Source organism: Streptomyces sp. NPDC043876 (assembly GCF_056435825.1).
The window spans coordinates 950,595-1,005,341 of the sequence record NZ_JBWKDV010000001.1 but is presented as its reverse complement, the minus strand read 5'-3'; the positions used below and the strand labels follow the sequence as shown (position 1 = coordinate 1,005,341).

At 72.5% G+C, this 54,747-nt stretch carries 54 protein-coding genes, 1 tRNA gene and 1 riboswitch (2 of these 56 running past the window's edge); of the genes, 31 read left to right on the top strand and 24 right to left on the bottom strand.

Translation table 11 applies throughout. The features are described from left to right. From AC0693_RS04895 to AC0693_RS04880, 4 genes are all read left to right on the top strand, one after another. Nucleotides 1–813, top strand: the 3' portion of a protein-coding gene (locus tag AC0693_RS04895) for a serine hydrolase domain-containing protein (protein ID WP_356413258.1). It extends 384 nt beyond the left edge of the window; only the last 813 of its 1,197 coding nucleotides appear in the window; its start codon lies off the left edge, out of view; its stop codon occupies nt 811–813. A gap of 114 nt (nt 814–927) precedes the next feature. After that, nucleotides 928–1,347, top strand: coding sequence for a helix-turn-helix domain-containing protein (locus tag AC0693_RS04890; protein ID WP_356413256.1), 420 nt, complete (start codon nt 928–930; stop codon nt 1,345–1,347). A gap of 23 nt (nt 1,348–1,370) precedes the next feature. After that, nucleotides 1,371–1,946: a hypothetical protein gene (locus AC0693_RS04885; protein ID WP_356413254.1), complete on the top strand. Its 576-nt coding sequence runs from the start codon at nt 1,371–1,373 to the stop codon at nt 1,944–1,946. A gap of 159 nt (nt 1,947–2,105) precedes the next feature. Then, nucleotides 2,106–2,450, top strand: a complete 345-nt coding sequence (locus tag AC0693_RS04880) for a DUF2516 family protein (RefSeq protein ID WP_478800963.1) — start codon at nt 2,106–2,108, stop codon at nt 2,448–2,450. Between the two features lie 50 nt (nt 2,451–2,500). Here AC0693_RS04880 and AC0693_RS04875 read toward each other — a convergent pair whose 3' ends face one another. From AC0693_RS04875 to AC0693_RS04865, 3 genes are all read right to left on the bottom strand, one after another. Beyond that, complete coding sequence (locus tag AC0693_RS04875; RefSeq protein ID WP_478800962.1) at nt 2,501–4,129, bottom strand: PP2C family protein-serine/threonine phosphatase; 1,629 nt, start codon at nt 4,127–4,129, stop codon at nt 2,501–2,503. Nucleotides 4,130–4,349: 220 nt separating this feature from the next. Next, complete coding sequence (locus tag AC0693_RS04870; RefSeq protein WP_478800961.1) at nt 4,350–5,435, bottom strand: C40 family peptidase; 1,086 nt, start codon at nt 5,433–5,435, stop codon at nt 4,350–4,352. 215 nt (nt 5,436–5,650) lie between these two features. Continuing rightward, nucleotides 5,651–6,457 (bottom strand): class I SAM-dependent methyltransferase, encoded by an 807-nt coding sequence (locus AC0693_RS04865; RefSeq protein ID WP_478800960.1) that lies wholly within the window; start codon nt 6,455–6,457, stop codon nt 5,651–5,653. A 175-nt stretch (nt 6,458–6,632) separates the two neighbouring features. Between AC0693_RS04865 and mshA the strand changes: the two genes are divergently transcribed. Both mshA and AC0693_RS04855 read left to right on the top strand, forming a co-directional pair. After that, the gene (gene mshA, locus AC0693_RS04860) at nt 6,633–8,003 is read left to right on the top strand and encodes a D-inositol-3-phosphate glycosyltransferase (protein ID WP_356413244.1); all 1,371 of its coding nucleotides are present in this window, start codon (nt 6,633–6,635) and stop codon (nt 8,001–8,003) included. Then, nucleotides 7,996–8,490: a type III secretion system chaperone family protein gene (locus tag AC0693_RS04855; RefSeq protein ID WP_478800959.1), complete on the top strand. Its 495-nt coding sequence runs from the start codon at nt 7,996–7,998 to the stop codon at nt 8,488–8,490. The genes mshA and AC0693_RS04855 overlap by 8 nt, the downstream gene beginning before the upstream one ends. Before the next feature lie 10 nt (nt 8,491–8,500). Here the strand turns inward: AC0693_RS04855 and AC0693_RS04850 are convergent, their stop codons facing one another. Next, complete coding sequence (locus AC0693_RS04850) at nt 8,501–9,814, bottom strand: MDR family MFS transporter (RefSeq protein ID WP_478800958.1); 1,314 nt, start codon at nt 9,812–9,814, stop codon at nt 8,501–8,503. A 199-nt stretch (nt 9,815–10,013) separates the two neighbouring features. On the opposite strand from AC0693_RS04850, the gene AC0693_RS04845 reads away from it, so the two are divergent. Next, entirely contained in the window at nt 10,014–10,775 is a 762-nt protein-coding gene (locus tag AC0693_RS04845; protein ID WP_478800957.1) for a phosphoglyceromutase, read from the top strand. A 96-nt stretch (nt 10,776–10,871) separates the two neighbouring features. Here AC0693_RS04845 and AC0693_RS04840 read toward each other — a convergent pair whose 3' ends face one another. The 3 genes from AC0693_RS04840 to phoU form a co-directional block, all read right to left on the bottom strand. After that, nucleotides 10,872–11,465, bottom strand: coding sequence for a hypothetical protein (locus AC0693_RS04840; protein ID WP_478800956.1), 594 nt, complete (start codon nt 11,463–11,465; stop codon nt 10,872–10,874). Between the two features lie 168 nt (nt 11,466–11,633). Then, nucleotides 11,634–11,780 (bottom strand): hypothetical protein, encoded by a 147-nt coding sequence (locus tag AC0693_RS04835; RefSeq protein WP_356416360.1) that lies wholly within the window; start codon nt 11,778–11,780, stop codon nt 11,634–11,636. A 103-nt stretch (nt 11,781–11,883) separates the two neighbouring features. Continuing rightward, nucleotides 11,884–12,561, bottom strand: a complete 678-nt coding sequence (gene phoU, locus AC0693_RS04830; RefSeq protein ID WP_356416363.1) for a phosphate signaling complex protein PhoU — start codon at nt 12,559–12,561, stop codon at nt 11,884–11,886. A gap of 219 nt (nt 12,562–12,780) precedes the next feature. Here phoU and phoR point away from each other — a divergent pair, with 219 nt between their 5' ends. Beyond that, nucleotides 12,781–14,019: a two-component system sensor histidine kinase PhoR gene (gene phoR / locus AC0693_RS04825; protein WP_356416366.1), complete on the top strand. Its 1,239-nt coding sequence runs from the start codon at nt 12,781–12,783 to the stop codon at nt 14,017–14,019. Nucleotides 14,020–14,024: 5 nt separating this feature from the next. Continuing rightward, nucleotides 14,025–14,696, top strand: coding sequence for a two-component system response regulator PhoP (gene phoP, locus AC0693_RS04820; protein ID WP_008743935.1), 672 nt, complete (start codon nt 14,025–14,027; stop codon nt 14,694–14,696). 80 nt (nt 14,697–14,776) lie between these two features. Here phoP and AC0693_RS04815 read toward each other — a convergent pair whose 3' ends face one another. After that, nucleotides 14,777–15,442 carry a copper chaperone PCu(A)C domain-containing protein gene (locus AC0693_RS04815; protein WP_469318026.1) on the bottom strand — a complete coding sequence of 222 codons (666 nt, stop codon included), beginning with the start codon at nt 15,440–15,442 and terminating at the stop codon, nt 14,777–14,779. A 587-nt stretch (nt 15,443–16,029) separates the two neighbouring features. Here AC0693_RS04815 and AC0693_RS04810 point away from each other — a divergent pair. The 6 genes from AC0693_RS04810 (at nt 16,030) to AC0693_RS04785 (ending at nt 22,251) form a co-directional block, all read left to right on the top strand. Next, entirely contained in the window at nt 16,030–16,512 is a 483-nt protein-coding gene (locus tag AC0693_RS04810) for a CarD family transcriptional regulator (RefSeq protein WP_003953493.1), read from the top strand. Between the two features lie 257 nt (nt 16,513–16,769). Then, a complete protein-coding gene (gene ispD / locus AC0693_RS04805) occupies nt 16,770–17,516 on the top strand; it encodes a 2-C-methyl-D-erythritol 4-phosphate cytidylyltransferase (protein WP_468469023.1) in 747 nt (248 codons plus the stop codon). Further along, nucleotides 17,506–18,033: a 2-C-methyl-D-erythritol 2,4-cyclodiphosphate synthase gene (gene ispF, locus AC0693_RS04800; protein ID WP_478800955.1), complete on the top strand. Its 528-nt coding sequence runs from the start codon at nt 17,506–17,508 to the stop codon at nt 18,031–18,033. Before ispD ends, ispF begins: the two co-directional genes overlap by 11 nt. Nucleotides 18,034–18,139: 106 nt before the next feature. Continuing rightward, the gene (gene cysS, locus AC0693_RS04795; protein WP_356416378.1) at nt 18,140–19,540 is read left to right on the top strand and encodes a cysteine--tRNA ligase; all 1,401 of its coding nucleotides are present in this window, start codon (nt 18,140–18,142) and stop codon (nt 19,538–19,540) included. 85 nt (nt 19,541–19,625) lie between these two features. Continuing rightward, nucleotides 19,626–20,582 carry a 23S rRNA (guanosine(2251)-2'-O)-methyltransferase RlmB gene (gene rlmB / locus AC0693_RS04790; protein ID WP_356416381.1) on the top strand — a complete coding sequence of 319 codons (957 nt, stop codon included), beginning with the start codon at nt 19,626–19,628 and terminating at the stop codon, nt 20,580–20,582. Nucleotides 20,583–20,724: 142 nt separating this feature from the next. Beyond that, nucleotides 20,725–22,251, top strand: a complete 1,527-nt coding sequence (locus AC0693_RS04785; RefSeq protein WP_478800954.1) for a DoxX family protein — start codon at nt 20,725–20,727, stop codon at nt 22,249–22,251. A 403-nt stretch (nt 22,252–22,654) separates the two neighbouring features. Here the strand turns inward: AC0693_RS04785 and AC0693_RS04780 are convergent, their stop codons facing one another. Further along, complete coding sequence (locus AC0693_RS04780) at nt 22,655–23,068, bottom strand: hypothetical protein (RefSeq protein ID WP_356416387.1); 414 nt, start codon at nt 23,066–23,068, stop codon at nt 22,655–22,657. Nucleotides 23,069–23,244: 176 nt separating this feature from the next. Further along, a complete protein-coding gene (locus tag AC0693_RS04775; RefSeq protein WP_356416390.1) occupies nt 23,245–24,333 on the bottom strand; it encodes an ABC transporter ATP-binding protein in 1,089 nt (362 codons plus the stop codon). Nucleotides 24,334–24,530: 197 nt separating this feature from the next. On the opposite strand from AC0693_RS04775, the gene AC0693_RS04770 reads away from it, so the two are divergent. Beyond that, nucleotides 24,531–25,202, top strand: a complete 672-nt coding sequence (locus tag AC0693_RS04770; protein WP_478740491.1) for a hypothetical protein — start codon at nt 24,531–24,533, stop codon at nt 25,200–25,202. Between the two features lie 201 nt (nt 25,203–25,403). Here the strand turns inward: AC0693_RS04770 and AC0693_RS04765 are convergent, their stop codons facing one another. Then, the gene (locus AC0693_RS04765; RefSeq protein ID WP_478740490.1) at nt 25,404–26,777 is read right to left on the bottom strand and encodes an RNA-guided endonuclease InsQ/TnpB family protein; all 1,374 of its coding nucleotides are present in this window, start codon (nt 26,775–26,777) and stop codon (nt 25,404–25,406) included. A gap of 159 nt (nt 26,778–26,936) precedes the next feature. On the opposite strand from AC0693_RS04765, the gene AC0693_RS04760 reads away from it, so the two are divergent. Beyond that, nucleotides 26,937–27,012 (top strand) — tRNA-Thr (locus AC0693_RS04760). Between the two features lie 85 nt (nt 27,013–27,097). Here AC0693_RS04760 and AC0693_RS04755 read toward each other — a convergent pair. Beyond that, complete coding sequence (locus AC0693_RS04755) at nt 27,098–28,495, bottom strand: NAD(P)/FAD-dependent oxidoreductase (RefSeq protein ID WP_478800953.1); 1,398 nt, start codon at nt 28,493–28,495, stop codon at nt 27,098–27,100. Nucleotides 28,496–28,591: 96 nt separating this feature from the next. On the opposite strand from AC0693_RS04755, the gene AC0693_RS04750 reads away from it, so the two are divergent. Both AC0693_RS04750 and AC0693_RS04745 read left to right on the top strand, forming a co-directional pair. Then, entirely contained in the window at nt 28,592–29,062 is a 471-nt protein-coding gene (locus AC0693_RS04750) for a GNAT family N-acetyltransferase (RefSeq protein ID WP_469318021.1), read from the top strand. Between the two features lie 38 nt (nt 29,063–29,100). Beyond that, complete coding sequence (locus AC0693_RS04745) at nt 29,101–29,760, top strand: pentapeptide repeat-containing protein (RefSeq protein WP_468469034.1); 660 nt, start codon at nt 29,101–29,103, stop codon at nt 29,758–29,760. Nucleotides 29,761–29,783: 23 nt separating this feature from the next. Here AC0693_RS04745 and AC0693_RS04740 read toward each other — a convergent pair whose 3' ends face one another. From AC0693_RS04740 to AC0693_RS04725, 4 genes are all read right to left on the bottom strand, one after another. Beyond that, nucleotides 29,784–30,287 carry a hypothetical protein gene (locus AC0693_RS04740; protein WP_356416407.1) on the bottom strand — a complete coding sequence of 168 codons (504 nt, stop codon included), beginning with the start codon at nt 30,285–30,287 and terminating at the stop codon, nt 29,784–29,786. A gap of 78 nt (nt 30,288–30,365) precedes the next feature. Next, on the bottom strand, nt 30,366–31,847 hold the full coding sequence (locus tag AC0693_RS04735; RefSeq protein WP_478800952.1) for a M4 family metallopeptidase: 1,482 nt from the start codon (nt 31,845–31,847) through the stop codon (nt 30,366–30,368). 185 nt (nt 31,848–32,032) lie between these two features. Beyond that, complete coding sequence (locus AC0693_RS04730; RefSeq protein ID WP_468469037.1) at nt 32,033–32,713, bottom strand: response regulator; 681 nt, start codon at nt 32,711–32,713, stop codon at nt 32,033–32,035. Then, nucleotides 32,710–33,939 carry a sensor histidine kinase gene (locus tag AC0693_RS04725; RefSeq protein WP_469318019.1) on the bottom strand — a complete coding sequence of 410 codons (1,230 nt, stop codon included), beginning with the start codon at nt 33,937–33,939 and terminating at the stop codon, nt 32,710–32,712. The genes AC0693_RS04730 and AC0693_RS04725 overlap by 4 nt, the downstream gene beginning before the upstream one ends. Before the next feature lie 638 nt (nt 33,940–34,577). Between AC0693_RS04725 and AC0693_RS04720 the strand changes: the two genes are divergently transcribed. Both AC0693_RS04720 and AC0693_RS04715 read left to right on the top strand, forming a co-directional pair. Then, nucleotides 34,578–35,129 (top strand): GlcG/HbpS family heme-binding protein, encoded by a 552-nt coding sequence (locus AC0693_RS04720; RefSeq protein WP_478800951.1) that lies wholly within the window; start codon nt 34,578–34,580, stop codon nt 35,127–35,129. A gap of 19 nt (nt 35,130–35,148) precedes the next feature. Continuing rightward, nucleotides 35,149–36,600: a M1 family metallopeptidase gene (locus tag AC0693_RS04715; protein ID WP_469318017.1), complete on the top strand. Its 1,452-nt coding sequence runs from the start codon at nt 35,149–35,151 to the stop codon at nt 36,598–36,600. Here the strand turns inward: AC0693_RS04715 and AC0693_RS04710 are convergent. Both AC0693_RS04710 and AC0693_RS04705 read right to left on the bottom strand, forming a co-directional pair. Further along, nucleotides 36,584–37,111 (bottom strand): N-acetyltransferase family protein, encoded by a 528-nt coding sequence (locus AC0693_RS04710; RefSeq protein ID WP_478740484.1) that lies wholly within the window; start codon nt 37,109–37,111, stop codon nt 36,584–36,586. The two genes, AC0693_RS04715 and AC0693_RS04710, sit on opposite strands and share 17 nt — an antisense overlap. Nucleotides 37,112–37,265: 154 nt before the next feature. Continuing rightward, nucleotides 37,266–37,841, bottom strand: a complete 576-nt coding sequence (locus AC0693_RS04705) for a TerD family protein (protein WP_469318016.1) — start codon at nt 37,839–37,841, stop codon at nt 37,266–37,268. Nucleotides 37,842–38,055: 214 nt separating this feature from the next. Between AC0693_RS04705 and arfB the strand changes: the two genes are divergently transcribed. Continuing rightward, on the top strand, nt 38,056–38,481 hold the full coding sequence (arfB, locus tag AC0693_RS04700; RefSeq protein ID WP_356416429.1) for an alternative ribosome rescue aminoacyl-tRNA hydrolase ArfB: 426 nt from the start codon (nt 38,056–38,058) through the stop codon (nt 38,479–38,481). 78 nt (nt 38,482–38,559) lie between these two features. On the opposite strand, the gene AC0693_RS04695 is transcribed toward arfB, so the two are convergent. Further along, complete coding sequence (locus tag AC0693_RS04695; protein WP_478800950.1) at nt 38,560–39,186, bottom strand: flavin reductase family protein; 627 nt, start codon at nt 39,184–39,186, stop codon at nt 38,560–38,562. A 289-nt stretch (nt 39,187–39,475) separates the two neighbouring features. Here AC0693_RS04695 and cdgB point away from each other — a divergent pair, with 289 nt between their 5' ends. After that, nucleotides 39,476–41,212 carry a diguanylate cyclase CdgB gene (gene cdgB, locus AC0693_RS04690; protein WP_478800949.1) on the top strand — a complete coding sequence of 579 codons (1,737 nt, stop codon included), beginning with the start codon at nt 39,476–39,478 and terminating at the stop codon, nt 41,210–41,212. Between the two features lie 79 nt (nt 41,213–41,291). Next, nucleotides 41,292–42,329, top strand: a complete 1,038-nt coding sequence (locus AC0693_RS04685) for a CBM35 domain-containing protein (protein WP_469318014.1) — start codon at nt 41,292–41,294, stop codon at nt 42,327–42,329. A 40-nt stretch (nt 42,330–42,369) separates the two neighbouring features. Here the strand turns inward: AC0693_RS04685 and AC0693_RS04680 are convergent, their stop codons facing one another. The 3 genes from AC0693_RS04680 to AC0693_RS04670 all read right to left on the bottom strand — a co-directional run bounded on the left by AC0693_RS04680 (nt 42,370) and on the right by AC0693_RS04670 (nt 45,537). Then, nucleotides 42,370–43,302: a 1-phosphofructokinase family hexose kinase gene (locus AC0693_RS04680; protein WP_469318072.1), complete on the bottom strand. Its 933-nt coding sequence runs from the start codon at nt 43,300–43,302 to the stop codon at nt 42,370–42,372. Between the two features lie 151 nt (nt 43,303–43,453). Next, a complete protein-coding gene (gene nagA / locus AC0693_RS04675; protein ID WP_478800948.1) occupies nt 43,454–44,605 on the bottom strand; it encodes an N-acetylglucosamine-6-phosphate deacetylase in 1,152 nt (383 codons plus the stop codon). Next, nucleotides 44,605–45,537: an ROK family protein gene (locus AC0693_RS04670; RefSeq protein ID WP_469333011.1), complete on the bottom strand. Its 933-nt coding sequence runs from the start codon at nt 45,535–45,537 to the stop codon at nt 44,605–44,607. Before AC0693_RS04670 ends, nagA begins: the two co-directional genes overlap by 1 nt. A gap of 176 nt (nt 45,538–45,713) precedes the next feature. Here AC0693_RS04670 and AC0693_RS04665 point away from each other — a divergent pair, with 176 nt between their 5' ends. From AC0693_RS04665 to otsB, 3 genes are all read left to right on the top strand, one after another. After that, nucleotides 45,714–47,018, top strand: a complete 1,305-nt coding sequence (locus AC0693_RS04665) for an ABC transporter substrate-binding protein (RefSeq protein WP_469318013.1) — start codon at nt 45,714–45,716, stop codon at nt 47,016–47,018. A 74-nt stretch (nt 47,019–47,092) separates the two neighbouring features. Continuing rightward, the gene (locus AC0693_RS04660; RefSeq protein WP_330331765.1) at nt 47,093–47,329 is read left to right on the top strand and encodes a DUF3263 domain-containing protein; all 237 of its coding nucleotides are present in this window, start codon (nt 47,093–47,095) and stop codon (nt 47,327–47,329) included. 33 nt (nt 47,330–47,362) lie between these two features. After that, nucleotides 47,363–48,220 (top strand): trehalose-phosphatase, encoded by an 858-nt coding sequence (gene otsB, locus AC0693_RS04655; RefSeq protein ID WP_478800947.1) that lies wholly within the window; start codon nt 47,363–47,365, stop codon nt 48,218–48,220. Nucleotides 48,221–48,570: 350 nt separating this feature from the next. On the opposite strand, the gene AC0693_RS04650 is transcribed toward otsB, so the two are convergent. Both AC0693_RS04650 and AC0693_RS04645 read right to left on the bottom strand, forming a co-directional pair. Continuing rightward, nucleotides 48,571–49,998, bottom strand: a complete 1,428-nt coding sequence (locus AC0693_RS04650) for an alpha,alpha-trehalose-phosphate synthase (UDP-forming) (RefSeq protein WP_356416442.1) — start codon at nt 49,996–49,998, stop codon at nt 48,571–48,573. A 79-nt stretch (nt 49,999–50,077) separates the two neighbouring features. Next, on the bottom strand, nt 50,078–51,028 hold the full coding sequence (locus tag AC0693_RS04645; protein WP_478740482.1) for a glucosyl-3-phosphoglycerate synthase: 951 nt from the start codon (nt 51,026–51,028) through the stop codon (nt 50,078–50,080). Between the two features lie 194 nt (nt 51,029–51,222). Further along, nucleotides 51,223–51,370: riboswitch (SAM riboswitch) on the top strand. Here AC0693_RS04645 and thrC point away from each other — a divergent pair. From thrC to groL, 4 genes are all read left to right on the top strand, one after another. Next, nucleotides 51,364–52,674 (top strand): threonine synthase, encoded by a 1,311-nt coding sequence (gene thrC, locus AC0693_RS04640; RefSeq protein WP_478800946.1) that lies wholly within the window; start codon nt 51,364–51,366, stop codon nt 52,672–52,674. It overlaps the preceding riboswitch by 7 nt. Nucleotides 52,675–52,706: 32 nt before the next feature. Further along, nucleotides 52,707–52,982 carry a ubiquitin-like small modifier protein 1 gene (locus AC0693_RS04635; RefSeq protein WP_469318009.1) on the top strand — a complete coding sequence of 92 codons (276 nt, stop codon included), beginning with the start codon at nt 52,707–52,709 and terminating at the stop codon, nt 52,980–52,982. 394 nt (nt 52,983–53,376) lie between these two features. Then, nucleotides 53,377–53,583 (top strand): cold-shock protein, encoded by a 207-nt coding sequence (locus AC0693_RS04630; protein WP_003967346.1) that lies wholly within the window; start codon nt 53,377–53,379, stop codon nt 53,581–53,583. A gap of 392 nt (nt 53,584–53,975) precedes the next feature. After that, nucleotides 53,976–54,747: the start of a chaperonin GroEL gene (groL, locus tag AC0693_RS04625; protein ID WP_356416449.1), read on the top strand. 851 nt of this gene lie beyond the right edge of the window; the window shows 772 of its 1,623 coding nt (coding positions 1–772); the start codon lies at nt 53,976–53,978; its stop codon lies beyond the right edge, outside the window.

Here is a 54,747-nt window from a genome sequence, read left to right as displayed (position 1 = left end):
GGGGAGGGGCGCGTCGGCCTCGACACCCCGGTCGACGCGTACCTGCCGGGCCTCGTCCGCGGGGAGCGGATCGACGGGAGCCGCATCACGGTCCGTCACCTCCTGGGGCAGACCAGCGGCCTGCCCAACTACACCGAGTACGACCTCCAGCCCAAGCCCTACACCCCGCGCGACCTCGTCGACATCGCCCTCGCGCACCCGGGCCACTTCGCACCCGGCGAGAAGTGGGAGTACAGCAACACGAACTACGTCCTCGCCGGCATGATCGTCGAACGGGTCACGCACCGCTCCGTCGCCGAGGAGATCACCCGCCGCGTCATCACGCCCCTCGGGCTGCGCCACACCTACTTCCCGGCCCCCGGCGACCCGACGATCCGCGAACCGCACCCGCACGGCTACGACCGCGCCTCCGCGACCGCGCCGCTGGTCGACATCACCGAGATGGACCCCTCCTGGGCCTCGTCGGCGGGTCAGATGATCTCCACCAACTCCGACCTCAACCGCTTCTACACCGCCCTCCTGACCGGCGGCGTCCTGAGGCCCGCCCAGCTCGCGCAGATGAAGCAGACCGTCAGCGCGGAGTTCTTCGGCAAGGGCGCCCGCTACGGCCTGGGGCTGGCGAGCTTCCCGCTGTCGTGCGGCGGCGTCTACTGGGGCCACGGCGGCAGCTTCCCGGGGTACGAGACCCGCGGCGGCGTCCGCGTCACCGGCGGCGCCGTCCGCGCGGCCAACATCGCGGTGACCATCCAGCCGACCGACAAGGCCGTCCTGGACCGCATGGCGACCCTGGTCGACGCGTCCCTGTGCCGCTGAGGGGCGCGCGGCGGTGACGGGGGCGGCCCGCGCGGCCGTGACGGGGGCGGCCGAGGCGGGAGTTATTGCAAGCAAGCGCTTGCAATAGTTAGCAAGGTGCGGCAGGATCGGGGCATGGCATCGCTCAGCGTCGGCAATCTCGGCGAGTACCTCCGCGAGCAGCGGAGGCAGGCCCAGCTCTCGCTGCGGCAGCTGGCCGAGGCGGCGGGGGTCTCCAACCCCTACCTCAGCCAGATCGAGCGCGGGCTGCGCAAGCCGTCCGCGGACATCCTCCAGCAGCTGGCCAAGGCGCTGCGGATCTCCGCGGAGACGCTGTACGTGCAGGCCGGGATCCTCGACGAGCGGGACCGCGACGAGGTGGAGACGCGCGCCGTCATCCTCGCCGATCCGTCGATCAGCGAGCGGCAGAAGCAGGTGCTGCTCCAGATCTACGAGTCGTTCCGCAAGGAGAACGCGCTCGACGCCGAAACCGCGGGCGATGCCGCCGCCCACGCCGCCGCCGATGCCGACGACACGACGCCCCAGACGAACTGACTCTGATCCGGGAGGACCAGCACATGGCCATCGCCGATGACCTGAAGAAGACCCTCACCGACCCGACGCCGCTCTACTTCGCCGCCGGCACCGCCGACCTCGCCGTGCAGCAGGCCAAGAAGGTGCCCGGACTGATCGAGCAGCTGCGGGCCGAGGCCCCGGCGCGGATCGAGGCCGTCAAGAACACCGACCCGAAGGTCGTGCAGGACAAGGCGCGCGAGGCCCAGGAAGCGGTGACCGCCAAGGTCGCCGAGGTCCTCGGGGCCTTCGACCCGAAGAAGATCGGGGAGAGCGCGCAGGACCTGGCGCTGCGCGGTGTCGGCGTCGCGGCGGAGTACGCGGTGCGCGCCAAGGAGACCTACGACAAGGTCGCCGAGCACGGCGAGCAGGCCGTGCGCGCCTGGCGCGGCGAGGTCGTCGACGAGATCGTCGACATCGCGGAGATCGTCGAGCCCGACCCCCAGCCCGCCGCGGTCGTCGTGGCCCAGGCCGAGCCGGCCGACGAGGCGCCCGCCGCCGCGGACAAGCCCGCCGCGAAGCGGACCGCGCGCAAGAGCACGGCCAAGAAGGCCGGCGCCGCGCCGGAGGACGCGAGCTGAGCGGTCCCCACCGGGCCCGCTGAGCAGCGCGAATGACAGGGACCGGACCGGGCACCTTTACGGGTGCCCGGTCCGTTGTCCTTCCACGGGATCGCCCAGCCGGTAGCGTGGTGACGGGGGCGTTCTGACGCAATCACGCGCGAGAAGGCGGTCGAGTCGATGTTGATGCAGGGTTTCGACAATGAGGTTCTGCCGCTGCTGGGTTACGCCATGCTGCTGCTCGCGGTCGCGGCGTTCGTCCTCGCGCTGCTGGCCCGGGAGGACGCCTACCGGGCCGCGGGCAAGCAGAGCAAGACCTTCTGGCTGGTGCTGCTCGGCGTCGCCGTCCTGGTCGACTTCTTCCTGGGCTCGGCGATGCTGTTCCTGCAGATCGCCGGGCTGGTCGCCTCGATCGTCTTCTTCGTCGACGTACGTCCCGCCCTCAGGCAGGTCTCGGGCGGCGGCCCGCGCAAGGGCGGCAGCAGCAGCGACGGGCCGTACGGGCCCTACAACGGCGGCCGGTAGCCGACAACGGGCGGCAGCCGGGTACAGGTGCCGGGGCCCGGCCGGCGCCGTCAGCCGGACGCGCGGTCCAGGAGGACGACGGCCACGTCGTCGGTGAGTTCGCCGCCGTTGAGGCGGCGGGCCTCGCTGACCGCCGCTTCCAGCAGGCCTTCGCCGCGCAGGCCCCGGTCCAGGTGCCGGTTGATCATCTCGACCATGCCGTCCTGGCCCAGGCGTTCGCGCCCGGCGCCGATCCGGCCCTCGATCAGGCCGTCCGTGTAGAGCATCAGGCTCCACGTGCCGCCGAGCTCGACCTGGCGGCGGGGCCAGCGGGCCCGGGGCAGCAGTCCCAGCGCCGGGCCGCTGTCCTCGTAGGGGAGGAGCCGTGCGGGGCGGCCCGGCCAGGATATGAGCGGGGCCGGATGGCCCGCCAGGCACAGGCCCGCGCGGCGGCCGTCCGGGGAGATGTCCACGGTGCACAGCGTCGCGAAGATCTCCTCGTTCGGACGTTCCACCTCCAGGACCTCCTGGAGGGTCGCCAGCAGATCGTCCCCGCACAGGCCCGCCAGCGTCAGCGCGCGCCAGGCGATGCGCAGCTCCACGCCGAGGGCGGCCTCGTCCGGGCCGTGGCCGCAGACGTCGCCGATCATCGCGTGGACGGTGCCGTCGGGGGTGCGGACGGTGTCGTAGAAGTCGCCGCCGAGCAGGGCCCGGCTGCGGCCCGCGTGGTAACGGGCGGCGAAGCGCAGGTCCGAGCCCTCCAGGAGGGGATGGGGGAGCAGGCCGCGTTCCAGCCGGGCGTTCTCCTGGGCGCGCAGCCGGGACTCGGCCAGCTTGTACTGGGCGATGTCGGCGCGTTTTCGCTCCACCGCGTAGCGGATGGCGCGGCTCAGCAGGCGGCCGTCCAGTTCGCTGCCGTAGAGGTAGTCCTGGGCACCGACGCGGACGGCCTCGGCGGCCCGCTCGGCGTCGGCCTCGGCGGTCAGGACGAGGACGGCGTGGCGCGGGGCCATGCGCAGCACCTGGCGCAGGGTCGCCAGCTCGTCGACCGCGGGACCGGTGGCGGCGGGGCCGCCGTGCGACCCGCCTGAGGAACCGTTTCCGCTGCCGCTGCCGCTGCCGCTGCCGCTGCCGTTTCCGTTTCCGCTGCCGGGCAGGCACAGGTCGAGCAGGATGCAGTGCACGTCGGGGGTGAGCAGCCGCTGCGCCTCGGTGAGGTTGCGGGCGGTGCGGATCCGGATGCGGTGGCCCTCGGCGTCGACGATCTCGGGCACGGTGAGCCCGCCCGGGTCGTCCTGGATCACCAGCAGCGTCATGGCCTGCGGCGCGGCGCTGGGTGGGGTGGCCCCGAGCGGCACTCCGGAGGCGGGGGCTGCCGTGCCGAAGCCTGCCGGGGCGGGCATGGTCGTGCCGAAGCCCGCCGGGGCGGGCGGGGGCGTGCCGAAGGGGTCCGTGCCGAGCGAGTCGGCGTCGAGGGGGTCCGCGCCGACGGATGGCGCCGTGCCGAACGGGCCCGCGCCGACGGGTGCCGGGGCGGGCGGTGCCGTGCCCGAGGGGGCCGTGCCGAAGGCGGCCGGGGCCGTCGCGGACGGGGCCGTGCCGCCCGGCTGGGGCGGTGCGGCGGCGTAGGTGGCGGGCGGGCGGGCCTGCCCGCTCTCCGCGGGCGGGGTGTCCCTCTGCCGCGGTACGGATGCGGGCATCGTCTCCGGTTCCTTCCCTCCCCCCGAGGGTGCGCTCGTGCGCCCCGAACCCTAGCGGTCCGCGCCCGGCGCGTGAACGGCGTTCCCGGCGGCCGCCTCCGGCATATGCCGTTATTGCCGGGGATGGCCCGTTTCCAGATGACCAACGTCACCCCGCACGGGCCCCCGGACCCGGCCGCCGGAGCGCACTCCGGCCGCCCCGGCGCGGCGCCGTACGCCCCTACGCGTCCGGCCGGACGACCGCCTTGATCGGCATCGAGCCCGCGCCCGCGATCGTGATGGTGCGCCCCGGCCGCGGGGCGTGGACCATCGCGCCGTCGCCGATGTACATCCCGACGTGGCTCGCGTCGTCGAAGTAGATGATCAGGTCACCCGGCCGCATGTCCTTGACCGCGACCTTCCGCAGCAGCCGCAGCTGCTCCTGCGAGGTCCGCGGGATCGGTTTGCCCGCCGCCAGCCACGCCTGCGAGGTGAGCCCCGAGCAGTCGAAGGTGTCCGGGCCCTCGTGGCCCCATTCGTACCGCTTGCCGATCTGGGCGGTGGCGAACCGGACCGCCTGGCGCCCCGCCTCCGACGCCGTGCCCTGGAGCTCCTTGAGCGCGCCCGAGGACAGCCAGGCGGTCTGCGCCTTGTACTGCGCCTCCTGCTCCAGCTGGATCAGGCGGGCCTTCTCCTCGGCCTGGAGCTTGCTCTCCAGCTCCTCCGCGGCCTTGATCTTCTTCTCGATCTCGTTCTTCGCGCTCTCCTGCTTGACCCGGTTGGCCTCCAGGGTCTGCCAGCGCGCGCTCGCGTCCGCCGCGTACTGCTGGAGGTCGGCCTGGGTCCGGGCCAGCTCCGCGAGGTTGTCCGCGGTGGCCTTCTCGCCCTGGCGCAGCCGGTCCGCGCCGTTCAGGAACATGCCGGGACTGTTGCTCAGCGCCAGCTGCGCGGCCGGCGGCAGGCCGCCCGAGCGGTACTGGGCGCGCGCCGCCGCGCCCGCGCGGGCCTTGAGCGTCGTGATCCGCTCCTGGCCGGCGACCACCTGTCTGGCGATCTCGACGATCTTGTCGGACTGGGCCTTCGCCTCGCCCGCGGCGAGGTTGTACGCGTCCGTGGCGGTGCCCGCCTGGCGGTACAGCTCCTCTATCTCCTTGTGCACCTGCTCCAGCGACTTCGCCCCCGGCACGGGCGTGCCCGGAGCGGCCGGCGGAGCGGGGGCCGCCGGAGCCGCCGGGGCGGCGTACGCCGTGCCCGCCAGGCCCGGGGCCGTCAGTACCGCCATCGCACAGAGCAGGGTGAGCGCGGATGCGCCACGGTGTCGCTTCATGGTCCCCCCAGGCACCCGCGCCAGATCCCGTATCAGATCTGACTATTCATCAGTAACTTCGCACTGCCATCGGGATGGTGCCACGACTCGGCGGATTCCAACACCCTCCACCGCACTCCCACACACGGGCCCCACCCCCGCGGCCACCCCACCCCGGACGGCCGTCGAGGACTCAACGGACGGCCACCGGGCCCGGGTTCCCCATCCGTCCCCTCTCACCCCAACGGGCGCAGCGCGTCCCACCGCACCGTCAGCTCCCCCTGCCGCCACCGCCGCGGCCCGTCCGTCAGCGGCCAGTGGGCGGCCAGCGCCCGGGCCGTCCGGATCCACCGCTGCCGGGCGCCGTAGGAGGCGTACGGCGCCGCCGCGGCCCACGCCCGGTCGAAGTCCCGCAGGAACGCGTGCACCGGCTCGCCCGGCACGTTGCGGTGGATCAGCGCCTTCGGCAGCCGCTCCGCCAGGTCCGAGGGGCGCTCCAGAGAGCCCAGCCGGGTCGCGAAGGTCACCGTGCGCGGCCCCTCCGAGCCCAGCGCGACCCACACGTGCCGGCGCCCGATCTCGTCGCACGTCCCCTCCACCAGCAGCCCGCCCGGCGCGAGCCGCCCGCACAGCCGCTCCCACACCCGCCGGACCTGCTCCTCGTCGTACTGGCGCAGCACGTTCGCCGCCCGGATCAGCGCCGGCCGCTCCCCGCCGTCCAGCGGGACCTCGAAGCCGCCGTGCCGGAAGCTCAGGCCCTCGCGCTCGTACGGCTTCGCGCCCGCGACCCGGGCCGGTTCGATCTCGATCCCGACCACCCGCACCCCGGGCGCCACCGTCCGCAGCCGCGTCAGCAGCTCGACCGCCGTCCACGGCGCGGCCCCGTACCCGAGGTCCACCGCCACGGGCGTCCCGGCGCGCAGGAGCGAGGCGCCGTGCGTCACCGCGATCCAGCGGTCCATCCGGCGCAACCGGTTCGGATGGGTCGTGCCACGGGTCACCGCACCCACGGGTCGGCTGGGAGGAGGAGTGCGTGCGGCCATGGGCCGAGGGTATGCGCAGGTCCCGCGCTGCATAAAAATCCGGTAAACCGCCCGGATTCCCGGCGCCGCCCCGGAATGCGGGGGACGCCCGCGCGGGTTGCACTCCTTGCGGGGCGCGGGCCGCTCTCCGCGCCGACCGCGAAAACCGTACGAGCCCGAGTGAGAGGACCGCTCCTTGAGTCAGTACGTGTCCCGGCTCGGCGGCAGGCTCGCCGCCGCCCGCAGCACCCGCCACGACGCCCCCCGCCTGCGGCTGCCCGCCGTCGGGCACCACCGCAAACCGCGCCGGGTCGCGATGCTCAGCGTGCACACCTCCCCGCTGCACCAGCCCGGCACCGGTGACGCCGGCGGCATGAACGTGTACATCGTGGAGCTGGCCAAACGCCTCGCCGCGATCAACATCGAGGTCGAGATCTTCACCAGGGCCACGACCGGCGGCCTGCCGCCCGTCGTCGAGCTGACCCCCGGCGTCCTGGTGCGGCACATAGACGCCGGACCGTACGAGGGCCTGGCCAAGGAAGAGCTGCCCGCCCAGCTGTGCGCCTTCACCCACGGCGTCATGCGGGCCTGGGCCGGCCACCGCCCCGGCTACTACGACCTCGTCCACTCCCACTACTGGCTGTCCGGCCACGTCGGCTGGCTCGCCGCCGAACGCTGGGGCGTCCCCCTCGTCCACGCCATGCACACCATGGCCAAGGTCAAGAACGCCGCACTGGCCGAGGGCGACACCCCCGAGCCCGCCGCGCGCGTCATAGGCGAGACCCAGATCGTGGCCGCCGCCGACCGGCTCATCGCCAACACCGCCGAGGAAGCCGACGAGCTGGTCCGCCACTACGACGCGGACCCCGGCAAGGTGGCCGTCGTCCACCCCGGCGTGAACCTCCAGCGCTTCACCGTCGGCGACGGCCGCGCCGCCGCCCGCGCCCGCCTCGGCCTCCCGCAGGACGCCGTCATCCCGCTCTTCGCGGGCCGCATCCAGCCGCTCAAGGCCCCCGACATCCTGTTGCGCGCCGTCGCCGAGCTGGTCGACCGCGACCCCACCATGCGGCGCAGGCTCCTCGTCCCCGTCGTCGGCGGCCCCTCCGGCAGCGGCCTCGCCAAGCCCGAGGGCCTCCAGAAGCTCGCGGCCCGGCTCGGCATCACCGACCTCGTCCGCTTCCACCCGCCGGTCGGCCAGGACCAGCTCGCGGACTGGTTCCGGGCGGCGTCCGTGCTCGTCATGCCCTCGTACAACGAATCCTTCGGCCTGGTCGCCATAGAGGCCCAGGCCGCCGGCACGCCGGTCCTCGCGGCCGCGGTCGGCGGGCTCCCGGTCGCCGTCAACGACGGCGTCACGGGCATCCTCGTACCCGGCCACGACCCGGTCGACTACGCGCGCGAGCTGCGCCGCTTCGTCGACGACCCCGCGCTCACCGACCGGATGGGACGCGAGGCGGCCCGCCACGCGCAGTTCTTCGGCTGGGACACCGCCGCGGCCGGCACGGCGGACGTGTACACCGCGGCGATGCACGATCACCGCCGTCACGTACGCTCCCACCATGGCTGAGACCGCCGCGACGGAGATCATCGAAAGCACGCTGGACGACGCCGGGCTGGAGTGGGAGAGCCCCGAGCCCGGGTCGTACGTCGTCACGCTGCCGGGCACGCGCAAACTGTCGACCATCTGCTCCCTCAAGGTGGGCCGGCACTCGCTGTCGGTCAACGCGTTCGTCATCCGCCACCCGGACGAGAACGAAGGCGCCGTCCACCGGTGGCTGCTGGAGCGCAACCTCAAGCTGTACGGCATGTCCTACGCCGTCGACCGCCTCGGCGACGTCTACCTGACGGCGCGGCTCCCGCTGGCCGTGGTGAGCCCGTCCGAGCTGGACCGGGTCCTCGGGGCGGTGCTCGAAGGCGCGGACGGGGCGTTCAACACGCTCCTGGAACTCGGCTTCGCGAGCGCCATCCGCAAGGAGTACGAGTGGCGCGTCTCGCGCGGCGAGTCCACCCGCAACCTGGACGCCTTCAAGCACCTGACGGAGCGCCCGGCCTGAGCGCCGCGCCTCAGCCGGCGGGCGTGCCGGGGGCGACGGGCGTGACGGGGGTGACCGGGGCGATGGGCACGACCGCCGCGGCGGCGGTCTCCTCGTCCCCGTCGGTCCCGGCGTCCCCCTCGGGCAGGTTCCGCATCAGCAGCCAGTAGCCGAGGCCCGCGACCGAGCCGAGGACCGCCGTCGCGCCCCACAGCCAGCCCGCGCCGAACCGGTCGATGACGAAGCCCGCCGTCAGCGGGGCGATGAGCGAGGCCCCGGCCCACGACAGCGTGTACATGCCCTGGTAGCGGCCCCGCGCGTGGGTCGGCGAGAGCCGCGCGACCAGGCCCATCTGGGTCGGCGAGTTGATGATCTCGGCCACCGTCCAGACGCAGACGGTCAGCGCGATCACCCCGAGCGAGCCGCCGAAGGCCGTCATCCCGAACCCGTACCCCGCCAGCAGCGCCGAGGCGACCAGCAGCTTCTGCGGATCGCGGTGCTCGATCAGCCGGGTGACCGGGATCTGGAGCAGCACGATCAGCACCCCGTTGAGGGCGATGACCATCCCGTACTCACCAGGGGTGAAGCCCGCGACGCCCATCGCCAGCGGCAGCCCGAACGACCCCTGCATGAAGATCAGCGAGATCAGGAACGACAGCCCGACCACCCCCATGAACCGCCCGTCGCGCAGGACGGTCCCCATGCCCGCCTCCGGCGCACCGCCCGCGGACCCGTCCCGCGCGCCCTTCTCGGGGCGCGACTCGGGGAGCTTGACGTAGACGAGGACCGCGCAGAGGAGGGTCAGCGCCGCCTCGCCGAGGAACCCCGCGAGGTAGCTGTACTCGGCGATGAAACCGGCCGCGGTCGCGGACACCGCGAACCCCAGGTTGATCGCCCAGTAGTTGAGGGCGAAGGCCCGGACCCGGTCCTCGGGGCGCACGATGTCCGCCATCATCGCCTGCACCGCCGGGCGGGAGGCGTTCGAGGTCATGCCGACGAGCAGCGCGACGGCGGCGATCGCCGCCGGGTGCTGCATGAAGCCGAGCAGCGCGACCGAGAAGGCCGTCGAGAGCTGCGCGGCCATCAGCGTCGGCCGACGCCCCAGCCGGTCCGTCATCACCCCCGCGACCAGGGACGACACCACCCCGCCGAGCCCGTGCAGCGCGACCACCAGACCCGCGAACGAAGCCGAGTAGCCCCGGTCCAGGGTGAGGTAGAGGGTCATGAAGGTGGCGACGAACGCCCCGAGCCGGTTCACCAGCGTGCTCGTCCACAACCACCAGAACTCCCGCGGCAGACCCGACACGCTGGCGCGCGCGGCCCGCCTCATCCTGTCAACGGACATACGGGGTCCCCCTGAAGATGTAAGTGGTGCGGATACCCACGGCACGTTACGACCGGTGGCGCGCGGACACCACTGGATTGACGCGGAGCGTCAATCGGAGACGGCCCGGACAACACCCCCGGGACGGCGCCCGGGACGGCCCGCCGGCGGGCCCGGCCGGGTCGCGCGGGGGCATCCGGCGTCCATTAGGCTCGTACGCATGGCCGACGCACCGTACAAGCTGATCCTCCTCCGTCACGGCGAGAGCGAGTGGAACGCGAAGAACCTGTTCACCGGCTGGGTGGACGTCAATCTCAACGAGAAGGGCGAGAAGGAGGCGGTCCGCGGCGGTGAGCTGCTCAAGGACGCCGGTCTGCTCCCCGACGTCGTGCACACCTCGCTCCAGAAGCGCGCGATCCGCACCGCGCAGATGGCGCTGGAGGCAGCCGACCGCCACTGGATCCCGGTCCACCGCTCCTGGCGCCTGAACGAGCGCCACTACGGCGCCCTCCAGGGCAAGGACAAGGCCCAGACCCTCGCCGAGTTCGGCGAGGAGCAGTTCATGCTGTGGCGCCGCTCGTACGACACCCCGCCCCCGGCGCTGGCGGACGGCACCGAGTTCTCGCAGTCCGAGGACCCGCGCTACGCGACCATCCCGCCGGAGCTGCGCCCCAGGACGGAGTGCCTGAAGGACGTCGTCGTCCGCATGCTCCCGTACTGGTACGACGCCATCGTCCCGGACCTGCTGACCGGCCGCACGGTCCTGGTAGCCGCCCACGGCAACTCGCTCCGCGCCCTGGTCAAGCACCTCGACGGCATCTCGGACGAGGCGATCGCCGGCCTGAACATCCCGACCGGCATCCCCCTCGCCTACGAACTGGACGCCGACTTCAAGCCCCTGACCCCGGGCGGCACCTACCTCGACCCGACCGCCGCCGCGGCCGCCATCGAGGCCGTCAAGAACCAGGGCAAGAAGAAGTAGGAAGAGCGCTCACACCCCTGACCTGCGTACCCCGTGCAGGTCAGGGGTTTTCTTCTGCTCCGGGCCCGCTGCGGGCCCCGCCGGCCCGCCGTCCGCTCAGTCGTCGAAGTCGAGGACGGGCCGGGTCCAGAGGGTGAGGTCGCTGCTGGTGGCGACCGCCAGGGTCAGGCCGGAGGGCGAGAACCCGGCCGCGCGCAGTTCCGAGTACTCGCAGTGGAAGACGTGCCACCACGTGCCGCCCGCCGGGCCGTTGTGCGACCCGCCGTCGGCGGAGAGGATGACGCGGTCGTGGGGCCACTCGGGGCTGACGACGTCCAGCGTCCACCCGTCCGGTGTGGTGCTGTGCAGGCCGCCGCCGAAGAGCCCGGCGATGCGTACCGCCGTGCCCGCGAGGGGGCCGAGGCCGGGGCAGGTGAGTTCCGGCGACGCGTCCGGCGTACTGGTGTCGGGGTCCGGGTCCCGGTCGCGGGCGACCCTTTCGCCCGTGACCGCGTCGAAGACTCCGTGACCGGCGCCGGAGACGACCATGACGAGGTCGTGCCCGCTGCCGGGATGGACCGCGAAGCCGATGCCGAGCAGCCCCCCGATCGGGATCCTGTGCTCCGGCACCGGCTGCCACGGCTCCGGGGCCGGCATGACGGTGGCGGCGGCATACCGCTCGCGCAGCTTCCGCTGGTACTCCGTGATCAACTCGCCCTCCCGGGACCGTCCCGTTGCCAGGGGCCCCAGGAGTGGAAACGCGTCCAGTATTCACCGGGGGTCGTCCCCGCCCACTGGCTTCCCCGCGCGGTACGCGAGAGGCCCCGCCCGACAGACGTCGGGCGGGGCCTCTCGCGTACCGGCGAGCAGACGACTGGGTCAGCCGCCGCACTGGCAGGGGGCGCCGGACTGGCAGCCGCAGCCGCAGCCCGAGCCGCAGCCGCAGGCCGCGAGCAGGGGCAGGCGCAGAACCTCCGGGGGCTGGTGCTCCTGCTCGGGCGTGATGGGGACGGGGGAATCGGACATGGTTCCTCCTCGCAGGCGTACCGGTCGTACTGCCTTTGCCTCATTCATGCCCAGCCGCACGGGCGCGTCAACGGCGCATTGGCGCAAGCGACGTGATGCGCCGTCAGGAGCCCTCGGGCGCCGTCGGCGGCTGCAGCTCGTCCGCGTGCTCGCCCGTCACCAGGTACACCACGCGCTTGGCGACCGAGACCGCGTGGTCCGCGAAGCGCTCGTAGTAGCGGCCCAGCAGCGTCACGTCGACCGCCGTCTCGATGCCGTGCTTCCAGCGGTCGTCCATCAGGTGCTGGAACAGCGTGCGGTGCAGCTGGTCCATCTCGTCGTCGTCCTGCTCCAGCTGGAGCGCGAGGTCGACGTCCTTGGTGATGATGACCTCGGCGGCCTTCGCCATCAGGCGCTGCGCCAGCTGACCCATCTCCAGGATCGTCGCGTGCAGGTCCCGCGGGACCGCCGTGTCCGGGAAGCGCAGCCGGGCGAGCTTCGCCACGTGCTGGGCGAGGTCGCCGGAGCGCTCCAGGTCCGCGCTCATGCGCAGCGAGGTCACCACGATGCGCAGGTCCGTGGCGACGGGCTGCTGGCGGGCCAGCAGCGCGATGGCGCGGGCCTCCAGGTCGTGCTGGAGGTCGTCCACCTTCTGGTCGGCGGCGATGACGCTCTCGGCGAGCTTGAGGTCGGCGTCGAGCATGGCCGTCGTCGCCCGGCCGATCGCGGAACCGACGAGCCGGGCCATCTCGACCAGGCCCTCTCCGATCGAGTCGAGTTCCTCGTGGTACGCGTCCCGCATGTGGGTGTCCCTCTCTCGCGTCGTGCCGGTGCCCGTCGTGCCCGTGCCCCGGGAGCCGGGGCCTCGTGCCCCACGGTGCCACGCTGAGCCGTGAACGCGTCCGGCTCCGGCACCCCAAGTGAATCAACCCCGTCGCCAGGGTGAACTCTGGGCGACGACTGTTCGAGGTGCCACCCGAACGGCTGTGGAAGTGTCGTCGCACCTGCTTAACCTGGACACATGGACGTGAACGCGGCGGTCGCCGCAGCTGCAGCGATCGCCGGGCTCTGCACCGGTGTGATCGCCATGCTGGCGTTCCGCTGGAGCGAGCGCGACCAAGCCCGCCCCACCCGGAGCTCCATGCGCCCCGACATCAACGCGGTACTCCCGCCCGGAGTGGACACCGTCCTCTCCGTACTCCGCTCCTCCGCCGTCGTACTGGACGAAGGTGACGCGGTGGTCAAGGCCAGCTCCGCGGCGTACGCCCTCGGCCTGGTCCGCGGCGGCAAACTCGCCGTGGAGCCCATGCTCCACATGGCCCGAGACACCCGCCGCGACGGCGAGATACGCCAGATCGAGCTGGACCTCCCGCGCCGCGGCACCGGCCGCGGCGAGGCCCTCGCCGTCTCGGCGCGGGTCGCCCCCCTCGGCTCCCGCCTCGTGCTGCTGCTAGTCGAGGACCTCACGGAGGCCCGCCGGATCGAAGCGGTCCGCCGCGACTTCGTCGCCAACGTGTCGCACGAGCTCAAAACCCCCGTCGGCGCGATCTCCCTGCTGTCCGAGGCGGTCATGGACGCCTCCGACGACCCCGAGGCGGTCACCCGCTTCGCCGGCCGCATGCAGATCGAGGCGACCCGGCTGATCAACCTCGTCCAGGAGCTGATCGACCTCTCCCGGGTCCAGAACGACGACCCGCTGGAGGACGCCGAGCCGGTCCGGGCCGACACCCTGGTCGCCGAGGCCATCGACCGCTGCCGCCACACGGCCTCCTCCAAGCAGATCACCATGGCCGTCGGCGGCACCGCCGACCTGCGGATCTGGGGCAACCGGGGGCAGCTCGCCGCCGCCCTCGGGAACCTGGTCGAGAACGCCGTGAACTACAGCCCCGCCCGCACCCGCGTCGGCATCGCCGCGCGCCGGGTGAACGCGCCGGGTGGAGACTTGATCGAGATAGCCGTGACCGACCAGGGCATCGGCATCCCGGAAAAGGACCGTGAGCGCATCTTCGAGCGCTTCTACCGCGTGGACCCGGCCCGCTCCCGCGCCACGGGAGGCACCGGCCTCGGCCTCGCCATCGTGAAGCACGTGGCCGCCTCGCACGGCGGCGAGGTCAGCGTGTGGAGCTCCGAGGGGCAGGGCTCCACCTTCACCCTGCGGCTTCCCGAGGCCGCCGTACCCGGCACCGCGGCAGCCCCCGCACCCGCCCGACCCGTGCTCCAACCCGAACCAGCCATTCCTGCCCCGGAGGTCCTTCCGTGACCCGAGTGCTCGTCGTCGAGGATGAGGAATCCTTCAGCGACGCCCTGTCCTACATGCTCCGCAAGGAGGGCTTCGAGGTCGCCATCGCCGCGACCGGGCCCGACGGGCTGGACGAGTTCGAGCGCAACGGCGCCGACCTCGTCCTCCTCGACCTGATGCTCCCGGGGCTCCCCGGCACCGAGGTCTGCCGCCAGCTGCGCGGCCGGTCCAACGTGCCGGTGATCATGGTCACCGCCAAGGACAGCGAGATCGACAAGGTCGTCGGGCTGGAGATAGGGGCCGACGACTACGTCACCAAGCCCTTCTCCTCCCGCGAGCTGGTCGCCCGCATCCGGGCCGTCCTGCGCCGCCGCGGCGAACCGGAAGAGGTCACCCCGGCGGCCCTGGAGGCCGGTCCCGTCCGCATGGACGTCGACCGCCACGTGGTCACCGTCGGCGGCGGCAAGGTCGACCTGCCGCTCAAGGAGTTCGACCTCCTGGAGATGCTGCTGCGCAACGCGGGCCGGGTCCTGACCCGCATGCAGCTGATCGACCGGGTCTGGGGCGCGGACTACGTGGGCGACACCAAGACCCTCGACGTCCACGTCAAGCGCCTGCGCGCCAAGATCGAGCCGGACCCGGGCGCGCCGCGCTACCTGGTCACGGTCCGGGGCCTCGGCTACAAGTTCGAACCGTAAACCGCGCCCGCACCGCGCGGAACGTGAAGGAGGGCCTCCCCGGATTCCGGGGAGGCCCTCCTTCCGTACGGGTACCCGCGTCAGTGACCGGCGCTGTGCGAGGGGGACGCCGAGTTCGAGGGGGCGCCGGACTGCGCACCCGACGGGGAGGCGGGCGGGGACGCCGGAGGGGATGCCGAGGCCGAGGGGGACGCGGAGGCGCTGCCCGAGGGCGAGGCACCGGCGGCGGGGGCCTCGGTCGGGCCGAAGCCCGCGTAGTACCCGGTCGAGGGGACGACCAGAGCGGCCAGCTCCACGTCACCCGCCTGGCTCAGCTGGAAGACGACCTTCTGGGCGTCGCCGTCCTTGACGGCCTGGCGGCCGCCCTCGATGACGGCGGAGGCGTTGCCCTTGCCGCCGAGCACGACGGAGCCGTGCGCGGGCACGGTGACCTTGCCGGCGCCCGTGGCGTCCTTCAGCGTCACCTTGCCGGTGGCGCCCTGAAGGGTGACGGCGTCGAGGGTCTGCGGCTTGGCGCCCGCGTTGAAGACGGTCGCCGAGACGACGGCGGGACCCTTGCCGTCCTTCGCGCCCTGGGTGATGACCAGCGCGTTCTGGACCTTGATGTCGCCCTTGGTCACAAAGGCGTTGTCCGGCGTGATGGCGAGCGTCTGTGCGTCCTCGCCCGCGCCGCATGCGGCGAGCGAGACGATCGAGAACGCGAGGGCGGAGGCGGCGAGAGCGCCGCGTCGAAGGCTGCGGCTCACGGCGGCGGCAACTCCTAGGACGTACGGACGGAGGACGGTGATCGGTGGTGCGGTGGTGCGGTGGTGCGGTGGTGCGGTCGTGCGTGGTCGTGCGGTCGTGCGTCAGGGCGCCGGTAAAGGCGCCCTAAGGGTGTGTCAGCGGGCTTAGGTTACCGAGCCGCCACCCCGCCCCCACACCCGACCCTCCGCAGCGTGCGGGCGACCCTGGACCGGTCCGGCCGATCCCGCAATTAGTGATCAATTCCGGGATTCCCTCGAACAGCTCTCCGTGATCAATTCAGGATTGGGCCGGAACCCGCTACAGATCCGCCTCACCAGTCGAACGGAGTAGTTCGGTTTCACCGCGCCGAAACGCGCAAAACGGGACGTACGTCACGTCGAGCGCACCGCTCCGCGGGTGTAGCGTGGTCGATTCTGTGCGTCCGCGCAGTGGCTCCGACCTGCGAATACCCCCTTCCGGAAGCCCTGCGCAGCACGTTCGTGTCGCTGTTGTCAAGCCCCGAGATAGGCCCTGACCTGCGAAAACGCCATTCATAACAGTCGGTTCTCGTGTTACCCTGGATAGCCACGGAAGGGGTACCTGTCACATGACGTTCAAGGTTGGCGACACCGTGGTCTATCCCCATCACGGGGCCGCGCTGATCGAGGCTATCGAAACTCGCCAGATCAAAGGCGTGGACAAGACCTACTTGGTGCTCAAGGTCGCCCAGGGTGACCTGACCGTTCGCGTACCTGCGGACAACGCGGAGTTCGTAGGCGTTCGCGACGTAGTCGGCCAGGACGGGCTGGACCGGGTCTTCGAGGTGCTTCGTGCACCGTACGCCGAAGAGCCCACGAACTGGTCTCGTCGTTACAAGGCAAATCTGGAGAAGCTCGCCTCTGGCGACGTCATCAAGGTCGCGGAAGTCGTCCGTGACCTGTGGCGCCGTGAGCGCGAGCGCGGGCTCTCCGCGGGCGAGAAGCGCATGCTCGCGAAGGCGCGCCAGATCCTGGTGAGCGAGCTCGCGCTCGCCGAGAACACCAACGAGGACAAGGCCGAGGCCCTCCTCGACGAGGTTCTCGCGTCCTGACGCGACGAACCTTCTCACAGCAGTCGTGCCGCGGTGCCCGATGACGGCCCTCTCGCCCGCCGAGAGGACTGTCGCCGGGCGCTGCGGCATGTCTGTCTCCCGCAGCACCTCATGCCACCGCCGCGCGTGGCGCGGTGGCGTACCGGGTCCGGGCAGCCGGCTCGACCGGTCGTCACGGAAGGGGCGAGGGCGTCGCACCCGGCACCCCTCAGGCCATACCCACGCGGGCCGAAGCCACAAACCCGGAGCCACCACGGATGTATGACGAAACGCGCCCCCACCGCACCGCCGCGGTGATCCCCGCAGCCGGCCGCGGCACCCGGCTGGGCCCGGGCGCGCCCAAGGCCCTGCGCTCCCTCGGCGGCATCCCGATGCTGGTCCACGCCGTCCGCGCCATGGCCCGCTCCCGCGCCGTCTCCCTCGTGGTCGTCGTCGCCCCGCCCGAGGGCGCCGCCGAGGTCAGGCACCTCCTGGACGAGCACGCCCTGCCCGAGCGGACCGACGTCGTCGTCGTCCCCGGCGGCGGAACCCGCCAGGAATCCGTACGGGCGGGCCTGCGCGCCCTCCCGGACACCATCACCTCCGTCCTCATCCACGACGCGGCCCGCCCCCTGGTGCCGGTCGACACCGTGGACGCGGTGATCGAGGCCGTCCGCGACGGCGCCCCCGCCGTCGTCCCCGCGATGCCGCTGGCCGACACCGTCAAGGAGGTCGAGCCCGGCGCACCCGGCGAGCCCGAGCCGGTCGTCGCCACCCCCGAGCGGGCCCGGCTGCGCGCCGTCCAGACCCCGCAGGGCTTCGACCTGGCCACCCTCGTCCGCGCCCACGAGCGCATCGCCGTCAACGGCGAGGGCGCCACCGACGACGCCGGAATGGTGGAAAAGCTCGGCGTGCCCGTCGTCCTCGTCCCCGGCCACGAGGAAGCCTTCAAGGTGACCCGCCCGCTCGACCTGGTCCTCGCCGAGGCCGTACTCGCCCGCAGGAGGGCCACCGATGTCTACTAGCCCCGGACCGTCCACCAGCCCCGGATCCACCGCCCCGCTCCTCCCGCAGGTCGGCATCGGCACCGACGTCCACGCCTTCGAGACCGGCCGCGAACTGTGGTGCGCCGGCCTGCTCTGGGAGGGCGAGGACGGCCTGGCCGGCCACTCCGACGGCGACGTCGCGGCCCACGCCGCCTGCGACGCCCTGTTCTCCGCGGCCGGCGTCGGCGACCTCGGCGCGCACTTCGGCACCTCCCGCCCCGAGTGGTCCGGTGCCTCCGGCGTCACCCTCCTGGCCGAGGCGGCCCGCATCGTCCGCGCCGAGGGCTTCGAGATCGGCAACATCGCCGTGCAGGTCATCGGCGTACGCCCGAAGATCGGCAAGCGCCGCGACGAAGCGCAGAAGACACTGACCGCCGCGGCCGGAGCCCCCGTCTCCGTTTCCGGCACCACCACCGACGGCCTCGGCCTCACCGGCCGCGCCGAGGGCCTCGCCGCCATCGCCACCGCGCTCGTGTACCGCACGAGCCGGGCCTGAGCGCGACCCCACGAACGCCCCGCACGGCACCGCTTCGGAAACAAAGGCACCCCGCGGCCCCGAAAGGGTCGCGGGGCACTGCCGCACGCGCACTACCCTGGATGCCGTGACTCTTCGCCTGTACGACACCAGCGCCCGGCAGATCCGTGACTTCACTCCGCTCGTCGCGGGCTGCGTCTCGATCTACCTCTGTGGTGCCACCGTGCAGGCGGCACCGCACATCGGCCACGTCCGCTCGTACCTCAACTTCGACATCATGCGCCGTTGGCTCACCTACCGCGGCCTCGACGTCACCTTCGTCCGCAACGTCACCGACATCGACGACAAGATCATCACGAAGGCCGAGGACCAGGGACGCCCCTGGTGGTCCATCGGCTACGAGAACGAGCGCGCCTTCAACGACGGCTACGACGCGCTGGGCTGCCTCCCGCCCACCTACGAGCCCCGCGCGACCGGCCACGTGCCCGAGATGATCGAGATGATGCGCGGCCTGATCGAGCGCGGCCACGCCTACGAGGCCGACGGCAGCGTCTACTTCGACGTACGCTCCTTCCCTGGCTACCTGGAGCTGTCCCACCAGGACATCGACGACCTGCGCCAGCCCACCGAGAGCGGCATCACCGGCAAGCGCGACCCCCGCGACTTCGCCATGTGGAAGGCCACCAAGCCCGGCGAGCCCGACTGGGAGACCCCCTGGGGCCGCGGCCGCCCCGGCTGGCACCTGGAGTGCTCCGCGATGGCGCACAAGTACCTCGGCAGCGCCTTCGACATCCACGGCGGCGGCCTCGACCTGATCTTCCCGCACCACGAGAACGAGATCGCCCAGGCCAAGGCCTACGGCGACGAGTTCGCGAAGTACTGGGTGCACAACGCCTGGGTCACCATGTCCGGCGAGAAGATGTCGAAGTCCCTCGGGAACTCCGTCCTCGTCTCCGAGATGGTCAAGAACTGGCGCCCGATCGTCCTGCGCTACTACCTCGGCACCCCGCACTACCGCTCGATGATCGAATACAGCGAGGACTCCCTGCGCGAGGCCGAATCCGGCTTCGCCCGCATCGAGGGCTTCATCCAGCGCGTCATCGAGAAGGCCGGCGCGCCCGTCGAGCCGGCCACCGAGGTACCGCCCGCCTTCGCCGAGGCCATGGACGAGGACCTCGGCGTCCCGCAGGCCCTCGCGATCATCCACACCACCGTCCGCCAGGGCAACAGCGCGCTCGCCGCCGACGACAAGGACGCCGCGATCGCCCGCCTCTCCGAGGTACGGGCCATGCTGGCCGTCCTCGGACTCGACCCGCTCGACCCGCACTGGGCCGGCGAGACCGACCGCGGCGAAGACCTGCACGGCGCCGTCGACACACTGGTGCGCCTCGTCCTGGAACAGCGCGAATCCGCCCGGGCCCGCAAGGACTGGGCGACCGCGGACGCGATCCGCGACCAGCTCCAGCAGTCCGGGCTGGTCGTCGAGGACGGTCCGAGCGGCCCCCGCTGGACGCTCGGCCCCCGCTGAGCCCAGCCCGTCGTGCCGCCCGGCGCTCCGGGCGGCACACTCTTCATACGTACACACTGCTGAACAAACGAAACAGGTAGAGGTCATGGCCGGGAACAGCCAGCGCAGGAACCGCCGCACGTCCAACAAGAAGGGCGCTACGGTCGGCAGCGGTGGCCAGCGGCGCAAGGGCCTGGAAGGCAAGGGCCCCACGCCGCCCGCCGCCGAACGCAAGGGCCACAAGAAGAACCGCATCGGCAACGCCATGGCCAAGGCCGCCGCCAAGCGCCGCCCCGCCCCCCGCCGCGGCGGCGTCAAGGGCACCAGCGAGATGGTCGTCGGCCGCAACCCGGTCTTCGAGGCCCTGCGCGACGGCGTGCCCGCCACCACCCTCTACGTCCAGCAGTTCATCGACAACGACGAGCGCGTCCGCGAAGCCCTCCAGCTCGCGGCCGAGCGCGGCAACATCAACCTGATGGAAGCCCCGCGCCCCGAGCTCGACCGCATGACCAACGGGCTCAACCACCAGGGCATGGTCCTCCAGGTCCCGCCCTACGAGTACGCCGCGCCCGACGAGCTGACGGCCGCCGCCTACGACAACGGCGAAGACCCCCTCATCGTCGCCCTCGACGGCGTCACCGACCCCCGCAACCTCGGCGCGATCGTCCGCTCCGTCTCCGCCTTCGGCGGCCACGGCGTGGTCATCCCCGAGCGCCGCGCCGCCAGCATGACCGCCGGCGCCTGGAAGTCCTCCGCCGGCACCGCCGCCCGCACCCCCGTCTCCCGGGTCACCAACCTGACCCGCGCCCTGGAGGCCTACAAGAAGGAAGGCCTCACCATCGTCGGCCTCTCCGCCGACGGCACCCACACGGTCAACGACCTCGAACACCTCGGCGGCCCCGTCGTCATCGTCATCGGCAGCGAGGGCAAGGGCCTCGGCCGCCTCGTCGGCGAGACCTGCGACTACCTCGTCCGCATCCCGATGCCGGGCGGCGCCGAATCGCTCAACGCCGGCGTCGCGGCCGGTGTGGTCCTCTACGAGGCCGCGCGCCGCCGCGCCTGAGCGGTCCCCTTCGGTACCGGGCCGGGTGAACGCTTTCACCCGGCCGGTCCCCGCCCCGACCGCCCACATGGCTTGATCTTGACGGGCCTCGGACACATCCCTGCTGTCAAGGCAGTGTCCTAAACACCCATCACTCGGTTAGATGAGTGTGGACACCAGAACGCCAGGGTTCGACGAACAGCCCGCGCTGAGCATGGTCAAGGTGCCGTGCGACCCCGCACAGGTCATCGTGAACCACGCCAGCTTCCGTGTGCGGCTCGCTCCGAGCCCGAGCGCGCGTCCCAAGACCCCCGCGAACGGCCCCTTCCCGGGCCGCGCGCCCGCCCTCGCCGGGGCCGCGATCGCCGCGGGGGCGGCCCGCCGCCGCGCCCCCGTCGTCTGGAGCGGCAAGTCCGCCCCCGGCGACGCCGCCGCGATGGGCGGACTGCTCCAGGCCGTCCGGGACGCGGGACGCGGCCACGACGAGTACGACGGCGGCGACACCCAGGTCATCCCGCGCATCGACCTCGCCCAGGACCTCGCCGACGACACCCTCACCACACCCACCGTCATCGGCCAGCGCAGCTACGGCGACCCCGACGACACCCGCTCGATGGCGCCCGTACGCGGCCTGCCCCACGCCGAGCAGTACGGCGACGGCCCCGACCGCACCGGCACTCCTGGCGAAGACACCCGGCGCGCCAACGGCGACACCCGCGGCCAGGCCTCGTACTACCCCGGCCGCCGCATGAACCTCGGCGTCGTGCTGCTCCCGCTGCGCGTCTTCCTCGGCTTCATCTCCATCTACGCCGGCATGGGCAAGCTCTGCGACCCCGTCTACTTCGACGGCGGCGAACGCGGCTCCATGGTCACCTGGCTGCGCACCCTGCACCCCTGGGCGCTCGCCGAACCGCTGCGCGACTTCGCCCTCGCCCACCCGGTCGGCGCGGGCCTCAGCGTGGCGTTCCTCCAGGTCGTGGTCGGCGTCCTCACCGTCTTCGGCCTCTGGCAGCGCTTCGCCGCCTGCTTCGGCGCGCTGCTCTCGGCGGCCCTGCTGATGACCGTCAGCTGGAAGACCGTCCCCGCCTACGACGCGCCCGACATCATCTACCTCGCCGCCTGGAGCCCGCTGATCATCGCGGGCGCCCCCGTCTACTCCCTGGACGGCCGGCTCGCGGGCGAGGCCTGGCGCACGCTGGGCCCGCGCTCCGAGATCTGGCGACTGCGGCGCCGCGTCCTGCGCCGCGGCGCGGTCATGGCGACCGTCGTCTGCGGACTGACCCTCCTCGTCGGCTCCCTCCTCGGCGGCGCGGTCCGCTCCTCGACCGTCGTCACCGTCCCCGGCCCCGGCCAGGCACCCAGCAACTACCTGCCCGGCTCCCCGCTGCCGCAGGCACCCTCCACCTCCCGCCTCCCCGCGAAGCAGCAGCCCTCCAAGACGGCCGTCCCCTCCGCGAAGCCCTCCGAGACCCCCGCGAAGACCGGCCGGACCAGCACGGGCGCGCCGTCGAAGTCCACGGCGGGCACCGGCGCCGGATCGCCGTCCGCGACCCGCTCCGGGACGAGCCAGCCCCAGCGGAGCACCACCTCCGGCCAGTCCACCCCGCAGAAGTCCTCCGGCACGGGCAACGGCGGTGCCTCCAGCCCGGCGAAGAAGCCCGGACTGGTGGGCGGGCTGCTGGGCGGCTGACCCGCCCGGCGCAGCACGAGTGACGGGGCCCGGTACGCGCATCTCGCGTACCGGGCCCCGTCGGTCGTGCGCGCTGCCGCGGGGAGCCGGGAGCGGGGAGTGGGACGCGTGGCCCGAGGGCCAAGACGCGCCCGTGGAGGGCCGATTGGTGCGTGGCTCGCCGTCCGGGCCTCCACCATGCCGATCGCCCGCCAGGGGGCCCCTGAGGCGGCGGGAGGCCCGCCGGGTACGCGTCCCCCGGCGGCGGCCCGGGTACGGCCACGGCCGCGCACCCCGGCCGCCCGCCAGGACCACCGCCGGGGCGGTGCCTGGGAGGAGCGGGCCGAGGTGCGCGGCCGCGGTATGACCAACGGGGCTGTACGGGCAGGGCGGACGAGACGGGCGGAGCGGGGAAGCGGGCCGGTCAGCTGAAGGAAGCGACACCCGCGGCGTACGAGGTGTCGCACACCGGCCGCGCGAAGGTCTGCGCCTTCGTGGGCCCGTACACGTCCACCGCGGCGCGGCCGATGGCCCGGGCGATGCCCACGCAGTGGTCGGCGAGCGACGGCCGCCGGTCCACCTCCTGCTGGAGGTGCGTGAGGACGACGCCGGGCTCCTGGCCCTGCTGGAGTTCACCGAGGAGCTTCGCCCGCAGCACGTCCTGCGCGGCGAGCGGCTTCGCGGGAACGTTCACGTTCTCGGCGGAGGCGGTGAGGATCTGGGACGGGGTGCTGTCGGCCCAGGGAACCATGGTGACCGCGAGGGTCCCGGACAGGACCAGGACGACGGGCAGGACCAGGGCGAGGGAACGGCCGATACGGCGGGCAGAATGGGTCACGAAGGCGAGAGTAGCGCTCGGTGAAGATATGGCGACATTTAGTCACCCGGTCGGGGGACGGTTCGACGTGGCTTTTCGAATGGGGCGTTGACGAACGCTGCTCGAAAACCACCCGATTGGCGGGGAAAACGAATGTTGGGCGCGCCCGAGCACGCCCAACACCCGCTACCCATCGATCAGTTGGCCAGCCGCTCGCCCGAAGAGGTCGAGAACACGTGCGTCTCACCGGCGCGCGGCACCACGTTCAGCACCGAGCCCTTCTCCGGCACCTGACGGCCGTTGACCCGGACCACGATGTCCTGCTCCTTGCCGTCGATCGTCGCCGTGCCGTACACGTAGCCGTCCGCGCCCAGTTCCTCGACGACGTTGACCGTCACGGCCAGGCCGCCCTCGGCGGCGATGTCGAAGTGCTCGGGACGCACGCCGACCGTCACCGTGCGGTCCCCCGCGTCCGCCGCGGCGGACAGCGCTTCGCGGGCGATCGGGACCAGGGCGTCGCCGAAGGTCACGCCGCCGTCGGTGATCGGCACCTCCACCAGGTTCATCGCGGGCGAGCCGATGAAGCCGGCCACGAAGAGGTTCGCCGGGCGGTCGTACATGTTGCGCGGGGTGTCCACCTGCTGGAGCAGACCGTCCTTCAGCACCGCGACCCGGTCGCCCATGGTCATGGCCTCGACCTGGTCGTGCGTGACGTACACGGTGGTGATGCCCAGACGCCGCTGGAGGCTCGCGATCTGCGTACGGGTGCTGACGCGGAGCTTGGCGTCCAGGTTCGACAGCGGCTCGTCCATCAGGAAGACCTGCGGCTGGCGCACGATGGCACGGCCCATCGCCACGCGCTGGCGCTGACCGCCCGAGAGGGCCTTCGGCTTGCGGTCGAGGTACGCGCGCAGATCCAGGATGTCCGCCGCCTCTTCGACCTTCTTGCGGATGGTCGCCTTGTCCACACCGGCGATCTTGAGCGCGAAGCCCATGTTGTCGGCGACGGACATGTGCGGGTACAGCGCGTAGTTCTGGAACACCATCGCGATGTCCCGGTCCTTGGGCGGCAGGTGCGTGACGTCGCGGTCACCGATGCGGATCGCGCCGCCGTTGACGTCCTCCAGCCCCGCGAGCATGCGCAGCGAGGTGGACTTGCCACAGCCGGAAGGGCCGACGAGCACGAGGAACTCGCCGTCCTCGACGTGCAGCTCCAACTGGTCGACGGCGGGCTTGTCGCCCCCCGAGTAAATGCGGGTCGCCTTGTCGAACGTGACAGAAGCCATGGTGATGAATCCCTTCTACCGGCAGGAACGTGCCGGACGATCCGAGTAGGAAGGTCTAGTCCAGTCAACCGGACTCCGCCCGACGCTACCTGCCGCGGTCCGCTCCTGTCAGCACCTGGAGCGCGTGACTTCTCCGATGGCATGACTTCTCCGATGAACGGCCGCGACTGTCAGAGGCGGCTGCTTTGATCCCGTCCATGACCGTCTACGACCTGACGCGCGCCCTGCCCGACATCGCCACCCTGCGCGACCGCTGCCGGGCGATGGCCGCACTGGAACTGGTGATCAGCGGCAACGAGAGCGGCGGCTACTTCTCCTACGCCCTCGCCTGGGGCCCGGGGGAGGAGGCCGCCCTGATGGACAACGGCTCGGGCGACGACTACGCCATCGTCTTCACCCCGGACGGGGTCTTCGGCTGCGGCTTCGACCACGAATCGCCGATGAGCCCGTGGGCCCGCGAGGACGACCCGGCACCCTGGCCCGGACTGGTGGACGGCATGCCGGAGGTGTTCGCACCGCAGCTGACCGAGGCCGCCTTCGCCACGGACGAGGGCGTCATCAACGCCACCGCCGTCTTCTGGCGCGAAACCGGTGACACGGCCTGGCGGGCGGGCACGGTCGAATTCCCGGCGGACACACCCGACCCCGACGGCACGGACCACCTCTTCGCCGTCCTGGCCGCGGGCACCCCGGAGGCCTACCACGCCTTCGCCGAGGACTACTACGAGAGCGACCTCCCCCTGGACGCGGTCCGCCACCTCTGGGAACTGCGCCCCCCGACCCAGGCCGTCGTGGACGCCCTCAACCCGGGCCTGCCGCTGGAGGCGGTGGCCCCGAGGCTGGCGCGGGTGGGGTACCCGGGGGTGTGAGGGGCCAGAGCACCACACTTTTGACCTGACGAGGGGCAGAGCAGTTCCCTTTTGACCCCCGCCGCCGCCCTCGCGAGCGACGCTTCCTGCTTCACCGTCCGCTGCCGCTCGGCGCACCCCTGAGAGATGCACCGGGAGGTCTTACACAGACTCCACAGGCATGAAGGCCGACGGCCCGTCGGCCTGTTGCTCATGTACGGCTTATGCCGCCGTGATGCATTCGGGCAGCTCCGACGCGCGGATGACCGACGGCGGCGCCTTCCCGGTCGGGAGCGCCGCCGCCACCACCCGGTACAGCCGCAGTCCCTCGTCGCGGAGGTTCACCGCGGCGTTCCCGTCACGGTCGTGGACGGCCCCACAGGCAGCGCACGTCCACGAGCGCACGGACAAGCCCAGCCGCTCGCCCTTCGTATGACAGCTGGAGCAGCGCCGGGTGGAGGGGAAGAACCGGTCGACGACGACCACGGTGCGCCCGTACCAGCCCGCCTTGTACCGGAGCATGTCGAGGAGCATGCCCCACGACGCGTCGCTGATGGCCTTGCTCAGCTTCGAGGAGCGCAGGAGGTTCGCGACGGCCAGGTCTTCCACCACGAGCACTTGGTTCTCGCGCACGAGGCGGGTGGTGAGCTGGTCGAGGCCGTCCTTGCGGACATCACTGATCAGTGCGTACAGCTTGGCGATCTTCGCGCGCGTCTTCCCGCGGTTGCTCGACCCCTTCCGCCTGCGGTGCAGCTCCCGCTGGAGCCGTGCCAGCTTCTTTTCGTACTTCTTCAGCAACCGTGGGTGGTCCACCGTGCTGCCGTCGTCCAGGGTGACCAGGGCGGTCAGTCCGAGGTCGATCCCGACGGCCTTCGGAGCGTCCGTGCCGGGGACGAAGACGCTGGGCAACCGCGCTATCCGCTCCTCCACGAGGACGTAGAGGAAGAAGCGTCCGGCGCGGTCACGCGTCACCGTCAGCTTCACCGGCGTGATCCCGGCGGGGAGCGGGCGGGACCAGCGCACGTCCAGTGGCTCCGTCTGCTTCGCCAGGGCGATGAGCCCGGTACCGGGCCGCTCGGGATCCTCGTGCCACCGGAAGCCGGTACGGACGTACGTCGCCGCATCCCGGGACCGGTGCTTGCGCTTCGGCTTCGGGTACCTCGCCGTTCCCTTGAAGAAACGGCTGAACGCCGAGTCGAGATGGCGCAGTGACTGCTGGAGTACGGTCGATGACACCTCTTGGAGCCACGGGGTCTCCGGGGCCCTGCGCCAGCCGGTCAACGCCCGGGAGGTCTCGGCGAAGCCGAGGGAGACGTGGTGCTCCTCCCAGGCCTTCGCTCGTAGGGCCAGGCCCTCGTTGTAGACCCAGCGGCAGGCGCCGAACGTCCGCAGCAACTGCTCGGCCTGTGTGTCGGTGGGGTAGAAGCGGTAGAGGTACGTCCGCTGTTGCGTGCCCGGTTCCTTCGTACGGCTCGTGAGCGGTTTCGCTGCGCGCTGCTGGTGCTTGCGCTGATCCGGGATGCCCAGGACCTCGCGCTTGAGGCGCTTGGCCTCGGCGCCTATGACGCGCTCCTTCTGCTCCGCGGCTTCTGCCACGAACCCTCCCACCCCTACGGTCCGATAGTCGGACGTGTACTTCAGTACGGAGAACGAACTGGCGGGCGAGGGGTTACGGGGACCGGAAAGTTCTTCGCGGGGGTGTCTGGCTGCTGTGTAGAGTGAAGGCGATTCTGTGCGCTGCGCAGTGTCACATGTGCCGCCTTAGCTCAGTTGGTAGAGCCACGTACTTGTAATACGTAGGTCGTCGGTTCGATTCCGACAGGCGGCTCCATCCCAGGTCAGAGGCTTGTTGATCAAGGGGATTCGAACGAAAGCGGAAGGCCCCGGGCAGTCGCCCGGGGCCTTTTGCGTGTCCGTCAGTGGCGGCCCGAGATGCGGTCGGCCAGGCGGGCCAGGGGGGTCGTGGTGGCTGCGTGGGTGGTGGTTTCGTGGCGGTCGGCTTCGCGGTAGGCGGCGTAGAGGGCCTGGACGCCGAGCCAGCGGAAGGGTTCCGGTTCCCAGCGGCGGACGCGGTGGTTGACCCACGGGAGGGTGGTCAGGGCCGTGGGGCCGGACTGGCCCGAGTCCTGCTGGACCAGATCGCACAGGGTGCGCGCGGCCAGGTTGGCGGTGGCGACGCCCGAGCCGACGTAGCCGCCGGCCCAGCCCAGACCCGTGGCGCGGTCGAGGGTGACCGAGGCGCACCAGTCGCGCGGCACGCCGAGGACGCCGGACCAGGCGTGGGTGACCGGGATGCCGGTGAGCTGGGGGAAGAAGGAGGTGAGGAGGGTGGTGAGGGCTTCGATCGTGGCGGGCTGGGTGCGGCCGTCGTTGTCGGTGCGGGAGCCGTAGCGGTAGGGGACGCCGCGGCCGCCGAGGGCGATGCGGTCGTCGGCGGTGCGTTGGGCGTACATGTAGGCGTGGGCCATGTCGCCGAGGGTGGCGCGGTCGGTCCAGCCGAGGGCGTCCCAGGTGGCGGCGGGCAGCGGGGCGGTCACGATCATCGAGGAGTTCATCGGGAGCCAGGAGCGCTTCTGGCCCTTGAGGGAGGCGGTGAAGCCCTCGGTGCAGCGCAGGACGTACGGGGCGCGGACGGTTCCGTAGGGGGTGACGGCCTGCTTGGGGGCGATGGCGGTGACCGGGGTGGATTCGTGGATGGTCACGCCGAGGCGTTCGCAGGCGTCGGCGAGGCCGGTGACGAGTTTGGCGGGGTGGATGCGGGCGCCGTGCGGGCTCCAGGTGCCGCCGACGGCGTCGGCGACGTCGATGCGGGCGCGGGTGTCGCGGGCGCCGAGCAGGACGCGGTCGGTTTCGCCGAAGGCGGTTTCGGCGGCGTGGAAGGCCTTGAGGCGGTTCAGCTGGGCGGGGCTGCGGGCGACTTCGAGGACTCCGCCGTGGTGGATGTCGGCGTCGATGCCTTCTTTGGCGGCGGTGTCGATGACCTCGGTGACGGTGTCGTTCATGGCTTTCTGGAGGCGTACGGCGGCCTCGTGGCCGTGCAGCTTCGCGTAGCGGTCGCGGCCGGCGATGCCGTTGTAGAGCCAGCCGCCGTTGCGTCCGGAGGCGCCGTAGCCGCAGAACTTCTGCTCCAGGACGGTGATCCGGAGGAAGGGGGCGGCGCGTTTGAGGTAGTAGGCGGTCCAGAGGCCGGTGTAGCCGCCGCCGACGATGACGATGTCCGCCGTGGCGTCGCCGGTCAGGGGTTCGCGGGGTGGCGGGGTGCCGTCCGTCGCGTACCAGAAGGAGATGCCGCCGTTGATCGTCGTGCTGCTCATGGGGGAGTGGTACACCGCGTTCCGCAGGGGTGTCCAGGGTTCGGGCCCGTGTGCGGGGGCGGTGTACTCGCCTGGGGCGCGGCTTAGGCTGCGGGAATGATCCGTACAGCGACTGAGGCAGATGTCCCCGCGATTCACGCGATGGTTCGTGAACTCGCCGAGTACGAGAAGGCCTTGCACGAGGTGCGGGCCACGGAGGAGCAGCTGCGGGAGGCGTTGTTCGGTGAGCGTCCGGCGGTGTTCGCGCACATCGCGGAGACGGCGGAGGGTGAGGTGGCGGGTTTCGCCCTGTGGTTCCTGAACTTCTCGACCTGGCGCGGGGTGCACGGCATCTATCTGGAGGACCTGTACGTGCGTCCGGAGCACCGCGGTGGGGGGTACGGGAAGGCGTTGCTGCGGGAGCTGGCGGGGTTGTGCCGGGAGCGGGGTTACGAGCGCCTGGAGTGGTGGGTGCTGAACTGGAACGAGCCGGCGATCAGGTTCTACGAGTCGCTGGACGCGGTGGCGCAGGAGGAGTGGACGGTGTTCCGGCTGACGGACGGGGCGCTCGCGGAGCTGGGGGGCTAGGGGGTCGCGTTGTCGGTGGGGTGGGCCAGGATGGGTCCATGGTGCGAAAAGTGAAGGCCGTGCGGCGGGCAGAGGTGCGGTTGCCGGGGCTGCGGCCCTTCGGGGACGCGGAGCTGGAGCCGGACGGGGATTACGACGGGCTGGAGTTCGCGGACCGGGACCTGGGCGGGCAGGAGGGGGCGGGGGCGCGGTTCCTGGACTGCGCGTTGCGGCGCTGTTCGCTGGACGGGACGGGGCTGGCGCGGGCGCGGTTCGTGGACGCGGTGCTGGAGGGGGTGCGCGGGGTGGGTACGGATCTCGCGGGGGCTTCGCTGCGCGATGTGGAACTGCGCGAGGTGCGGTGGGGCGGGGTGCAGTTGCACGGGGCGGTGCTGGAGCGGGTGCTGGTGCGGGGCGGGAAGATCGATTACCTGAACCTGCGGACGGCGCGGTTGAAGGACGTGGTCTTCGAGAGCTGTGTCCTGGTGGAGGCGGATTTCGCGGGGGCGGTGCTGGAGCGGGTGGAGTTCGTCGACTGTGCGCTGCGCGGGGTGGACTTCGGCGGGGCGCGGATGACGGACGTGGATCTGCGGGGGGCGGTGGAGCTGGACATCGCGCGGGGGGTGGAGTCTTTGGCGGGTGCGGTGATCAGCTCGTCGCAGCTGTTGGATCTGGCTCCGGTGCTGGCGGCGCAGGTGGGGTTGCGGGTGGAGGGGTAGGGGGGGCGCGGGTCGTTGCCGCTTTAGGCGGGGACGCGGGGGAAGCGGGTCTGGAGGGTCCAGATCGTGGGGTTGTCGGCCAGTCCGTCGTGCATGTCGGTGAGGTCGGCGATCACGTCGTGGAGGAAGTCGCGGGCCTCGCGGCGCAGCAGGCGGTGGCTGAAGGTGAGGGGGGGTTCCTCGGGGTCCATCCAGTCGGCTTCGACGTCGACCCAGCCGAAGCGGCGTTCGAAGAGCATGCGGTCCGGGGATTCGGTGAAGTCGAGTTCGGCGTACTGGCGGTTGGCGGCGCGGCTGCCGCGGGGGTCCTGGTCGAGTTGCTCGACGATGTCGCAGAGGGCCCAGGCGAAGTCGAGGACGGGGACCCATCCCCAGGCTGTGGACACTTCCCGGTCGGCGTGGGTGTCGGCGAGGTAGACGTCGCCGCAGAAGAGGTCGTGGCGCAGGGAGTGGACGTCCGCCGAGCGGTAGTCGGTCTGCGGGGGGTCGGGGAAGCGCCGGGAGAGGGAGTAGCCGATGTCGAGCACGTAGTCGATGGTGTCACGGCCCGGCGCACCGTGCGGCCGCAGGGGCGTCCGGGGCCGGGGGGTGGCCGGGCCGTGGGTTCAGTGGACGTTGACGGCGTTCCAGGCGGCGGCGACGGCGGTGCGTTCGGTGCTGGTGGCGCCGTAGAGGTCGGTGGCGGCCTGGAGGGTGGCCGTGCGGGCGCGGGAGTAGGTGGAGGTGGAGGTGAGGTGGACGGTGAGTGCGCGGTACCAGATGCGGACGGCCTTCTCCCGGGTGATGCCGGGGAGCTTGGAGCCGTCGTAGGTGGGGGAGTCGTAGGTGACTCCGTTGATCACCTTGCGGCCGCTGCCTTCGGAGAGGAGGTAGAAGAAGTGGCGGGCGGGGCCGGAGGCGGCGTGGGGGTCGAGGGTGCCGATGTCGCGGGACCAGTAGTCGCGTGAGGAGCCGTCGCTGCTGGGGCGGTCCATGGTGCGCGGGGCGTCGGGGTAGGCGCGTTCGCCGATGAGGTAGTCGCCGGGGTCGGCGGGGTTTTCGGCGAAGAATTCTCCGGCGGTGCCGAGGATGTCGGAGGTGGCTTCGCCCAGGGCGCCCGGTTCGCCGGAGGAGAGGAGTCCGGCTGTGGCGGCGGTCAGGCCGTGGGCGATCTCGTGGCCGACGATGTCGAGGGAGGTGGGGGGCTTGCCGGTGCCGGGGGCGCCGTCGCCGTAGTTCACGCAGCCGCAGGAGTCGGACCAGAAGGCGTTGGTGTAGTTGGTGCCGTAGTGGACGCGGGAGGTGATGCCCCGGCCGTCGCCGCGGATGCCGTTGCGGCCGAGGACGCCCTGGTAGAAGTCCCAGGTGACGGCGGTGCCGTAGTGGACGTCGACGCCGGCGGTCTGGCGGTTGGTGGGTGTGCCGTTGCCCCAGAGGTCGTCGGCGTCGGTGAAGAGGACGCCGCCGGTGGTCTGGTTGAGGGCGTCGAGGGTGCGCTGGTCGCCGCGGGGGACGTCGCGGAGTTGGTGGAGGGCGCCGTTGGGGGTGGTGCCGAGGGGGACCGTGCCGGCGTACTGGCTGGTGCCGGTGCCGGCGTGGACGGTGTCGTACGAGCCGAGTACGGCGCCGGTACGGGCGTCGGTCACGGTGTGCAGCTCGCTCGGGGTGCCGTCGGGCCGGGGGGTGCGGGTGAGGGTGTCCCAGGCGGGGGCGGGGGCGCCGGTCGCGGCCCAGATGATCCGGCGGGCGCCGGGGGCGGGGGCGGGGGTCCGGGCGGTGGTGGTGGCGGCTGTCCGGAGGGCGGCCGGGGTGGTGGTGTCGGTGGTGGTGCGGGAGCCGTCGGGGCGCTGGTGGACGATCAGGTCGCCGCCGATGACGGGGACGTCGCCGAGGGTGCGGTCGTAGTGCGTGTGGGTGGTGCCGTCGGGGTCGGTGACGGTGGCGTCGGGGCGGGCGGTGAGGCGTTCGGCGGTGGCGCTGGTGGTGGCGGGGTCTGCCGGGGCGGCGTTCGCCGGGGCGGCGAGGGTCGCGAGGGTGGCGGCGAGCACCGCGGTGGTGGCGGTGGCGAGGCGGACGAGGGTGCGGGGGGAGGACGCGGGGTGGGTCACTCGGGCTCCTTCGCGGGCGGCGGCGCCGGGGTGGGGCGCGTGGAGCGGAGCGTGCCAGCGGAGGGTGCGCGGGGGACAGGGGTGGGGCGGGGGCGGGGTGTGGTTGTCCGAAGAGGGGGCGTGACTGTCCGGTTCTGGGCGGGTGGTGCCGGGGGGTATGTGGGCGGGGGCTCGCGGTGTTCCGGTCAGGACGGGAGGAGGCGCTGTTCCTTGGCGACCGAGACGGCGCCCGCGCGGGTGTCGACGCCGAGCTTGTCGTAGATCCGGCCGAGGTGGGTCTTGACGGTGGCTTCGCTGATGAAGAGGGCGCGGGCGATGTCGCGGTTGCCGAGGCCGCGGGCGAGCTGGCCCAGGATGTCCAGTTCGCGTTCGGTCAGGGTGGGTTTCGTGCCGCGCATGTGGGCCATCACGCGGCTGGCCACGGGCGGGGAGAGCGTGGTGCGGCCCTGGGCGGCGGAGTGGATCGCGGCGAAGAGTTCCTCGGGGCGTTCGGCCTTGAGCAGGTAGCCGGTGGCGCCCGCGGCGATAGCGCGCGTGATGTCGGCGTCCGTGTCGTACGTCGTCAGCACCAGCACGTGCGGCGGGGGCGGTCCCGGGAGCGCGGCGATGCGGCGGGTGGCCTCGATGCCGTCGATGCCCTCGCCGAGCTGGAGGTCCATCAGCACGACGTCGGGGCGCAGCGCGGCGGCCAGCGCCACGGCCTCCTCGCCGCTGCCGGCCTCGCCGACGACCTCGATGTCCGGTTCGCTGCCGAGGAGGGCGAGCAGGCCGGCGCGGACGACGAGGTGGTCGTCGCAGAGCAGGATCGTCGTCGGGGCCGTCCCGTGCGGCGGGGTCGTGCGGGCCTGCGGGGGCGTCCGGGTCATCGGGGAGGCTCCAGTGCGGTCGGGGTGGCGGGGGTCAGGGGGAGCGCGGCGGACAGGACCGTGCCCTCGGAGGGGGTGGATTCGACGGTCAGGGTGCCGCCGAGCTGGCGGACCCGGGCGCGCATCGCGGGCAGGCCGTGGCCGCGGTCGGGGCGGTCGGGGGCGGGCGCCGCCGAGCCGGTCCCGGGGGTGGCGAAGCCGCTGCCGTCGTCGGCGACGTCCAGGACCACCTGGTCGCCGAGGAAGCTGAGGGTGAGGGCCGCGGTGCGGGCGCCGGAGTGCTCGCGGACGTTGGCGAGGGCGCCCTGGGCGATCCGGAGCAGTGCGGACTGGGTCCGGTCGGGCAGCGGTACGGGGGCGCCCTCAAGGTGGAAGCGCACCGTGACCTGCGGACCGGCGTCGAGCCCCCGGAGGGCCTCGGCGAGGGGGACGCCGTCGGCGAGTTCCGAGGGGGCCAGGTCGTGCACCAGGCGGCGGGCCTCGGCCAGGCCGCGGGCCGCGATGCCGGTGGCGGTACGGACGTGCGCGCGGGCGGTGGCCGGGTCCGCGTCCCAGGTCCGCTCGGCGGCCTGGAGCAGCATCCGCTGGCTGGAGAGGTTCTGGGCGAGGGTGTCGTGGATCTCCATGGAGAGGCGCTGGCGTTCGGCGAGGGTGCCTTCGCGGCGCTCGGTCGCGGCCAGTTCCCGGCGGGTGCGCAGCAGGTCGTCGATGAGGGTCCGCTGGGCCCGGCTCTGGCGCTCCATGTGGACGAAGACGGCGGTCGCGAGGGCGGCGACGGCGGGCGGGGCCAGCAGCAGGTTGGGGTCGAAGGCGGTGGCGAGCCGGAGCTGGGCGGCGACGACGAAGGCGGTGAGGAGGGCCACGAGGATGACGGCGGCGCGGGGCGGCAGCGTGCGCAGGGCGGTGTAGAAGAGCGGGACGGCGCACCAGGCGAAGCTGGGGGCGAGGACGACGAGGACCACCCAGGTGGTGACGACGAGGGTGAGCCAGGCGAGGTGGCGGGGGGTGGGCCGGGCCGGGTCCCCGGTGGGGGTGGGCGTGGGGGTGGCTTTGGCGGTGGTGGGGCCGAGGCAGTAGAGGAGGGCCAGGGTGATGCTCAGGGCGATGATCCACGGGGTGCGGGGTTCGCCGGGGTGGCGCAGCAGGAAGCGGGCGACGGAGGAGGTGAGGAGGAGGAAGAAGGCGGTGTGCACGACGGTGGTGAGCGTGCGGCTGGGGGTGTGCACGGGGGGTCCTCCTCCGGAGTGGGTGGGTGGGCGGGGTGCCCGTCCATCGTGCCTGTCCGCGGGGCGCGGAGCCTTGTCGGCCCCGCGGGGGCAAATCCAGCCCGCCCGGCGTTCGAGGGCCCGCCGGAGGCCCCCGGGCGCGCGCCTCAATCGTCGGCGGGGCTGGATCGGGCTCCGCCCGGGCCCGCGCCTCAATCGTCGGCGGGGCTGGGTGTGGCTCGGCCACGGGGGCAGATCCAGCCTGCCCGGCGTTTGAGGGCCCGCCGGAGGCCCCCGAGCGCGCGCCTCAAACGCCGGCGGGGCTGGATCGGGCTCCGCCCGCACCCGCGCCTCAATCGCCGGCGAGGCTGGGTATGGCTCCCCGGGACCGGGTATGGCTCAGCGAGGCTGGGTCGGGCTCCCCGGGGCCGGGTATGGCTCCGCGGACCGGGTGTGGCTCCGCCGGGCCGGGAGCGGGGACCCCGGGAGACCACCGTGGCCCCTCCGGGGAGGTTTCGCATCGGCCGATCGGTTGACCCGCCCCTCAGCCGGTGGGGGCGCGGGGGCGAGCCGGTGCGGGGATCCGGTGGGGTGGGGCGGCGGGACACGATCAGGGGGTGGCCGGGACCCCGGCCCCCGGACGAAGCCCAGGAGCAGCCATGAACACCCGTACCCGTGTCCTCACCGGTGCCGCCCTCGCCGTAGCGCTCGGCGCGGGCACCTTCGGGGCCGTCAGCGCCACCGCCGCCCCGGCCCCCGCGGCCGCCCCCGCCGCGGCCGTGGCCAAGGAGGACGGCGGCAAGAACTTCACCACCTCGACCCACCTGACCATCGACGCGGCCACCCGCGCCGCGCAGGCCGCGCTGAAGGCGGCCGAGCAGGAGAACCAGAAGGTGACGGTCGCGGTGGTCGACCGCAACGGCAACACCCTGGTGGCGCTGCGCGGCGACGGCGCGGGCCCGCAGTCGTACGAGTCGGCGCAGCGCAAGGCGTTCACCGCCGTGTCGTGGAACGCCCCGACCTCCGTCCTCGCGGGCCGCCTCGCCCAGACCCCGAACCTCAAGGACATCCCGGGCACCCTGTTCCTCGGCGGCGGCACCCCGGTCCAGGCCGCGGGCGCCCCGGTCGCCGGCATCGGTGTGGCCGGTGCGCCGAGCGGTGACCTCGACGAGAAGTTCGCCAAGGCCGGCGCCGACTCCCTCATCCGGTAGGCGCCCCTACTATCGGAGCGTGGATCACCGCCCCCGGCCCGCCGCCGCGCCCCTCGCCCTGCTCCTCGTCCTGCTCGCGGGGTGTACGGGCGGCCCGGTGGAGGGCACGCCGGGGGCGTCGGGTCTGCGCGACCCGCTGTTCCCGAAGGCGGGCAACGGTGGTTACGACGTGCAGCACTACGCCCTCGGCATCACCTACGAGCCGGGGCGGCGGCACCTGACGGGGACCGCCGTCATCACCGCCCGGGCCACGCAGGGCCTCAGCTCCTTCAACCTGGACCTCGCCGGGCTGGACGTGAAGGCCGTGACCGTCGACGACGCCGGGGCCCGGTTCAACCGGACCGGGAACGAGCTGACGGTCCGCCCCGCCGAGGACCTGGAGAAGGGGCGGGTCTTCCGTACGCGGGTGAGCTACTCCGGCACCCCGCGGGTCGTCCACGACGCGGACGGTTCGAAGGAGGGCTGGATCCCCACGGGCGACGGCGCGGTGGGGGTCGGCGAGCCGGTCGGGTCGATGGCGTGGTTCCCGGGCAACCACCACCCGAGCGACAAGGCCGTGTACGACATCACGCTCACCGTGCCGCAGGGGTACGAGGCCGTGTCCAACGGGGAGTTGCGCTCGCGGACGGACGACGGGGCGGGCCGGACGGTCTTCGCCTGGCACGGCGACGCCCCGATGGCGAGCTACCTGGCGGTGGCCGCCATCGGCACGTACACGGTCACGACGGGGAAGACCCCCTCGGGGATCCCGGTGTACGACGCCGTCGCGCCCCAGGAGGCGGCCGCCAGCGCCGGGCCGCTCGCGCGGCTGCCGGAGATGGTCGAGTGGGGCAGCGGGAAGTTCGGTCCGTACCCCTTCAGCACCACCGGGGCGATCGTGGAGCGCCGCGGCACCCTCGGCTACGCGCTGGAGACGCAGACCCGGCCGGTGTTCGCCGGGGCGCCGAGCGAGTTGCTCGTCCTGCACGAGGTGGCGCACCAGTGGTTCGGGAACTCGGTGTCGCCCAAGGCGTGGAAGGACATGTGGCTCAACGAGGGCTTTGCGACCTACGCCGAGTGGCTGTGGTCGGAGGACCACGGCGGGCCGAGCGCGCAGGACCGTTTCACCGCGTTCGTGGAGGGCGACACGCGCGTGGATTCCGACGCGGACCGGCCGTGGGGTGACTTCCCGCCCGCCGAGCCGCCCGGTCCCGGGCACATTTCGGACGACCCCGTGTACTACCGGGGCGCGATGGTCCTGCACCGGATCCGGCAGGAGGTCGGCGATCCGGCCTTCTTCGCGCTGGTGCGCGGCTGGGCGGCCGGTCACCGGCACGGGAACGCCGGTACGCGCGACTTCACCGCCTTCGCCGAGGAGTCGACCGGGCACGACCTGGACGAGGTCTGGGACGTGTGGCTGTACGGGAAGGGCAAGCCGAAGGCGGACGACGCGAAGGCGGCGCGGCCCGCCGGGGTCAGCTCCGGCCGGTGAGTGCTTTGCGCAGCACGGTGCAGGGCCGGCCGTGCTGGAGGTCCGGGGCCCGGCGCAGCGCGGTGTAGCCCTGGGCGGTCCAGAAGGCGAGTCCGGCCGGGTTGTCGTCCAGTACGGCCAGGCGCACGCCGCTTCGGCCCGCGGTGCGGAACCGGTCCTCGACGAGGGTGGCGAGCGTACGGCCGTACCCGGCGCGGTGGACGGTGGCGTCGACCAGCAGCAGCCCGATCCAGGGGTCCGGGTCGCCGGATGCCGGGTCGGGGTGGTGGTCGAGGGTGGCGGCGAGGCCGACCAGGCGCCCGGCCGAACGGGCCAGCAGCACCTGGGCGCCGTCATGGGCGAGTTCGTCGGCGAGCGCGGCCGCGACCTGTTCGACGGTGATCCGGGCCGGGTCGGGGAAGTCGCCGCTGAGTTCGAAGAAGGCATGGTTCGTCGCGTAGAGGGCGGCGACCTCGGTGAGGACCGGGCCGGGCAGGGCGCCGTCGAGGGGGACGAGGGGTTCGAGGATCACCGGGCGACGGTAGCAAGGCGCGCCGGTGCCCCCGCGCGGACGGGCGCGGGGGCACGGGCGCGGAGCCGGGGCGGACGGGCCCCGGGAGCCGCCCGGGCGGTGACGCCCGGACGTTGCCGTCGGCCGCCCGGGCGTCACCGCCCGGGCGGCGCGGTCAGACGTTGACGCCGAAGTCCTGGGCGATGCCCGTCAGGCCGGAGGCGTAACCCTGGCCGACCGCGCGGAACTTCCACTCCGCGCCGCTGCGGTACAGCTCGCCGAAGACCATGGCGGTCTCGGTGGCAGCGTCCTCGGAGAGGTCGTAGCGGGCGATCTCGGCGCCGCCGGCCTGGTTCACGACGCGGATGTACGCGTTGCGGACCTGGCCGAAGTTCTGGCCGCGGGCGTCGGCGTCGTAGATGGAGACCGGGAAGACGATCTTGTCCACGTCGGCCGGGAGGGCCGCCAGGTTCACGTTGATCGACTCGTCGTCGCCGGAGCCCTCGCCGGTGCGGTTGTCACCGGTGTGCACGATGCTCTGGTCCGGGGTGGACTTGTTGTTGAAGAAGACGAAGTGGGCCTCGGAGTAGACCTTGCCCGTCGGGTTCACCGCGATCGCGGACGCGTCGAGGTCGAAGTCGACACCGGTCGTGGTGCGGACGTCCCAGCCGAGGCCGACGGTCACGGCCGTGAGGCCGGGAGCCTCCTTGCTGAGCGAGACGTTGCCGCCCTTGGACAGGCTTACAGCCATGGGATGTCCCTTTCCTCTGTGCTGCCGGCGCCCTGCGACGCCGTGCGACGTCCTCTGACGCCCTGGTGACGTTACCGCTGACTGTCATAACGCGGGGAGGGGGCGCAGAGGTTCCGGCCGGGCCGCTTTCCGACGGAAGATCCGAAGGAGGAGGGGCGCGGATCCGTGCGAAATGCGGGTGACGCCGGGCGGCCGGGGGCGGATCATAGGGGGCATGCCTGGTCCCTATGTCATCCGCGGTTCGGTCGCGCTGCCCGAAGCCGAACTCACGTGGCGCTTCTCGCGCTCCTCGGGGCCCGGGGGGCAGCACGTCAACACCTCCGACTCCCGGGTCGAGCTGCTCTTCGACGTCGCCGCCACCAAGGCGCTGCCCGAGGTGTGGCAGGCGCGGGCGCTGGAGCGGCTCGCCTCCCGGCTGGTGGACGGGGTGGTGACCGTACGGGCTTCCGAGCACCGCTCGCAGCTGCGCAACCGGGAGATGGCGCTGGTGCGGCTGGCGTCGCTGCTCGCGGAGGCGACGGCGCCGCCGCCGAAGCCGCGGCGGGCGACGAAGATCCCGCGCGGGATCAACGAACGGCGGCTGCGCGAGAAGAAGGCGCGCGCCGAGACCAAGCGGGGCCGCACCGGCCGGGACTGGTAGCGCCGCCCGAGCCCAGCCGCCCGAGCCCAGCCGCCCGAGCCCGGCCGCCCGAACCGCGCGCCGCCCGCGAGCGGCGCCTTACGCCCCCAAGTGCCGGTAGCGCCCGCGGAAGTAGGTGAGGGGCCCGCCCTCGGAGGACGGCAGGCCGGCCGTCAGGACCCGCCCGATGACCAGGGTGTGGTCGCCGGCCTCGACGCGGCTCTCGGTGCGGCATTCCAGGGTGGCCAGCGCGCCGGGCATCAGCAGCGCGCCGGAGACGTCCCCGCGCACGGACGGCAGGTCGGCGAAGAGCAGCCGGTCGCTGATCCGGCCCTTCATCGCGAACCGGCTCGCCACCTGCCGCTGGCTCTCGGCGAGTACGGAGACCCCCCACAGCGGCTGTTCGGCCAGCAGGTCGTCCATCCGTGACCCCTCGCGCAGGCTGACCAGGACCAGTGGCGGGTCCAGGGACACCGACATGAAGGCGGTCGCCGTCATGCCGACGTCCTCGCCGAGGGGGCCGGTCGCGGACAGGGGCTCCTCGCGTGCGGTGACCAGCACCACGCCCGCCGCCAGCCGGGACATGGCTTCCCGGAACTCGTCGTTGCTCACTCCCCCAGCATGAGGGCTGCCCGGGGCGGCGGGGGTCACGGCGGGGATCAGGGGTATCGCGGCTCTTGTCGTCAGCACACCGGGAACGCTAGTCGCGCGGTCCGGGCGCCGCATCGGGCCCTGGTCCGAGCCGGTCCGCGACCCGCGTCCTAGGTCTCGGGGCGGTGTCGTTCCGCGCTCTTCCCGATGCCCCACGTATCGTTTGCTCGCGGGAATGACGGGGAGCGCTCCCAGTCCGCACGGGCCACATTATTCATCCCATGTGACTTAAGTCACAGAGGGCAAGATTTGTTGACCCTGTGTACCTGCGGCACAGCTCACTGTGATTCAGTGGACGGGACACCGCAACGAAACGCCGATGACAAACCTGGAGTTGCTGTCGAGGTCTCGGGGAGAGCGAACGATGGAGACCGAGTCGGAGCCGTACGTCCGTCTTGCGACCCTGCGGCAGCTGCACAAGGTGGTCGCCGAGCTGAACACGGCCCGGAGTCTCGCGGACACCCTGCAGACCGTCGTGGACGGCATCGTCGTGGGCCTCGGCTACGAACTCGCCTGTGTCAACCTGGTACGCCCCGACGGTGATCTCGTCGTCGCCGCCTTCGCCGGCGACCCCGCCGCGGAGGCCCTCATCACCGGCCGCGTGGGTTCCCGCGGCTCCTGGGACCGCCGCCTGACGATGGGCGAGAGCTGGGACGGTCTGCGCTTCATCCCACACACCGAGGGCTGGGTCCTGCTGGAGGACGACGTCCCCCAGTGGCACACCGAGGGCCCCGATCCGCGGTTCGAGGACGAGTGGCACCCCGAGGACCGGCTGTACGCGCCCATGTACGCGTCCGCCGGGGAACTGCTGGGTGTCATTTCGGTGGACAGGCCGCGCAACGGACGCCGCCCCGGGGCCTGGGGACGCGAGGCGCTCCAGATGTACGCGTTCCAAGCGGCCATTGCGATCAGCAACGCGCGGCTGCGCGCGAACATGCAGCGCGCCCTGGTCCGGCTCGAACGCGAGCAGCAGGCGCTGCGGGCCAGCGAGGAGTCGTTCCGCCAGGCCTTCGAGTACGCGCCCAGCGGCATGGCCATCGCCGAGATGGGCGGTGACCAGCACGGGCGGCTGCTGCGCACCAACGACGCGCTGTGCCGGCTGCTGGGACGCCCCGCGTCCGTCCTGCGCCGCTACTCCTTCTCCGACCTCGTGCACCCCGAGGACATCGGCACGCTGCTGCGCACCTCCGCCGAGGGCGGCCGGGCCGAGCTGCGGCTGGGGCGCCGGGACGGCACGTACGTATGGGTGTCGCTGCGCAACTCCGTCGTCGCGGACGCCGCCGACGGCCCGCGCTTCCTGCTCACGCACGTCGAGGACATCGAGGAGCGCAAGCGGCACGAACTCCAGCTCGCGCACCGGGCCAGCCACGACGCGCTGACCGGGCTGCCCAACAGCGCCGAGCTGCGGGCCCGGCTCGGCGCGCGGCTGTGCCGCAGACCGCAGTCCGTGCGGGCGACGGCGGTCGAGGCCCTGGACGCCGCCTTCGAAGGGCGCGACGGCCGGGACGCACGGGACGGGCGGGGTGAGGCGGCCGGCGCCGGCGAGCACGGCTTCCGCCCCGACGGCGGCCCCGACGCCTTCGAGTTCCCCGGCGTGCCGGGGCAGCCGGGCGGTCCCGGGGGCCCGGGGGGCGTGGGGGGAGCGGGACCGTACGACCACCACGTGCACACGGTGGCGCCCGCGTCGGAGGTGGACGACGGCACCAAGGGCCTCGCGGTGCTCTTCTGCGACCTCGACGGCTTCAAGTCGATCAACGACCGGTTCGGGCACCACACCGGGGACGCGGTGCTGATCGAGGTGGCCCGGCGGCTGACGACCGGGGTCAGGGACGGCGACACCGTCGCCCGCCTCGGCGGCGACGAGTTCGTGGTGCTGGCCGACGGACTGGGCGCGGCGGACGCCGCCGACCTCGCCGTCCGGCTGCGCAACGCGATCATCCCGCCGATCCGGGTGGACGGTCGGGCGGTCCGCGTGGGGGCGAGTTTTGGCATCGGCTGGGCGAGCTGCGGGATGTCCGCGGACGAGGTGCTGCGCTCCGCCGACCAGCGGATGTACATCGAGAAGCGGTCGCGGTCCAAGGCGCACCGCCGGGCGGGCTGAGGCCTTCCGCCGGTCGGCGCAGCGCCTGCGGTGCGCCTGTTCGAGGTAGGCTCCCGTGGGTCGAAAGGAGTGACCTGCGATGACGACGCCCGCGAACAACGGCTCGAACGGTGGGGCGAACAAGCCCGAGGACGACGACCCGTTCGGCTACCTCTACGAGGACGGGCAGGCAGCCGGAGCCACACCGCCCGGACAGGGTGGTGGATACGGCTACCCCGGCCCCGCCGGTGGCGCGCAGCCGGGTGTCCCCAGGACCTCCTACAACCAGGTGCGTACGGTCGGCGACCGCACGTTCGGCGGCCAGCGCGGCCCGGTCCCCTACCAGCAGGGCCCCGGCCAGCCCGGCTACCAGCAGGGCCAGGCCCCGCAGTACCAGGCGCAGTACCAGGCGCCCGAGACGCTCCAGGCGGGTGGCTACGGCGGCCCGGCACAGCAGCAGCCCCCGCAGCCGCCGCAGCACCACGCCCAGGCGGGCCCGCCGCACGGCGGCGGTTCCAGCCGCCGGGGCATGCTGATCGCGGCCGCCGCCGTGGTCGCCGCGGTCGCGATCGGCATCGGGGCGGCCGTGATGTTCGGCAACGGCGACAAGGACAAGGACAAGGCGGACGGCAAGGACACCGGTCCGACGCAGGCCCAGTCCTCGCCGCCGCCCTCGAAGCAGCCGAGCGGTTCGCCGTCGGCTTCGGCGCCGTCGAACCTGCCGAAGGCGGACGCGACGGGGTCCGGGTTCGCGCTGGCGGGCGGTGCGGGCGTGCAGAACAGCGTGCCGGGCGCCAAGTCGAGCACCGGGCAGTACGTGGGCGGCTTCAACAAGCCGGGCGCGTCGCTGACCTGGACGCTGGACGTGCCGAAGACCGGCAAGTACAAGCTGAGGATGACCTACGGGGTGCCCGGCAAGGACGGCAGCACCACGCTGACCGTCAACGGCGAGGCGCAGACCCGTCCGATCAACATGAAGAACTGGACGAACGCGAAGCCCGGCGAGTGGGACAAGAGCTGGACCAACACCTACTCGCTGGTCGACCTCAACGCGGGGTCGAACACGGTCAAGATTTCGTGCGAGGCGGGCAACCAGTGCGACGTGCTCATCGACCAGCTGTGGCTGGACCCGGCCTGATCCCTTCGGCCCCTCACGTCGTCCGTCCGTCCGCGCCCGGTCACTGACCGGGCGTCGGTGTGACGGTGACCGACCCCCGTACCTCCTCGTAGGTGCGGGGGTCGAACTCTCCCGCGACCGGGGCGTGCACGGTGGCCGCGGACAGGGCGACCGCGCGGGTGAGGCGCGCGGGCCAGTCCAGGCCCTCGGCGAGGCCGGAGAGCAGGCCCGCGACGGCGGAGTCCCCGGCTCCGGTGGGGTTGCCGGCCAGGGGGCGCGGCGGGGCGGCCTGCCAGGTTCCCTGCGGGGTGGCGGCGAGCAGTCCGGCCGGTCCCAGCGAGGTGACCACGGCGTGGGCGCCGCGGCGGCGGGCGTCCCGGGTGGCGGGCAGCGGATCGCGGGAGCCGGTCAGCTCGGCGAGTTCGGCGGCGTTCGGCTTGATCATTTCGGGGCGGGCGGCGATCCCCCGGCGCAGCGCCTCGCCGCTGGTGTCGAGGAGCACGGGGATCCCGGCCGCGCGGGCCGTGCGCACGAGGACCGCGTAGGCGCCGACGGGGACGCCGGGCGGCAGGCTGCCGCACAGGGCCACGGCGTGCGCGCCGGGCCGTACGAGGGTGTCGTAGTGCTCCAGGAAGGCGGCCCATTCGGCCGGTGTGATCAGCGGGCCGGGTTCGTTGAACTGGGTCGTGTCGCCCGTCGCCGCGTCGGTCACGGCCAGGGTGCGCCGGGTGGGGCCCGCGCACGGCAGGAGCGCGTCGACGACGCCCGGCGCGTGGGCGGCCAGGCCCGCCCGGACCGCGTCGCCCGCCGGGCCGCCCGCGAAGCCGGTGGCGGTGACCTCGTGGCCGAGCGCGGCGAGCACCCGGGCCACGTTGAGCCCCTTGCCGCCGGGGCGCTCGATGACGTCGGACACCCGGTGCGAGGCGTGCGGGAGCAGCCTCGGCACGCGGTAGGTGACGTCGAGTGCGGTGTTGAGCGTGACGGTGACGATCATGCGGCGGGCCCCCGGGTTGCGGTCTGCCGGGATCATGCCAAACGGAAGGCGGTCGGCCCAGTCCCCCGGGCCGGCCGCCCGTGTCGGTACGGCCGCTTGGCCGCTGGTGGCGGGCCGTCAGGCGGCCTGGTGGCGGGGTCGCCGCGGCCCGTCACGCGGCCGGGGTGACGATCCATTCGCCGTGCCGCATGACGCCCTTGACGTCGAAGTCCGCGTCGAGGACGACGAGGTCGGCGTACTTGCCCGGTTCCAGCGAGCCGACCCGGTCGTAGACGCCGAGCAGCCGGGCGGGGTTCGCGGAGATCGCCTGGACCACGGATTCGACCGGCAGCCGGTCCAGGGTCACCGAGCGCTTGAAGGCGGTGTCCAGGGTCAGGGTCGAGCCGGCGATGGAGCCGCCCTCGACGAGCCGGGCCACGCCGTCCTTGACCTCGACCTCCAGCGGGCCGAGGTGGTAGGTGCCGTCGCCGAAGCCCGCCGCGTCCATCGCGTCGGTGATCAGCGCGACGCGGTGCGCGCCCGCGTGGTGGAAGGCCAGCTCCAGCATCGCCGGGTGCAGGTGGGTGCCGTCGTTGATCAGCTCGACGGTGACCCGCTCGTCCTCCAGCAGCGCCGCGATGGGGCCGGGCGCGCGGTGCTCCAGGCCGGGCATCGCGTTGTAGAGGTGGGTGGCGACGGTGGCGCCCGCGTCGATGGCCTCGCGGGTCTGGTCGTAGGTGGAGTCGGTGTGGCCGATCGCGGCGATCACCCCGTGCTCGGCGAGCAGGCGTACGGAGTCCAGGCCGCCCGGCAGTTCGGTGGCCAGGGTGAACATCCGGGCCGCTCCGTGCGCGGCGTCCATCAGTTTGCGGACCTCGGCGGGGTCCGGGTCGCGCAGCAGGTCCTCCTTGTGCGCGCCCTTGCGGCAGGGGTTGATGAAGGGGCCCTCGAAGTGGATGCCCGCGATCTCGCCCTGCTGGGTCAGTTCGGCGAGCAGCGCGGCCCGCCGGGCCAGCTCGTCGAGGTCCCCGGTGACGGTGGAGGCGACCAGCGTGGTGGTGCCGTGCTCGCGGTGCGTGCGGACGCCGCGGAGGATCTCCTCGGGGGTGCCGGAGGTGAAGGAGGCGCCGCCGCCGCCGTGGTTGTGCATGTCCACGAAGCCGGGGACGATCCAGTGCCCGGCCAGGTCGACGGTGTGCGCGTCCTCGCGGGCGCTGCCCGCGATGCGCTCGCCCTCGACGATGACGCGGCCGCCCGTGACGGTTCCGGTGGGCAGTACCACCTTGGCGCCGGAGAGAACGGTGCTGTGTGCGCTTCCGGCCATCAGGCAGGTACCTCCGTGGCGAGTAGGTCCCAGGCGAGCAGACCCGCGCCCAGGCATCCGGCGGTGTCCCCGAGGGCCGCCGGAACGATCTCGGGCAGCCGCTGGAACGTGACGCGTTCCTCCACGGCGGCCCGAAGCGGTGCGAACAGGGTTTCCCCGGCCTCGGCGAGCCCGCCGCCGATGATCAGGGTGCGCGGGTCCAGCAGCGTGAGGGCGGTGACCAGCCCGTCGGCGAGGGCGCCGACGGCGGCGAGCCAGACCTCCCGGGCGCGCGGATCGCCGGAGGCGACGGCCTTGGCGCAGTCGGCCGCGTCCGCTTCGGGGTCGCCGGAGGCCGCGGCCCAGGCGCGGGTGACGGCGGAGGCGGAGGCGAGGGTCTCCAGGCAGCCGTGCTGGCCGCAGCCGCAGGCGGGACCGCCGGGGCGGACCACGATGTGACCGATCTCGCCCGCGTAGCCGTGCGCGCCCGCCTCGATGCGGCCCGCGATGCCGATGGCGCCCGCGATGCCGGTGCCCAGCGGCACGAAGAGGAAGCGGTCGGCGCCGCGGCCCGCGCCGATGCGGCCCTCGGCGAGCCCGCCGGTGCGCACGTCGTGGCCGAGGGCCACCGGGATGCCGCCGAGGCGGTCGCTGAGCAGGGTGCGCATCGGTACGTCGCGCCAGCCCAGGTTCGCCGCGTAGACGGCGATCCCGTTCTCGGCGTCGACGATGCCGGGAACGGCGACTCCGGCGGCGGAGGCGGCCTCGCCACAGCGCCGCACCCCCAGGTCGCGCAGTTCGGCGGCGAAGTCCAGGATCGACTCGACGACGGCGTCGGGGCCCCGGTCGCGGCCGGTCGCCCGGCGCGCTTCGTGGAGCAGGCTGCCGTCTTCGGCGACGAGGGCGGCCTTCATCCCGGTGCCGCCCACATCGAGGGCGATGACGTGTTTCACGGGTTTCACGGTGACAGTCTCGCGTGCTCGGCGGGGAAAGGTCTAGTCCACTGAGAGGGATTGTTGAGTAGCCATACAAATCGGGGGCCCCCGCCCGCACCCGGTTGTGGACAGTCCGCGAAAGTGGTGTAGACCTTACGTGGATCGTACGTACAACCAGGGGTGGACAGAGAGCTGTGAGAGCCCGTTACCTGAGCCTGGCGGCCTCCGGCGCCGCACTGTGCATGACCGCGACCCTGACCGGCTGCGGGAGCGAGGTCCTCGGTGGGAACAACGAGGTGACCCTGCACGTCGTGGCGGCCGACTACGGGGACAATCCGGAGAACTCCTCCGCCGGGTACTGGAAGGACCTCGCCCGCTCGTTCGAGAAGGACCAGCCCGGCATCAAGGTCGAGGTGAACGTCTACTCCTGGACCGAGGTCGACGCCAAGGTCGCCGCGCTCGTCAAGGCCGGCAAGGCCCCCGACATCGCGCAGATCGGCGCCTACGCCGACTACGCGGCCGCCGACAAGCTCTACACCGCCGACGAGCTGCTCTCCGTACAGACCGAGGCCGACTTCCTCGCGCCGCTCGCCGACGCGGGCAAGGTCAAGCGGGTCCAGTACGGCATGCCCTTCGTGGCCAGCACCCGGCTGCTCTTCTACAACGAGAAGCTCTTCGCCGACGCGGGCGTCATCCCGGCGAGCGCCGTCGGCACCGGCAAGGGCTGGCAGCCCAAGTCGTGGGCCGACCTGGAGGCCGCCGCCAAGAAGCTCAAGGCCGCCAAGGTCCCCACCCCCTTCGCGCTGCCGCTGGGCCGCGAGGAGGCGCAGGCCGAGACCATGAACTGGATGCTGGCGGGCGGCGGCGGATACACCGACAACGAGGAGTCCTACGCGCTGGACTCCCCGGACAACGTCAAGACCTTCGAGTACCTGCGCGACACCCTGGTCGGCGGTGGCCTGACCGGCCCCGTCGAGCCCGCCAAACTCGACCGGCAGGCCGCCTTCGACGGCTTCACGCGCGGCGAGGTCGGCATGCTCAACGGCCACCCCACGCTGATCAAGCAGGCCGCCGCGAAGGGCGTGAAGTTCGCCATGGTGCCGCTGCCGACCTCCGACGGCGCGGAGAAGCCCGGCATGGGCGTCGCCGACTGGGTCATGGCCTTCAAGAACGGCCACCGCAAGGAGGCCGGGAAGTTCCTCGACCACCTGTACTCCGCCCCGAACCAGACGGCCTTCACCAGCCGCTACGACCTGCTGCCGGTCACCACCAGCGGCTACCGGTCCATGGACGCGGCCACCGGCCCCGGCGCCACCCAGCTCAAGACCTTCCTCCAGGCGCTGCCCGGCTCGCGGCTCTACCCCGTCGGCAAGGAGTCCTGGGCGGCGGTGAGCGAGAACATCAAGCAGAACATCGGCAAGACCGTCCAGCCGGGCGGCCAGCCCGCCAAGACGCTGGAGGAGATCGGGCGCGCGGCGCGGGCCGCCGACGGGCGCTGACGCCGGCCGCCCGCCGCCCACCGGCGCCGTCCGCCCGCGCGGCCGGTGTCGGTGGCCGGAGTTAACCTGGCGGTATGACGGAGGGCGGGCGGTTGACGGAGACGGAAGCCGCCGTGCTCGCCTACGAAGGGCGCACCTGGCCCGGTCCCGGAGCCAAGGAGCGGGCCATACGGGAAGTCCTCGGGATGCCCCCGGTCCGCTACTACCAGCTGCTCAACGCGCTGATGGACGACCCCCGGGCGCTCGCCCACGCGCCCGGTACGGTCAACCGCCTGCGCAGGCTGCGCGAAGCGCAGCGGGCCCGGCGATAGCCCTCCCCGGGGGCGACCGTTAGGGTCGTAGGCATGGGGAGCCATCCGCACAGCGTGCCTGCCGACAGCCTGCCGATGCCCGTCACCGCCGCCGGACGCGAAGGGCTCGACGCCCTGCTGCGCAACCCGCGCCGGTCCGTCATCGCCCTCGATTTCGACGGCACCCTCGCCGAGATCGTGCCCGATCCCGACCAGGCGCGCGCCCACGCCGACGCCGTGCCCGCGCTGGCCGCGCTCGCGCCGCGCGTGGCGTCGGTGGCCGTGATCACCGGGCGGCCCGCCGGGGTCGCCGTCCGCTACGGGGGCTTCGCCGGGGTGCCGGGGCTGGAGCACCTGGTGGTCCTCGGGCACTACGGGGCCGAGCGCTGGGACGCGGTCACCGGGAGCGTCCACGCGCCCGCCGAGCATCCCGGGGTGGCGGCCGTACGGGCCGAGCTGCCGGGGTTCCTGGACGCGATCGGGGCCTGGCGCGGCACCTGGATCGAGGAGAAGGGGCGCGCGCTGGCGGTCCACACCCGGCGCGCCGAGGACCCGGCCGCGGCCTTCGAGGCGCTGCGGGAACCGCTGGCCGAGCTGGCCGCGCGGCACGGGCTGATGGTCGAGCCGGGGCGGGCGGTGCTGGAGCTGAGGCCGCCGGGGATGGACAAGGGGGTCGCCCTCACCGAGTACCTCGCGGAGACGGGGGCGGAGGCGGTGCTGTACGCCGGGGACGACCTGGGGGACCTGGCGGCGTTCGCCGCCGTGGAGAAGCTGCGGGCCGACGGTATTCCCGGGCTGCTGGTGTGCAGCGGCTCGGCCGAAGTCCCCGAACTGGCCGCCCGAGCCGACCTCACCCTCCCGGGCCCGCCCGAGGTAGCCGCCTTCCTCGCCACCCTGGCCACCGCCCTCTGACCCCGTCGGGGGTGCGCCTCAAACGCCGGCGAGGCTGGATTTCCCAGCCGTCCGGCGCTTGAGGACCCGCCGGAGGCAGCACAAGCCCGCGCGAGGCGGGACTTGTCAGCCGTCCGGCGTTTGAGGACCCGCCGGAGGCGACGCCGGCCCGCGCGGGCCGGATGACCGTCTGCGGCTCGGTGTGCCCTCCGGGGGCGCCTCAAACGCCGGCGGGGCTGGGGTTGGCTGCGCTGCGACCCCGGCTCGGGGCATTCCAGCCGTCCGGCGTTTGAGGACCCGCCGGAGGCAGCGCCAGCCCGTGCGGGGCAGGACTTCCGGCCGTCCGGCGGGGGCCGGGCCGGGTGGGGAGGTTAGGGGAGGGAGGCCAGCTGGGCTTCCAGCCAGGCCGCCGGGGGGAGCGCGGTCGCGGTCGCGGCCAGCCGCTTCGTGCGCTCCGCCCGCTCCCCCTCCGGCATGGACAGGGCCGCGTGCAGCGCAGCCGCCGTCTCCGTGACGTCGTACGGGTTCACCGTCACCGCATCCTCCCGCAGCTCCTCGTACGCCCCCGCCCCCGTCGACAGCACCAGCGCACACCCCGCCTCCGACACCACCGGGATCTCCTTCGCCACCAGGTTCATCCCGTCCCGCACGGGGTTGACCAGGGCCACGTCCGCCATCCGGTACGCCGCCAGCGAGCGCGCGAAGTCGTCCTCGACCGAGACCAGCACCGGCTGCCAGTCCGCCGTACCGAACTCCTCGTTGATCTCCGCCGCCAGCTCCCGCACGGACTGCGTGTACGCGCGGTACACCGCCAGGTCCTGGCGCGAGGGATAGGCGGACGCCAGGTGCACGACGCGCCCGCGCCACTCGGGCCGGGTGGTCAGCAGCTCCCGGTAGGCCAGCAGGCCGCGCAGGATGTTCTTGGAGAGCTCCGTCCGGTCCACCCGCACCACCGCCTTGCGCCCGGCGACCTCCGCCCGCAGCGCCGCCAGCTTGTCGTCGACCTCCGGCCGGTGCGCCAGCGCCCGCAGCTCGTCGCCGTCCACGCCCAGCGCGAAGACCCGTACCGCGGTGCTCCGGCGCGCCCACGCCCCGCGCCGCTCGTGCCCGATCACGTCGCCGTCCGCCGCGGCCACCCCCCGCGCGTCGTCCAGCGGCACCGCGCTCAGGAACGCGTCCGCCCAGGCCCGCGTGTGGAAACCGGCCACGTCCGCGCCGAGCATGCCCCAGAGCAGCTCCTCGCGGACGTACGAGGGCAGGATCCGCAGGTAGTCGGGGGAGGCCCACGGGGTGTGGGTGAAGTGCGCGATCAGCAGGTCCGGCCGCAGCTCCCGCAGCATGCCGGGCACCAGCGCCAGGTGGTAGTCCTGCACCAGGACCCGGGCCCCCGGCTCCGCCTCTGCGGCGAGCGCCTCCGCGAAGGCCCGGTTGTAGGTGGTGTACGACTCCCACGCCCGGTGGAAGGCGGCGTCGAAGACCGGCTCGCGCGGGACGTCGTAGAGGTGGTGGTGGGTGAACCAGAGGACCGAGTTCGCGATGGCGTTGTAGGCGTCGTCGTAGACGGCCGGATCGATGTCCAGCATCCGCACGCCCGGCTCGGCGACCCCCCGGCGGACCGCCTCGCGGTCCGCGTCGGAGAGCGCCGCGCAGATCCACAGGGCGTCCGGCTGCCGGGTGAGGGCGGCGGAGAGACCGGAGACGAGGCCGCCTCCGCCGCGCCGGGCGCTGAGGTTCCCTTCGGCGTCGAGGGCGTACGAGAGCGGGCCGCGGTTCGCGGCGACGAGTACCTGAGAGGCCATGCGGGCAACCTAGCCCGGGCGGGCCGGGCTCAAACCGTGAGCCCCGTCATGCCACCCCGCGCCCACCCGGCCGCACCCGTCAGGCCACCCGCCGGTGGGCGTACTCCTCCACCTCCAGCATCGGCGGCCGCTCCACCGTGTCCACCGGGTGGGTGCGCGGTTCGAAGCCGTCCGGGCCCCGCTCGAACTGGGTCAGTTCCGGCCGCACCAGGTGCCCGCGCGACAGGCGCAGCTGCGCGGTGCGGTAGATCGCGGCGGCCATCCGGCCCAGCGCCCGCCCGTCCTGGTGGCGGTGCAGCCGTACGCCGACGTCCACCTGCGCCAGCGCGTCCAGGCCCGCCGTGTGCAGCGCGTCCACCAGCAGGCCCAGCTCGACGCCGTAGCCGACGGGGAACGGCAGCCGCTCCAGCAGGGAGCGCCGTACGGCGTACTCGCCGCCCAGCGGCTGGACGAATCCGGCCAGCTGCGGCCAGTGCAGGTTCAGCAGCGGGCGGGCGACCAGCTCGGTGACCCGGCCGCCCTGCCCGGGCGCGTCGCCGAGCGGGCGGTCGTACATCGCCTTGACGAACTGCACGTCCGGTTCGGTCAGCAGCGGGCCGACGATCCCGGAGACGAAGGCGGCGGAGAAGTCGCGCAGGTCGGCGTCGACGAAACAGACGATGTCCCCGGTGGTGACCAGCAGCGAGCGCCACAGCACCTCGCCCTTGCCGGGCAGCGCCGGGACCCGCGGCAGGATGTCGTCGCGGTGCACCACGCGGGCGCCCGCGCGCCGCGCGACCTCGGAGGTCCGGTCGCTCGAACCGGAGTCGACGACGACGAGTTCGTCGACCAGCGGGACGGGCAGGCAGGTCATCAGGTCACGGCGGATGACCTCGACGATCGCGCCGACCGTCGCCTCTTCGTCGAGAGCGGGCAGGACGACGCTGACTGTGATGCCCGATGCCCGCTTGGCCGAGAGCAGCCGCTCCAGCGGTCGGTCGGTGGCGGACCAGGAGCGGGCCCCCAGCCAGCGCTCCACCTCTTCCAGCACCTTCAGCACTCCCTGATTCGGTGGTGACCCGGCCATCGTTATGGCCGAAATATGATCCATCTCGCGGTTTGGACGGCTGTCTCAACCATCCATGCCTTCGGTTACAGTCTTGAACAACGCGGAGGACCATCGCATGTCGGGGGTCCCCACGTACAAACGCACGGGTGCGCCGCCAAGGCGCGTTCGCGCCATACCGCTCATCCAGAGGGGCAGAGGGATACGGCCCGTTGAAGCCCCGGCAACCCTCCAGTCGGTCTCGCGCTCATGTACGCAGCGAGGTCCCCGGCTAGGGAAGGTGCCAAATCCGTCTCGTGGCGAAGTGCGCCACGGGGAAGATGAGGAGAAAGGGCCTCGCCGTCATGGCTGTACAGACTGACGTCACCTCTGCCGCGACCACCGTCGATCTCGGACCCGCCGCCGCGCTTTCCTGCCGCGAATGCGCCACCCGGTTCGAGCTCGGTCCCATTTTCGCCTGCGCCGAGTGTTTCGGCCCGCTGGAAGTGGCCTACGACCTTCCGGCCGGTGACCCCGAGGCGCTGCGCGCCGCGATCGAGGCCGGGCCGAACAACATCTGGCGCTACGCGCCGCTGCTGCCCGTCCCCGCCGACGTGGCCTCCAAGCCGAACCTGAACCCGGGCTTCACCAAGCTCGTGGACGCCGAGAACCTGGCCAAGGAGCTGGGCGTCACCGGCAAGCTCTACGTCAAGGACGACTCCGGCAACCCGACGCACTCCTTCAAGGACCGGGTCGTCGCGATCGCCGTCGAGGCGGCTCGCGCCTTCGGCTTCACCACGCTCTCCTGCTCCTCCACGGGCAACCTGGCCGGCGCCGTCGGCGCCGCCGCCGCCCGGGCCGGACTGCGCTCCTGCGTGTTCATCCCGCACGACCTGGAGCAGGGCAAGGTCGTCATGGCCGGCGTGTACGGCGGTGACCTGGTCGGCATCGAGGGCAACTACGACGACGTCAACCGGTTCTGCTCCGAACTGATCGGCGACCCGCTCGGCGAGGGCTGGGGCTTCGTCAACGTCAACCTGCGCCCGTACTACGGCGAGGGCTCCAAGACCCTGGCGTACGAGATCTGCGAGCAGCTCGGCTGGCAGCTGCCCGACCAGATCGTCATCCCGATCGCGTCCGGCTCGCAGCTCACGAAGATCGACAAGGGTCTCCAGGAGCTGATCAGGCTCGGCCTGGTCGAGGACAAGCCGTACAAGATCTTCGGCGCCCAGGCCGAGGGCTGCTCGCCCGTCTCGACCGCCTTCAAGGCCGGTCACGACGTGGTCCGCCCGCAGAAGCCGGACACCATCGCCAAGTCGCTCGCCATCGGCAACCCGGCGGACGGCCCCTACGTCCTGGACATCGCGCGCCGCACGGGCGGTTACGTCGAGGACGTGAACGACATGCAGGTCGTCGAGGCCATCAAGATCCTGGCGCAGACCGAGGGCATCTTCGCCGAGACCGCGGGCGGCGTGACCGTCGGCGTGACGAAGAAGCTCATCGAGAACGGGCAGCTCGACCCGGCGCTGACCACGGTGATCCTCAACACCGGCGACGGCCTGAAGACCCTGGAGGCGGTGGCCGACGACAGCGGCCAGACCGCCACCATCCGCCCCAGCCTGGACGCGTTCCGCGCCGCCGGCCTGGCCTGACCCTCCCCGACCCCCGGAAAGGCAGTAGCGCCATGAGCGTCAACGTCCGCATCCCCACCATCCTGCGCACCTACACCGGCGGCAAGGCCGAGGTCCCGGCCGACGGCGCGACCCTCAGCGAGGTCATCGACTCCCTGGAGCAGAGCCACCCGGGCATCGCCGCCCGCGTCCTCGACGACCAGGGCAAGCTGCGCCGCTTCGTGAACGTCTACGTGAACGACGACGACGTGCGCTTCGAGGGCGGGCTGCAGACGCCGACGCCGGACGGCGCGGGCGTCTCGATCATTCCCGCCGTCGCGGGCGGCTGATCCCCCGCGGCAGCGCTCCACCCCGAATTGCCCTCTCCGGTGAGAAACGGAGGGGGCAATTCTGCTTGGTTGGGCGCGGTAGAGTTGGGGAAGTCCCCACCGCTGTTCTTGCCCGCCGCATATGAACGGGCCGCGGAAGGGTTGACATTGAGTCAACATGCAAGCGCGCTATGAGGCCTTGGCGTCCTTTGTCCGGCCCGAGTTGCCCCGGAATACTCCTAATTTTCACCCTATTTCAAAGTTTTGGCGTGTCCAGAATTCTCGTCGGAATGACCTGTTGCAGACAGCAGCGGTGCGGATACATTCAGCCCCGGTCGAGGCGTTCCGGCGCAAGTTCTGACCCGGGTCCGCGAAGTGCGGTCCTGCGCAAGGGCCAGTAATAGGGGAGTTAGGCATGGCTCAGGGCACCGTCAAGTGGTTCAACGCGGAGAAGGGCTACGGCTTCATCGCGGTCGACGGTGGTGCGGATGTGTTCGTCCACTACAGCGCCATCCAGATGGACGGGTACCGCACCCTTGAAGAGGGTCAGCGGGTCGAGTTCGAGATCTCGCAGGGCCAGAAGGGTCCGCAGGCGGACATGGTCAAGCTCGCTGTCGGCTAGCCGGAGCGATCGACCACCGACAGACGAACACGAGGGGCCCGCATCCCGGGACTAGGGATGCGGGCCCCTCGTGCGTACGGGCTTCCGCGCCGGGGCGTGAGCGGCCGCCGGGGGGCCGCGGGCCTTGCGGCGCCTGGCCGGGGAGGGTGCGCGGGGCGCGCCGCGGGCCACGCCGTTCACCGGGTGTTCCCCCAAGCCGCTTGCACTCGGGGGTGCCGAGTGCTAATCATTGGCGTTAGCACTCTCCTAGTGAGAGTGCTACATAAACGAGGACCGGGTCAGTGAGGCCCGCAGGGTCCGGCGGGAAGAAACCGCCGGGCACGCAGGCCGTCCGTCGCGGGCGCGGGCGCGGTCCAGGAGCAATCCACCGCTGTCCGGGAGGACCACTTCAGATGGCCAAGATCATTGCGTTCAACGAGGAGGCCCGGCGCGGTCTCGAGCGAGGCATGAACCAGCTCGCCGACGCCGTCAAGGTCACCCTTGGCCCCAAGGGTCGCAACGTCGTCCTTGAGAAGAAGTGGGGCGCCCCCACGATCACCAACGATGGTGTCTCCATCGCCAAGGAGATCGAGCTCGAGGACCCGTACGAGAAGATCGGCGCAGAGCTGGTCAAGGAAGTCGCCAAGAAGACGGACGACGTCGCCGGCGACGGTACGACCACGGCCACCGTGCTGGCCCAGGCGCTCGTCCGCGAGGGCCTGCGCAACGTAGCCGCCGGTGCGAACCCGATGGCCCTCAAGCGCGGGATCGAGAAGGCCGTCGAGGCCGTCTCCGCCGCCCTGCTGGCCCAGGCCAAGGATGTCGAGACCAAGGAGCAGATCGCCTCCACGGCCTCCATCTCCGCCGCCGACACCCAGATCGGCGAGCTCATCGCCGAGGCGATGGACAAGGTCGGCAAGGAAGGCGTCATCACGGTCGAGGAGTCGCAGACCTTCGGCCTGGAGCTCGAGCTCACCGAGGGCATGCGCTTCGACAAGGGCTACATCTCGGCGTACTTCGCCACCGACATGGAGCGCATGGAGTCGTCCCTCGACGACCCGTACATCCTGATCGTCAACTCGAAGATCGGCTCGGTCAAGGACCTGCTGCCGCTCCTCGAGAAGGTCATGCAGTCCGGCAAGCCGCTGCTGATCATCGCCGAGGACGTCGAGGGCGAGGCCCTGT

What these genes read in the sequence shown, in the direction of transcription:
- AC0693_RS04890 (WP_356413256.1), top strand. Translation starts at nt 928, where the DNA reads ATGGCATCGCTCAGCGTCGGCAATCTCGGCGAGTACCTCCGCGAGCAG.
- AC0693_RS04870 (WP_478800961.1), bottom strand. Translation starts at nt 5,435, where the DNA reads ATGAAGCGACACCGTGGCGCATCCGCGCTCACCCTGCTCTGTGCGATG.
- AC0693_RS04730 (WP_468469037.1), bottom strand. Translation starts at nt 32,713, where the DNA reads ATGACCCGGACGCCCCCGCAGGCCCGCACGACCCCGCCGCACGGGACG.
- AC0693_RS04680 (WP_469318072.1), bottom strand. Translation starts at nt 43,302, where the DNA reads ATGATCGTCACCGTCACGCTCAACACCGCACTCGACGTCACCTACCGC.
- AC0693_RS04875 (WP_478800962.1), bottom strand. Translation starts at nt 4,129, where the DNA reads ATGCCCGCATCCGTACCGCGGCAGAGGGACACCCCGCCCGCGGAGAGC.
- AC0693_RS04880 (WP_478800963.1), top strand. Translation starts at nt 2,106, where the DNA reads ATGTTGATGCAGGGTTTCGACAATGAGGTTCTGCCGCTGCTGGGTTAC.
- rlmB (WP_356416381.1), top strand. Translation starts at nt 19,626, where the DNA reads ATGGCCGGGAACAGCCAGCGCAGGAACCGCCGCACGTCCAACAAGAAG.
- AC0693_RS04720 (WP_478800951.1), top strand. Translation starts at nt 34,578, where the DNA reads ATGAACACCCGTACCCGTGTCCTCACCGGTGCCGCCCTCGCCGTAGCG.
- AC0693_RS04885 (WP_356413254.1), top strand. Translation starts at nt 1,371, where the DNA reads ATGGCCATCGCCGATGACCTGAAGAAGACCCTCACCGACCCGACGCCG.
- AC0693_RS04650 (WP_356416442.1), bottom strand. Translation starts at nt 49,998, where the DNA reads ATGGCCTCTCAGGTACTCGTCGCCGCGAACCGCGGCCCGCTCTCGTAC.
- AC0693_RS04855 (WP_478800959.1), top strand. Translation starts at nt 7,996, where the DNA reads ATGGCTGAGACCGCCGCGACGGAGATCATCGAAAGCACGCTGGACGAC.
- AC0693_RS04685 (WP_469318014.1), top strand. Translation starts at nt 41,292, where the DNA reads ATGACGACGCCCGCGAACAACGGCTCGAACGGTGGGGCGAACAAGCCC.
- phoR (WP_356416366.1), top strand. Translation starts at nt 12,781, where the DNA reads ATGGACGTGAACGCGGCGGTCGCCGCAGCTGCAGCGATCGCCGGGCTC.
- cdgB (WP_478800949.1), top strand. Translation starts at nt 39,476, where the DNA reads ATGGAGACCGAGTCGGAGCCGTACGTCCGTCTTGCGACCCTGCGGCAG.
- phoU (WP_356416363.1), bottom strand. Translation starts at nt 12,561, where the DNA reads ATGCGGGACGCGTACCACGAGGAACTCGACTCGATCGGAGAGGGCCTG.
- arfB (WP_356416429.1), top strand. Translation starts at nt 38,056, where the DNA reads ATGCCTGGTCCCTATGTCATCCGCGGTTCGGTCGCGCTGCCCGAAGCC.
- AC0693_RS04865 (WP_478800960.1), bottom strand. Translation starts at nt 6,457, where the DNA reads ATGGCCGCACGCACTCCTCCTCCCAGCCGACCCGTGGGTGCGGTGACC.
- AC0693_RS04635 (WP_469318009.1), top strand. Translation starts at nt 52,707, where the DNA reads ATGAGCGTCAACGTCCGCATCCCCACCATCCTGCGCACCTACACCGGC.
- AC0693_RS04695 (WP_478800950.1), bottom strand. Translation starts at nt 39,186, where the DNA reads ATGCGGCGCCCGGACCGCGCGACTAGCGTTCCCGGTGTGCTGACGACA.
- AC0693_RS04660 (WP_330331765.1), top strand. Translation starts at nt 47,093, where the DNA reads ATGACGGAGGGCGGGCGGTTGACGGAGACGGAAGCCGCCGTGCTCGCC.
- AC0693_RS04785 (WP_478800954.1), top strand. Translation starts at nt 20,725, where the DNA reads ATGAGTGTGGACACCAGAACGCCAGGGTTCGACGAACAGCCCGCGCTG.
- AC0693_RS04775 (WP_356416390.1), bottom strand. Translation starts at nt 24,333, where the DNA reads ATGGCTTCTGTCACGTTCGACAAGGCGACCCGCATTTACTCGGGGGGC.
- AC0693_RS04755 (WP_478800953.1), bottom strand. Translation starts at nt 28,495, where the DNA reads ATGAGCAGCACGACGATCAACGGCGGCATCTCCTTCTGGTACGCGACG.
- nagA (WP_478800948.1), bottom strand. Translation starts at nt 44,605, where the DNA reads ATGGCCGGAAGCGCACACAGCACCGTTCTCTCCGGCGCCAAGGTGGTA.
- AC0693_RS04630 (WP_003967346.1), top strand. Translation starts at nt 53,377, where the DNA reads ATGGCTCAGGGCACCGTCAAGTGGTTCAACGCGGAGAAGGGCTACGGC.
- AC0693_RS04810 (WP_003953493.1), top strand. Translation starts at nt 16,030, where the DNA reads ATGACGTTCAAGGTTGGCGACACCGTGGTCTATCCCCATCACGGGGCC.
- AC0693_RS04745 (WP_468469034.1), top strand. Translation starts at nt 29,101, where the DNA reads ATGGTGCGAAAAGTGAAGGCCGTGCGGCGGGCAGAGGTGCGGTTGCCG.
- AC0693_RS04750 (WP_469318021.1), top strand. Translation starts at nt 28,592, where the DNA reads ATGATCCGTACAGCGACTGAGGCAGATGTCCCCGCGATTCACGCGATG.
- AC0693_RS04835 (WP_356416360.1), bottom strand. Translation starts at nt 11,780, where the DNA reads ATGTCCGATTCCCCCGTCCCCATCACGCCCGAGCAGGAGCACCAGCCC.
- ispD (WP_468469023.1), top strand. Translation starts at nt 16,770, where the DNA reads ATGTATGACGAAACGCGCCCCCACCGCACCGCCGCGGTGATCCCCGCA.
- AC0693_RS04850 (WP_478800958.1), bottom strand. Translation starts at nt 9,814, where the DNA reads ATGTCCGTTGACAGGATGAGGCGGGCCGCGCGCGCCAGCGTGTCGGGT.
- AC0693_RS04705 (WP_469318016.1), bottom strand. Translation starts at nt 37,841, where the DNA reads ATGGCTGTAAGCCTGTCCAAGGGCGGCAACGTCTCGCTCAGCAAGGAG.
- ispF (WP_478800955.1), top strand. Translation starts at nt 17,506, where the DNA reads ATGTCTACTAGCCCCGGACCGTCCACCAGCCCCGGATCCACCGCCCCG.
- AC0693_RS04845 (WP_478800957.1), top strand. Translation starts at nt 10,014, where the DNA reads ATGGCCGACGCACCGTACAAGCTGATCCTCCTCCGTCACGGCGAGAGC.
- thrC (WP_478800946.1), top strand. Translation starts at nt 51,364, where the DNA reads ATGAGGAGAAAGGGCCTCGCCGTCATGGCTGTACAGACTGACGTCACC.
- AC0693_RS04770 (WP_478740491.1), top strand. Translation starts at nt 24,531, where the DNA reads ATGACCGTCTACGACCTGACGCGCGCCCTGCCCGACATCGCCACCCTG.
- otsB (WP_478800947.1), top strand. Translation starts at nt 47,363, where the DNA reads ATGGGGAGCCATCCGCACAGCGTGCCTGCCGACAGCCTGCCGATGCCC.